Genomic DNA, 51,849 nt, shown 5'->3' with positions numbered 1-51,849 from the left:
ATTCGGGTATGATAGAGGAGCAGTGTTCGTAAGGTGAACGGAACACACCTCCGAGCCACCTGTTCCCCTCACCCCAATCCTCTCCCTAATGGAGAGAGAGTAAATTACGCGCACACTTACGTTTTAGAGATCCCTCACCCCAAATACTCAATCACCGACAACCCACCGTTATAATCCGTGCTGTAAATAATCCCCTGCGCATCCACAAACACATCGCAAGACTGAATCACCTGCGGGCGGTTCGGGCGCGTATCCATCATTTTCGAGGGCGCGGCCGGCACTAATGCACCGGTTTCCACCGGTCGATACGGATTCGAAATATCGTAGGCGCGAACACCCGCGTTCTGATACGTGGCAAAAATCAGCGTCGAACTGATAAAGCTGCCAGGGCGGTTTTCGTGCAAATTATGCGGCCCGAAGTGCGCCCCTTTCGCCACGTAATCCCGCTCATCCGGCTGCGGGAAGGTAGAAATACTCACCGGATTCGACGGCTCGCGAATATCAAACAGCCAGATCAGCTTCTCGCCGTCTTCCTGGTTATCCAGCACCGCTTCGTCCAGCACCACCAGCAAATCACGATCCGGCAACGGCAGCGCCGTATGCGTACCGCCGCCAAACGGCGGGCTCCAGTTGCGATGGCTGATAAGTTTCGGCTGGGTGCGGTCCTTTACGTCCAGCAGCGTCAACCCGCCGTCACGCCAGCTGCCGTAGGCCGTATCACCGGCAATAATCGCGTGGTGAAGCGCATAGCGTTTACCTTCGGGCCAGTTTGGCTGCTCACCTTCTGCCTGATTCATCCCCGGCAGCCACCAGCGGCCGGCCACTTCCGGTTTGCGCGGATCTGCCAGATCGATTGTCAGGAAAATATAATCGGTAAAACCGTCGATCAGCGCCGAAACATAGGCCCAGCGTCCGCCAACGTACCAGATACGGTGGATACCAATTCCATCGAGCGAAAGAAAGCTGATCTCGCGTGGCTTATCCGGCGTTGAAATATCAAAAATTCGCAGCCCCGCGCTCCAGCCTTTGTCCTGCACGTCGCTGACGGTTTCACCGACCTGACGGGTGTAATAGACCTTTTCGTCGGCAAAGCGCGCATCGGCAAACAGATCGCGGGCGTTGATCACCAGCAGCAGATCGTCATGCGCCTGCAAATGGACATTCCACGTGCCCGGCGGCGCAGGCACATAGCCCGCCGCTTTGGGATTTTTTGGGTCGCGCACGTCCACTATCGAAAAACCCTGCGACACCATATGACCGATATAGGCAAAACCGCGATGCACCATCAGCTGAACGCCGTCCGGGCGACCCCCCTGATCGCTATGGCCGATCAGCCGCATATTGCGGCTGTATTCAGGGGTGGGTAATGAAGAGTTCATATCACGTCCTGTTGATTGTCGCCCTCTCTCACAGGGAGACGAGCGGAGTGAGTCTTTACCCTCTCTCCCGGAAGAAGGTCAGAATGGGTCTTTTTCCCCTATCCGCATGGGAGAGGGTTGTAGTGAGGGCATCAGACCGCTCGAGGTAAAACCTAAACGGCAACGCTGTTGACGTTTTTAGCCTTTCCCCCTCTCCGCGTAGGAGAGGGTCGGGGTGAGGGCATCAGACCGCACGAGGTAAAACCTAAACGGCAACGCTGTTGACGTTTTAGCCTTTCCCCCCTCTCCCGTGGGAGAGGGTTGGGGTGAGGGCATCAGACCGCACGAGGTAAAACCTTAACGGCAACGCTGTTGACGTTTTTAGCCTTTCCCCCCTCTCCCGTGGGAGAGGGTCGGGGTGAGGGCATCAGAGCGCACCGTATAAATCAATTAATGACTTTTCGCTTCCAGCGTCGCAAACCACGGCGCGACGAAATCTTCCGTCTGGCCCCAGCCTGGAATGATTTTGCCAAGAGACGCCACATTCACCGCGCCAGGCTGCGCCGCCAGGAGCGCCTGCGGGATTGCCGCCGCTTTAAAATCATAAGTCGCAGGGGTGATTTCACCGGCGATTTTATTCGCGATCAGACGCACGTTAGTCGCGCCAATCAGCTTAGGATCGACCGCCACGCTCACTTTCCACGGGCTGCCGGATTCACGCATCAGCTGCAAATCCTGATTGGAAATATCAATGCTGTAGAGTTTGATTTCGGTACGGCCATTCTCTTTCAGCGCTTTATACGCGCCCTGGCTGAACGCATCCCAGGTGCCCCAAATCGCGTCGATCTGGCCTTTCGGGTATTTCGCCAGCACCGCGCCGACTTTGTTCGCCGTATCGCCCTGCACGTCAGAAGAAACGGCGCCGATAGATTCCAGCTCTTTGATACCCGGATACTGTTTTTGTAATTCTTTATACGCCGCCTGACGGCGCTCCATCGGCGGGAAGCCTGCTACCCACAGCTTGATGATATTGGCTTTGCCGTTGAAATCTTTCGCCAGTTGACCGAACGACAGATTCGTTAACGAGGCATCATCCTGCTGGGTGACGGTCACGCCGGGAATTTCACCGTTAACGGCTGTATCAAACACCGCCACTTTGATCCCCGCATCGACGGCTTTTTTCACCAGCGCGGTGGAATACGGATCACGACCCTGAGACAAAATAATGCCATCATATTTCTGGCTGATCGCCTGATTCACAAAGTCCTGAAATTTAGCGTCATCGCCGTTACTCAGAAAAGTGCTGACCTTAAAGCCGAGCTTTTTACCTTCCTGAATGGCGCCCGAAACAAACTGCGTGGTGTTGTCATCGGAGCCCAGGTTACGAATCACCGCAATGCGGATCGGGCCTTCATGGTTAGCGATCGCCGCCGGAACCGGCGCAGGCGTTGCCGCGTAACCAGGCAATGAACTCAGTAAACCCAGCGCCACCAGAGAGAGTGCGATTTTTTTCATTCTGTTATCCCGTTGTGTTGTGAAATGTTGTTAGCGTTTTTGTATGTAAGTCAGCGCCAGCGCCGCTGCCAGCACCAGCCCTTTTATAATGTCCATGGCGTAATACGGCACCGAAAGCATCACCAGCCCGTTCGACAGCACGCCGAGGATCACCGCCCCCACCAGCGTGCCCAGCGCGTTGGGTTTGCCGGAACCCGCCAGTGAAAAACCGATCCACGCCGCCGCGACCGCATCCATCAGATAGCCACCGCCCGCATTCACCTGCGACGATCCGATGCGCGACGCCAGCAAAATACCGCCCAGCCCCGCCAGCAGCGACGCAATCACGTAGGCCGCCACTTTGTAACGGGTGGTGCGAATACCGGAAAGACGCGCCGCTTCCGGATTGCCACCGATGGCGTACATACGGCGTCCGTGCGTGGTCAGCGATAACCCAAGCTGCGCCAGCAGCGTCACTGCCAGCATGATGATCACAATCGTGGGCACCTGACCCAGCAGACCAAACGCCGCCGGAATGGCTCCTTCCGCCATGTCGCCGCTCGGCATAACCATGTTTTCGGTAATCGATCCGCCGTAGCTGTAGGTCATCGCCACGCCCTGAATCACAAACAGGCTGGCAAGGGTCGCCAGCATGTCCGGAATACGCAGGATCACGATGAGAAAGGCGTTAAACAGCCCGACCAGTGTACAAAGCGCCAGGGTAATCAGAATCGATTCGGTGGTGCCAAATCCGTGCCAGACGAAAAGAGAGATCACCAGCGCATTCGCCAGCGACGCCGTTGACCCGACCGACAGATCAAAGCCACCGACGGTCAGTGAGATCGAGACGCCAATGGCGATCACCGTGACGATGGCGATCGATCGCAAGATATTGATGATGTTAAAGGGATCGAGGAAGTTGTCCGATGCGATACCAAAAATCGCGACCAGCGCGACAACGGTCAGCAACATGCCCCATTTATAGAGAAAATCGAAAAACTGCTGACGGCCCGACGCCGCTGTGTTTACTGAAAGGGCCTTGCTCACGACGCCGTACCTCCGGTTGAATAATAAAGTAATGTCTCTTCGCTGGCCTCGGCCCCGGCGATTTCCGCCACGATGCGTCCGTCCCACAGCACGCAGATGCGGTCGCACAATCCGACCAGTTCGGCGAATTCACCCGAGGCGTAAATCACCCCTTTGCCTTCGCGCGCCAGGCCATCAATAAGCTGGAACAGATCGGTTTTGGCCTTGACGTCCACGCCTTTGGTGGGCTCGTCAAAAATCAGCACGCTGGCCTCATTGCGCAGCCATTTGCCAATCGCTACTTTTTGCTGGTTGCCGCCGGAAAGACGACGCAACACCTGCCCGGGACCACGCGCACTCACGCCGACGCGGGCGATCACTTCCTCTGCCCACCGCCACGCCTGACGGTGACCGAACAGGCTCCAGCGCGAGAAGCTGTTATCGGCGCTCACCGACAAATTCATGCTCACCGGCTCGTCGATAAAAATGCCCTCTTTGCGCCGCTCCTCCGGGACCAGCGCCAGCCCGCGCAGCACGGAATCCGCCGGATCGCGCGGCTTCCAGGGTTGTTGATGTAGTTCACCACGCTCTACGCGGCTTTTGCTCGCGCCAAACAGCGCCTTACACAATTCGGTTTTTCCCGCGCCCGCCAGCCCGGCGATACCGAGAATTTCACCTTTACGCAGATGCAGCGAGATATCTTTCAGCAGCGCGTCATCGTGCAGCCCTTCCACGCGCAGCAGCGTGTCGTCGCTGTGTTTTGGCCGCGATGGCGGATAGATATCGCTCAGCTCGTGACCGAGCATTTTTTCGACGATCTCTTCGCCGCTCAAGGTCGCCATCGGACCGGATTCAATTAATTTCCCGTCGCGCAGCACCGTTAAGGTGTCGCAAATCGCTTTCAGTTCGTGGATGCGATGGGAGATAAACACCACGCCGATACCCTGCTGTTGCAGGCGTCTGACCACCGTAAACAGGCGTTCGCTTTCGTGGGCGTCCAGCGGCGCGGTCGGCTCATCAAGGATCAGAAAACGACAGTGATGCGACAGCGCGCGCGCCAGCAAAATTTGCTGTTTTTCCGCCAGAGAGCAGCTGTCAATCGAGCGACGCACGTTCAGGGAAACGTCGAGCTGCGCCAGCGCCTGCTTTGCCTGCTCGCGGATGGCGCGCCATCGGTAGCGATGCCCCGGCAGTGCCAGGTTATCGAGCATAATATTTTCAGCGATGCTTAATCCGGGGATGAGCGCCACGTCGACTTCCTGCTGCACCAGATGAATGCCCAACCGTTTGGCGTCGAGCGGCTCGCGGATCGCGACCGGCTGATTATTAATGCTGATTTCACCCTCGTAGTGGTCGTGGGTGCCGCACAGCACCGCCATCAGCGTCGATTTGCCAGCGCCGTTTGCACCCGTTAGCGCGTGCACGGTTCCGCCCGTCAGCGTGAAATCCACGCGCGACAGCGCCTGAAACCCGGAAAAGGCCAGGCTGATACCGCGCATCTCAAGGCGACTGGAGACCATCCGCGTAAATCCTTCATTAATATTTTGATTTATGGAATTTTTCACAGGTCGGGTTGACTGGCAATGATAGAAAAGGCATAAGATAAAGCTAAATATTATTAGCCATCCGGATGTCCAGACATAACATCAGGTTAGCGCTTCGCAAAAAGGACACCCAAAATGAGCAATACCGATATTCGTGTCGTACCCGGCCCGGCCAACTACTTCTCCCACAGCGGCAGCCTTGCGCGCCTGAACGATTTCTTCACGCCAGAACAACTTTCCCGCGCAGTGTGGATTTACGGCGAACGCGCCATCGAAGGGGCACGCCCTTTTCTGCCAGACAGCTTTAACGCCGATGGCGCAAAACATCTGCTGTTCAAGGGCCACTGCAGCGAGCGCGATGTCACGCATCTGGTGAATGAATCTGGCAGTGACGTCAGCGTCGTGATTGGCGTGGGCGGCGGCGCGGTAATGGATACCGTGAAAGCGGTCGCGCGACGTTTAACGGTGCCCTTCGTCGGTATTCCAACCATTGCCGCCACCTGTGCCGCCTGGACGCCGCTTTCGGTCTGGTATAACGACGCCGGTCAGGCGTTGCAGTTTGAGATCTTCGATGACGCCAATTTCCTGGTGCTGGTTGAGCCGCAAATTATTCTGAACGCCCCGGCGGAATATCTGCTGGCGGGCATCGGCGATACGCTGGCGAAATGGTATGAAGCGGTGGTTCTCGCGCCAAAACCAGAAGAATTGTCGTTAACCGTGCGTCTGGGCATTAACGGGGCGCTGGCGATCCGTGACGTGCTGCTGGAGAGCAGCGAACAGGCGCTGGCGGATCAGGCGCGCGGTGAGCAGACGCAGGCATTTCGCGATGTGGTTGATGCCATTATCGCCGGTGGCGGCATGGTCGGTGGGCTTGGCGAACGCTATACCCGCGTGGCGGCCGCGCATGCGGTACATAATGGTTTAACCGTGTTGCCGCAGACCGAAAAATTCCTGCACGGCACGAAGGTCGCTTACGGCATTCTGGTGCAAAGTGCCCTGCTCGGTCAGGACGACGTTCTGGCACAACTGATTGCCGCGTATACGCGTTTCAATCTGCCGACCACCCTGCGCGAGCTGGACGTGGACATCAACAACCGCGCCGAACTGGATCGGGTCATCGCCCACACGCTGCGCCCGGTAGAATCCATTCATTACCTGCCGGTTGCGCTGTCACCTGACGTTTTACGCGCCGCATTTGAGAAAGTGGAATCCTTCCGCCAGTAATTCCCCTCCCCCGTTCAGCGCATTGACGGGGGACAAACTCCCTCTATACCTAATGATGAATCTCACCACTCTCGTAAGAGGTCATCATGCAGATCGATTTAACAGGTAAAAAGGCGCTGGTCACCGGCGCCAGCCGTGGGCTGGGGCGCGCCATTGCGTTGTCGCTGGCACGCGCAGGTGCCGATGTGGTTATCACCTATGAAAAATCCGCCGATAAAGCCCAGGCTGTCGCCAATGAAATCGCCGCGCTTGGACGGCGCAGCGAAGCCATTCAGGCTGACAGCGCAAGCGCTCAGGCTATTCAGCAGGCGGTTAACCAAACGGCGCAAAGCTTGGGCGGGCTAGATATTCTGGTCAACAACGCCGGGATCGCGCGCGGTGGCCCGCTGGAATCCATGTCACTGGACGATATCGACGCGGTGATCAACGTGAATATTCGCGGCGTCGTGATCGCCATTCAGGCCGCGCTTGCGCATCTCAAAGACGGCGGGCGCATCATCAACATTGGCAGCTGTTTGGCCAATCGCGTGGCTCAGCCGGGAATCTCCGTGTATTCAATGAGCAAATCCGCGCTTAATTCCCTGACACGTGGCCTGGCGCGCGACCTGGGACCTCGGGGAATCACCGTCAACCTGGTGCATCCTGGCCCAACGGATAGCGATATGAATCCGGCGGATGGCGAACAGGCCGACTCACAGCGTCAGCTGATTGCTACCGGACATTACGGCACGCCGGAGGATATTGCGGCGGCAGTGACGTTTCTCGCCAGTCCACAGGCCGGACAGATTTCTGGCACCGGTCTGGATGTGGATGGTGGGTTAAACGCCTGAGAGAAATTTGCGATCGCAATTCCGCCTTTTTGCACGCCTCTGTCGACCGGCAGAGGCGTTTGCGAGCCATCCCGACCCCCTGCATTTTGCCGCTTTCCCCTGTCTTTTCTGCGCTTTACAGTACCTGCATAAGAAAATCAGAATTTAACTAATAACCTTATTATTTCCTTATAAAATGCAGGGGCGTACAGTGGAGGTACGGATGAAGATTATCTGGTCAAGAGCTGCAAAAAGAGATTTAGCTAAAATTGAGGTGCGCTCACAATCGAGAATCGAAGAGAAAGTGAACTCGATAACCGATAAAAATGCGCCTCAACCGGATATTAAAAAGCTATCTCTACCGGGCAATTACCACCGGCTTAGAGCGGGTGAATACCGCGTAATCTTTATGTTTCAGGGCGAATCACGAGATGTTTGCTACATCGTGGCAGTCAAGCGAAGAAGCTCAACGACCTATCTTCACGAGGAAAGCGTTCCCTATGGATGTGCAACTGATCGCTGATGCTGATGGAAAACCACAATATGCAGTCATTCCTTATGATGACTATCTTCGCATGCTCCCGCAAGCGGCTGAATATGACGACGAAAATGAGGATGACTGGGAAAGCGTTGATGACGAAAAGGATATCTACGATGACGTTGGATTACCCGCTGACGTTTGCAGCCTCATGACTTCTCAGCAAGTCAGCCTGCAGGCCGCGTGGCGAATTCTGCGCGGATTATCTCAGCAGGAAGTGGCCGACAAACTCGGCATCAGCCAGTCTGCCGTTTCGCAGCTTGAAGCGGTGGATTCTCGCCCGCAGAAGCGCACGCGAGAAAAGCTGGCCGCGATTTACGGCTGCACCCAGGAACAAATTAGTCTGTATCTGCCTAAAGAAGGCTAACAGCACTTCACGCCGCCTTTGGCACCGTAGCGCGCGTCCTGACGATCGCGGAAAAACTCTTCATAGGTCATCGGCGACTGATCGGGATGGGTGACACGCATGTGCTCGACATAGTTGTCGTAGTCCGGCACGCCAATCATCATTTTTGCTGCCTGGCCTAAGTATTTACCTGCTTTGGATAACGTGTCGAACATGCTGTTTCTCTCATTCAATCCCTCTCCCGTAAGGCCGAGGGTTTACTCTGTTCCCTCTCCCCACCGGGGAGAGGGTTAGAGGAGTGATTAGTTAATGCGCCCCTTTTGCCTGGGTCACAATGTCATCCAGATTTTCTGGCATTGGCTCATATGGCGTCTCTTTCGCCGTCGGCTTGTCTTCTTTGAGTGCCGCCAGCGCGGTCTTCAGAGAGTACAACGCCAGCACCACAACCACCACCATAAAGAAGATGGTCAGTCCGGCATCCAGGCGGTTATTGAATACCAGCTGTGAAAGCTGAGACTCAGTGTACTGCGCCGGGATTTTGCCGCTGTCGATCATCGCCTGGAACTTGTTAGCAATTGCCAGGAAACCGACTTTGTTGTCCGGACTAAAGGCTTTTTGCCAGCCAGCAGTCAGCGTACAGATCAACAGCCATGAGGTTGGCAACAGCGCCACCCATGCGTAACGCTGACGTTTCATTTTGAACAGCACGACCGCGCAGAGCATTAGCGCCATGCCTGCCAGCATCTGGTTGGCGATACCGAACAGAGGCCACAGGGTATTGATGCCGCCTAACGGATCGACCACGCCCTGATGCAGGAAGTAGCCCCAGGCCAGGACGCACAGCGCCGTCGCCAGCAGGTTCGCCGGCAATGAATCGGTGCGTTTCAGCCCCGGAGAGATCACCCCCAGCAGATCCTGCAGCATAAAGCGTGCGGCACGTGTACCAGCGTCGACCGCCGTCAGAATAAACAGCGCTTCAAACAGAATGGCAAAGTGATACCAGAACGACACATCCATCAGCCCGCCGAGCGCGCCATGAAGGATATACGCCATCCCCACCGCCAGCGTCGGTGCGCCGCCTGCGCGGGAGATAATCGACTGTTCCCCTACCTCATTGGCAATATGCGTTAGCGTTTCCGGTGTAATGGCAAAGCCCCAGCCGCTCACAACCTGCGCCGCAGAAGCGACCACGTCAACGGTGCCAGCAGGTGCCAGAACCGCCATTGGGCTGTTCATCGCAAAGTACACGCCCGGATCGATAATGCAGGCAGAAACCAGCGCCATGATGGCGACGAAGGATTCCATCAGCATGCCGCCGTAACCGATCAGGCACGCCTGGTTTTCATTCGCCAGCATTTTCGGCGTCGTGCCCGATGCAATCAGCGCATGGAAGCCCGATACCGCGCCACAGGCGATAGTGATAAACAGGAACGGGAACATGTTACCGGTCCAGACCGGGCCGGTGCCGTCAATGAATTTGGTCAACGCTGGCATGGTCAGCGTCGGGCGCATGATCAAAATACCAATCGCCAGGCCAACGATAGTCCCGATTTTGAGGAAGGTAGAGAGATAATCGCGTGGGGCCAGCAGCAGCCAGACCGGCAGAACAGCCGCCACAAAACCGTAACCCACCAGCATCCAGGTCAGCTGTACGCCGGTAAAGTCAAAATACGGTGCCCAGGTTGGGCTCTCCGCCACCCAGCCGCCCGAAATAATCGCGAACACCAGGAAGAACAGGCCAATGATTGACACTTCACCAATGCGCCCCGGACGGATGTAGCGAATGTAGATCCCCATGAACAGCGCCAGCGGAATGGTGAACGCCACGGTGTAGGTTCCCCACGGGCTGTGGGTCAGGGCTTTCACCACGATCATTGCGAGCACGGCCAGGATAATCACCATAATCATAAAAGTGGCGATCAGCGCGATAACCCCAGCGGTTGCGCCCATCTCCTCTTTCACCAGCTCACCGAGCGAGCGCCCGTCGCGACGAGTCGAGACGAACAGCACCATAAAGTCCTGCACTGCGCCCGCCAGCACCACACCCGCCAGGATCCAAATCATCCCCGGCAGATACCCCATCTGCGCCGCCAGTACCGGTCCGACTAACGGACCCGCCCCGGCAATCGCCGCAAAGTGATGGCCAAACAGCACTTTTTTATCCGTTGGAACATAATCCAGGCCGTCGTTATGCCGAACAGCGGGCGTCATGCGAGTACCGTCCACCGCCAGCACTTTGTCGGCGATAAAACGTCCGTAGAAACGATATGCGATCAGATAAATGCAGACGGAAGCCACGACTATCCATAGCGCATTGATCTGTTCACCACGATTGAGGGCGATGTAGCCCAGAGCAAATGCGCCTACAACAGAGAGCATTGCCCAGATGAGGTATTTCCCTGAGTTGTTCATAGTTGTTATCCGTTAGCGAGAAACAGTGAGATGTTACATTTTGTTTCTAGATCACGGCTTGAAATTTAACAACTTTGAAACGCAATAATGCGTGGTCAAACCAGATATTTACTTCACTGTGTTAAGCGGATCACTTTAGCGAGTGCCAGGATGGAAAATAGCACTGAGTTGATGTTTGCCCCTCACCCCAACCCTCTCCCCAAGGGAGAGGGAGAAAAGCAGAGCGCATTTTTGTTTTACGGGAGGAGCAGAACACCGCACGAGCGATTCCCTCTCCCCGTGGGAGAGGCAAAAAAGCAGAGCGCATTTTGTTTTACGGGAAGAGCAGAACACCGCACGAGCGATTCCCTCTCTCCAGGGGAGAGGGAAAAAAGCAGAGCGCTTTTTGTTTTACGGGAAGATCAGAACACCACACGAGCGATTCCCTCTCTCCAGGGAATAGGGAGAAAAGCAGAGCACATTTTGTTTTACGGGAAGAGCAGAACACCGCACGAGCGATTCCCTCTCTCCAGGGGAGAGGGAGAAAAGCGGAGCGCTTTTTGTTTTACAGAAGGAACAAAACCCCGCACGAGCGATTCCCTCTCCCGTGAGAGAGGGAGAAAAGCAGAGCGCATTTTTGGTTTACGGGAGGAGCAGAACACCGCACAAGCGATTCCCTCTCCCGTGGGAGAGGGTTAGGGTGAGGGCATCAAACCGCACCCACTACCCCAGCACCATCGTGCTCAACCGACAGGTGCAGCAGCGGCGTCCCTGTTCGTCGAAAATCACGATTTCCCAGCTCTGGTTCTGCCGTCCAAGATGCAGCGGCTGACAAACGCCGCGCACTTTTCCCTGCGATACCGCGCGATGGTGGGTCGCGTTCAGCTCGGTCCCCACCACGTTTTGCCCGTCGCGAGTCATCAGAAAACCGGCCATCGAACCGAGCGTTTCCGCCAGCGCCGCGGATGCCCCGCCGTGCAGCAGGCCAAACGGCTGATGTGTACGCGCATCCACCGGCATTTCGGCTTCCAGGGTGTCGTCGCCGATGCGCGTGTAAACCATGCCCAGATGCGCCACCATTGTGTTCAGACTGGTAGCGTTAAGTTCTTCAAGCGATAAGTGACGTTTCCAGATCATTACGCCCCCAGCGTTGAGCCGCCATCCACCACGATGTCCTGCAGCGTGATGTGGCTGGCGTGGTCTGAAGCGAGGAACAAAATCGTGCTGGCGATCTCCTGCGGACGCGCAATTTTGCCGAGCGGAATACCCAGCTTAAACTGCTCGCCAAAACCTCGAATGCGCTGCTGTTCGGCATCGTCGCTTACCCAGAGCGTGCGCTGCATGTCGGTATCAGTCGATCCTGGCGAGACGATGTTACACCGCACGCCGCTGCCCGCCAGCTCAAGACCCACGGTCAGTGCCAGGCTTTTCAACGCGGCTTTCGAGGCGCCGTACGCGCTCATCCCGATGCGCGGGGTATGTGCGGCGTCAGAGGCCACGGTGACGATCGCCCCGCCCTGCTGGCGACGGAACTGGCCCATCGTCTGCTGGAACAGGTTAAACGCCCCACCAACGTTTACCGCAAAGGTCTGCTGCCAGTCGTCCTGCGACAGCCGATCGGTTGCGCCCATGCGCAAAATTCCCGCCGCATTGACCAGCACGTCCAGACGTTCAATATTTCTCAGTAAGCGCTCGCAAACGTCATTCACCTGCGACGCGTCCGCCACGTTCAGCGTTTCTGTCACAAACGGATAATCGTTGGCCGGGAACGCGAGATCGAAGCCAGTTACCTGCGCGCCGGCCTCGACAAATGCCAGCGCCGTGGCGTAGCCAATGCCCTTACCCGCGCCCGTCACCCAGACGGTTTTACCGGTAAAATCGAATCCAGCCATCACTTCACCTCGCGGGACAGCAGCGCCCACCAGGCATCGAGGGTCGGATTTTTTGCCAGCATCACGAAATCGATATCGCCGTGAACTTTACGCCAGCGGGCAGCCAGCGCCATCATGCGCACGGAGTCGAGACCATAATCAATCAGGTTTTCGTCGTCCATCGGCTCGTCAGATTCGTCCAGCAGCGGCAGAATCACGGCACGTAGCGCCTCTTTGCTGGCGGGTACGGACGGCAGCAGCTCGTCTGTCATCACCACGCGTCCGGTGCGGCCCGCCACGTAGTTCAACGACATGAGATGCTCTTCGCGGCTGAAATCGGCCAGCGCGTCGGCGATAAAGAACGGCTTAATATCACGCATAAAGGCGTCGGTGGCGGTCGTCATGCAACCGATGTGCGCGTAAACGCCGGTGATCATCAGCTGATTGCGGCCCGTCTCTTTGAGCATCTGCTCCAGCGGCGAGCGGTGGAACGCGCTGTAGCGCCATTTCACCAGCACGGTGTCGGCTTCGTCAGGCGTCAGTTCCGATACGATACGCTGCTGCTCCGGCGAACGGGTTAGCCCCGGCCCCCACATGTCGTTCAGCAACGCACGGTCTTCGTCACTCTGCTCTTTTGGCTGCGCGGTGTAATAGACCGGAATATTGTGCTTTTTGCAGTAATCGCGAAGTTGCGCGATGTTCGCCACCACTTGCTCCATCATCGGGCAACTTTCGCCCCAGAAGTTGAGGAAATATTCCTGCATGTCGTGGATCAGCAGCGCGGCGCGCTCGGGCTCGAACGCCCAGTTCACTTTATTGTTCGGCAGTTGAGCGGCCGTCGGCAGCGCGTAACCGGTTAATTTTGGAATCGCCATAATCAGTTCCTCAGCCCTGGGCGCGTTCAGCGAGCCACAGGCGCAATTGTTTCTTGTCTACTTTCCCGACCGGTGTCAGCGGCAGCGCATCCACGCTCTCGACCCTGTCCGGCAGTTTGAATTCAGCAATCCCCTGCTCGCGCAGGAAACGACGCACGTCCACCGCGCGCAGGGGCTTTTTCACCACCAGATACGCGCAGCTTTTTTCGCCCAGCAGGCTGTCTTCCATGCTGACCAGCGCCGCGTGGATCACCGATTCGTGACGCAGCAGTAAATTCTCGATCTCTTCCGCTGCGATCTTCTCGCCGCCACGGTTGATCTGATCTTTTTCACGCCCCTGCACGGTGATGTAACCCTGCTCGTCGATGGAGATCAGATCGCCGGAGCAGTAAAAACCGTCGGCATCAAAAGCGCTGGCATTGTGTTCCGGGCTGTTGAAATAGCCACGGAAGGTGTACGGCCCGCGCGTCATCAAACGCCCGACTTCACCGCGCGGCAGCGGTTGTCCGTTTTCATCTGCCACCCACACTTCGTCATCCGGGCACATTGGACGGCCTTGAGTGTTCATGATGCGCTCCGGGGTGTCGTCGAGCGCGGTGTAGTTCACAAGCCCTTCCGCCATGCCAAAAACCTGCTGCAGCTGACAGCCAATTTCCGCCGGAATGCGCGCCGCAAGCGTGGCAGAAAGTCGTGCTCCGCCCACCTGTAATAGCGTCAGCGACGCCAGTTGAGCGTTACCCGCTCCTTCCGCGATGGCCTGCAACCACAGGCTGACCGCAGGAGGAACCAAAGACGCAACGTTGAGCTGGTGTTTTTCAATCAGTGGGAAGCAAAGCGTGGCGCTCGGATCGTTCGCCAGCGCCACGCACCCACCCGCCATAAATACGCCCAGCGATCCCGGAGAACTCATCGCAAAGTTGTGCGCTGCGGGCAGCGCGTTCAGGTAGCGCGTTTCAGCCGTAATGCCGCACACTTCGTTGCTGCGCAAAATGCTGTAGTAGTAGTCGTTATGCGTGCGCGGGATCAGCTTTGGCGTGCCGGTGCTCCCGCCAGAAAGCTGGAAAAACGCCACTTCATCGGCAGGCGTCGGGCTGGCGATAAAGTTGTCCGCCGGACGCGCAATGGCCGTCTCCAGCGCGTGTTCACCGTTATCACCGCGCAGCAGCACCACGCGCACGGAGCGGTGTTCATCGACAAACGTATTCAGGAAATCATCGTCCGCAAACAGCGCATGCTGGCGATCGGCAATCACCAGCGCGGGCGCAATTTGAAGTGCGTACGCGTTCAGCTCGCTGCGTTGATGGCTAAAAAGCGCATTCACGGGGGCGACGCCCGCCTGCAGCAGGGCAAAGAAAGTGATGTAAAACTCGGCCACGTTGCCCAGTTGCACCAGCGCCGTTTCGCCGCGCTTAATCCCCTGCGCCTGCAGTGCGGACGCGAGGTTATTCACTGCCTGGTGAAGCTGACGGTAGGTGTACTGCCGCTCGCCGTCGAAAACTGCCGTCGCGTCGCTGTCAGCATGACGCGTCAAAATGTCGGTCAGCGGCACATCTTGCCAGTAGCCTTTTTCACGGTAGCGCCGGGCAAATTCCTCAGGCCAACGGGTAAAGGGAAGCGTCATGATTATTCCTCAGTGCAAACCAAAAACGTTGAGCATGGTGGAGAGTTTGACGCCGGTTTCGCGCCATTCGCCGACGGGTGATGAGGCCGGGACAATGCCCGCACCAGCAAACAGGCGAACCGTGTTTTCATGGAGGCGCGCACAGCGGATCGTTACGACCCATTCTCCGTTGCCTTCGCTGTCGCACCAGCCGACGATCCCGCCGAACAGTTCGCGGTCAAACGGCTCCAGAGAGGCAATAATTTCTTTAGCGGCCTGATGCGGGAAACCGCTCAGCGCAGGCGTCGGGTGCAGCAGACAGGCCAGCGTCAGGGCATTTTCATTTTCCCGCGCTTCGCCTTCAATCGGCGTTGCCAGATGCCAGAGCGTAGGCGTGGTGATCAGCTGCGGTGAAGACGGCATTGCCAGCTTATGGCTGCGTTGTTCCAGCACGGTTTTCATCGCCTGCGTCACAAGATCGTGTTCGTGGCGGTCTTTTTCAGAGGCCAGCAGTTTGTTTCCGGCTTCGCGATCCAGCATATCGTCGGGCTGACGACGCGCAGAGCCGGCCAGCGGCAGCGAGCTGAAATGTGCCCCCTCTTTGCGCAGCAGCAGCTCAGGGCTCGCCCCCAGCAGCACACCGCCGTCTTCGAGCGGAACGTGGAAGTTAAAACTTGCCGGGTTTTGCGCGATCAGGCGTTCCAGCAACGCACCGCTGTCGATGTGCCGATCGGTGGCGATATCAATCAGCCGCGAGAGCACCACTTTATTGACCTGCGGCGTCGCAGTGAGGGCGGCGGCGCGGGCGACCATCTCTTCAAATACGGGCTGCGGTGGGATTTCCGTGCGGCTTACGACCGTCAACTCCTGCGCGCCGGAATGGTAGCGTGCGGATTTCTGTCGCGCCGGACGCGAAAAAGTTTGCCAGCTTTGCGGAATAAACAGTGACGAAGGTTTGCGGGTATCAAACGGAATGGCGCCCACCATAATGGGATGCGAAATCCCGCTGGCTTTAGCGTCATTGAAGGCCTGCGCCAGCTTTTGCTGGAAGGCGCCAGCCGGATCGTCGCCGCCTGCTGCGGACTCCGAAAAACGGGCAAAACAGCCAGATGTGGTGAAACTGCGGTTCGGCGACATAAAGAAAAAGCTGTCTGATTGCAGCGTGGTCGCGGTGTGTTGAACTTCCTCAGCCAATGACGTATCCATATCATCCTCCTAAAATGATAAACGCAGTAAGAATAATTATCATTTATATTTTCGATGGCTAACCTAATAGCAGAGCGCGACGGTGTCAACCGCCGACAGCGCAACTTGTGCGACTATTGCTTGCATCCCTTCGCCGCATTTATGAAAATGAGAAGCATTAACCTCCGCAAAAACAGGATGTCGCTTTGTGAAATGCCCTGCTGTTTGTCGTCACGCCCTGCTGTTGGCAGGCCTTTTTGTTTTAGGACTAACCTCAGCCATCGCCGCAGACTGGCCCCGTCAGGTCACCGACAGCCGTGGCGTTCATACCCTGGAAAGCAAGCCGACGCGCATTGTGTCTACCAGCGTCACGCTGACCGGTTCGCTGCTGGCCATTGACGCGCCGGTTGTGGCCAGCGGCGCGACGACGCCGAACAACCGCGTGGCGGATGCGCAAGGATTTATGCGCCAGTGGGGGGATATCGCCAAAAAACGGCAGGTTTCGCGTCTCTATATCGGCGAGCCAAGCGCTGAAGCCGTTGCCGCGCAAATGCCGGATCTGATTCTGATCAGCGCGACCGGCGGAGATTCTGCCATGGCGCTTTACGATCAGCTCTCCACTATCGCGCCGACGCTTGTCATCAATTATGACGACAAAAGCTGGCAGGAACTGCTGACTCAACTCGGCACGCTGACCGGACACGAAAAGCAGGCCGCCGCGCGTATCGCCGAATTTGATCAACAGCTGACGTTGGTGAAGCAGCAGATGAAACTCCCGCCGCAGCCGGTGAATGCGCTTGTTTACACCGCCGCCGCGCACAGCGCGAACCTGTGGACCGCGGAATCGGCGCAGGGCAAATTCCTGCAACAGCTCGGATTCCAGCTGGCTGAGCTGCCTGCTGGACTGAACACCTCAAAGAGCCAGGGTAAACGCCACGACATTATCCAGTTGGGTGGTGAGAATCTGGCGGCAGGGCTGAATGGACAAGGGCTATTTTTGTTTGCGGGCGACCAGAAAGATGTCGATGCGATCTACGCTAATCCGCTGCTGGCGCATCTGCCTGCGGTGCAAAACAAACGCGTCTGGGCGCTGGGTACGGAGACCTTCCGCCTGGATTATTACAGCGCCATTCTGGTGCTGGAACGTGTAAACGCGTTGTTCAAGTAAATACGAAATATACCCTCTCCTTTTTTGGGTGAGGGCATCGGGCTGAAAAGTAAAAACAAAACGGCAACTGGATTGCCGTTTTAGTCTTTTCTCCCTCTTCCTGTGGGAGAAGGTATCAAGCCGCGCAAGGTAAAAAAAACGGCAACTCAGTTGCCGTTTTAGTGTTGTCTTCCTCTCACCAGGGAGAGGACCGGGGAGAGGGCATCAGGCCGCACTATCCTTCAACACCACTTCCTGACGGAATCGGCGCAGCTCCGCCAGGGTTATCAGCAAAATCACACCGACAATCGCCAGCACAAATCCACTGCTGCTGGCTGATGCCACCGGCGTCATAATCACGCCAAGCCCGCCCAGGATCGCCGCCCCAATCGCATCGCCCGTCACGTTCTGCGCCGTCCATAAACCGTTGATGCGCCCCAGCATCCCTTCCGGCGTTTGCGTCTGAATCAGGGTGTATTGCAGCAACGAACTCACTGCGCTCAGCCAGCCAAACAGCGCCAGGCACACCACGCCCAGCGCCCAAAACGGCATCAGGCTAAAGAAAGCGATGGCGATAAACGAGGCGACGGTTGCAGAGAGCATAATCAGCCCCGGGCGCGCACTGTGTGCCAGATTGCCACTGGTCAGCGCGCCAAATGCCGCACCGAGTGGGATCGCCGCATACAGCAGGCCAATTTGCGAGGCGCTCATTTGCCACTCCATCGCCAGCGCCGGATAGAGCACGCGCACCGCACTCGCCATCGTCAGCAGCCCGCCCAGCAGGGCGATGCCGCCAATCAGCGGATTGCTAAACAGAAAACGAATTGCCGCCATCAACGATTTCAACGGGTGTTCGCGCGGCTGCGGCGGGGGCGGCAAAAGCGGCAAGCGCAGCAGGGTTAACGTGGTGATAAAGGTTCCCGCTGCCGCTAAACCGTAGTTCCACGCCACGTTGCCGGTCGCCAGCAACAGGCCGCCAACCATCGGTGAAATCACCGATCCGAGACGTACGGTGAGCATGGTGATCGCCCCCGCCTGCATCAGATTTTCTCGCCCAACCAGCGCAGGCGTAGCCGCCAGAAGTGCCGTCACGCCCAGCGAGGCGAAGAAGCCGTCCCATAATCCCAGCGCATAAATCGCGATCAGCGACGGCTCCGGCAGCATGGCGTTCAGGCACAGGCCAATAAAGCCAACGCCGCACGTCCCGCGCGCCAGCAGAATCAATTTTTTACGCTCGTGGCGATCCGCCAGCACCCCGCCGACCATTAGCCCAATAAACATCGCGCTGCCCGTTAAGGTCACAGACAAACCAACCAGCCAGCTGGATTGCGTCATGGCCTGGATTTGCACCGGTACGGCAACGCCGAGCAGTCCGAGGGATAAAATGGAGATGAAACGCGCGATAAAAACGGCGCGAAACGCCGGATGCGTCTTGAGAAGGCTGAGATTGAGCAGCCAGGATTTTTGATTCATGACAAGGCCTTGAGATCTATCAATACCCTAAATAATTCAAGTTGCAGGAAGGCGGCGACACAGGAAATCCCCGGAAAATTACTTTGGTAAATGACCGGGGTGAGCGGGGAAAGCCAACGCGCCTGCAGCGTGAAGTATGACGGGTATATCTACCAATTTTATGGTGGCACATGCTAACATAGCCAAATAAGATAGATAACGATAATTACTATCATTATCAAATCATGGACGTTGCTATGTTGTCTTCTCCTCTCGCGGTACGCGCCGTTGCGGTGCCCTTTTTGTTGTTGCTGTTAATTCTTGCTATGGCACTCAGCCTGCTGGTTGGCGCGAAACCGCTGCCTGCATCCGTCATTTTTGACGCGCTTTCCGGAACATGCCAAAGCGCCGACTGTACGATTGTGCTCGACGCACGACTGCCGCGCACGCTCGCCGGATTGCTGGCGGGTGCGGCGCTTGGCCTGGCGGGAGCACTTATGCAAACGCTGACCCGTAATCCGCTGGCCGATCCCGGTATTCTGGGCGTCAACGCGGGGGCCAGTTTTGCGATTGTGCTCGGCGCGGCGCTGTTTGGACTCTCCTCCCCAACCGAACAACTGGTGATGGCATTTTGCGGCGCGCTTGCCGCATCGTTGCTTGTCGCCTTTACCGGCAGTCAGGGTGGCGGCCAGCTAAGCCCGGTACGCCTGACGCTGGCAGGCGTGGCGCTCGGCGCGGTGCTTGAAGGGTTATCGAGCGGCATTGCGCTGCTGAATCCCGATGTCTGGGATCAGCTACGCTTCTGGCAAGCCGGATCGCTGGATATCCGTACGCTACAAACGTTGCACATTGTCACGATCCCGGTGCTTATCGCCGCTATCGTTGCACTCTTTTTAAGCCGTGCACTCAACAGCCTGAGCCTCGGCAGCGACACCGCCACCGCCCTCGGTAGCCGCGTGGCACGTACCCAGTTGATTGGATTATTAACGATCACCGTATTGTGCGGCAGCGCGACGGCGGTCGTTGGGCCGATTGCGTTTATTGGCCTCATGATGCCGCATATGGCACGCTGGCTGGTGGGGGCCGATCACCGCTGGTCGCTCCCTGTCACGCTGCTGGCGACGCCGGTTCTGCTGCTTTTTGCCGATATTATTGGTCGTGTGCTGGTGCCGGGCGAGCTGCGCGTTTCGGTGGTCAGTGCGTTTATTGGCGCGCCGGTGCTGATTTTCCTGGTTCGCCGTAAGCGTGGAGGTGGGCTGTGATAACCCCTTCCCGCCGATTAGTCAGCACGTGCCTGCTGCTGGTACTCGCCAGCCTCATGGCCGCCGTCTGGAGTTTGCGCAGCGGTGCGGTCACGCTCGATTTTATGCAGGTTTTTGACGCCTTCACCGGCAGCGCGCCGCGTAATATCACGATGGTCGTCACCGAATGGCGTTTACCACGCGTGGTGATGGCGATTCTGGTGGGTGCTGCGCTCGGCGTGAGCGGCGCGATTTTCCAGTCGCTGCTGCGCAACCCGCTGGGCAGCCCGGATGTAATGGGCTTCAACACCGGCGCGTGGAGCGGCGTGTTAGTCGCGATGGTGCTGTTTGGTCAGCATCTCACGGCGATTGCCTTTTCGGCGATGGCGGGCGGCGTGCTCACCTCGCTTGTCGTCTGGGCGCTGGCCTGGCGCAACGGAATCGAAACCTTCCGCCTGATTATTATTGGCATTGGCATTCGCGCCATGCTGATGGCCTTCAACACCTGGCTGCTGCTGCGCGCATCGCTTGAAACGTCGCTCTCCGCCGGGCTGTGGAACGCAGGGTCCTTGAACGGCCTGACGTGGGCCAAAACGCTCCCCGCCACACCGATTATCATGCTGATGTTTGTCTGCGCGTGGCTGCTGGTGCGCAGAATGCGCCTGCTGGAGATGGGCGATGATAGCGCCTGCGCGCTGGGCGTGGGCGTTGAACGCTCGCGTCTGACGCTCATGCTGGTCGCCGTCGTCCTTACCGCTGCCGCTACCGCCATTGCGGGGCCTATCTCCTTTATCGCGCTGGTTGCCCCGCACATCGCCCGCCGCATGAGCGGCACGGCGCGCTGGGGCCTCACCCAGTCGGCGCTGTGTGGCGCACTTTTATTGCTGGTCGCGGACCTCTGCGCCCAGCAGCTGTTTATGCCTTATCAACTGCCGGTGGGCGTCGTGACCGTCAGTCTTGGCGGTATCTATCTCATCGTGTTGTTAGTTCAGGAGTCCCGCAAGAAATGACCCAGACAGCGACCCGCTTGCGCGGTGAAAACCTCACCCTCGGTTACGGCAAAAAAACCGTGGCGCATGAGTTAAATGTGGCAATTCCTGACGGCCATTTTACGGCGATTATCGGCCCGAACGGCTGCGGAAAATCCACGCTGCTGCGCACCCTGAGCCGTCTGATGACGCCGCAGCACGGGAGCGTGTATCTCGACGGCGAACAGATTCAGCAGTTTGCCAGTAAAGAGGTGGCGCGGCGCATCGGGCTGCTGGCGCAAAACGCCACGACGCCGGGCGACATCACCGTACAGGAGTTGGTCGCGCGCGGGCGTTATCCGCATCAGCCGATGTTTACCCGCTGGCGCAAAGAGGATGAAGCGGCGGTGACGGCCGCGATGCGGGCAACGGGCATAACCGATCTCGCTGGGCAGAGCGTCGATACGCTCTCCGGCGGACAGCGACAGCGCGCCTGGATTGCAATGGTACTGGCGCAAGAGACGTCGATCATGCTGCTGGATGAACCGACGACCTGGCTGGATATCAGCCATCAGATTGATCTCCTGGAATTGCTAAGCGATCTCAACCGTACGCAGGGGTATACCCTGGCGGCGGTGCTGCATGATTTGAATCAGGCGTGCCGCTACGCCACGCATCTGATTGCATTGCGCGACGGGAAAATCGTGGCGGAAGGCGCGCCGAAAGAGATTGTGACGCCTGAGTTGATCGAGCGGATCTACGGAATGCGCTGCATGATTATCGACGATCCGATTGCCGGTACGCCGCTGGTCGTGCCGATAGGACGGCGTGCGGTCTGATTCCCCCCAAGCCTCTTCCCAAAGGGAGGAAACACTAAAACGGCAACCGCGTTGCCATTTTACTTTTACTTTTACCTTATGCGGCCTGGTGCACTCACCTCGCCCTCTACCACAGGGAGAGGGAGAAGACACTCAAAATGGCTACAACGTTGCCATTTTACTTTTACCTTGTGCGGTCTGGTGCACTCACCTCGCCCTCTACCACAGGGAGAGGGAGAAGACACTCAAAATGGCTACAACGTTGCCATTTTACTTTTACCTTATGCGGTCTGGGGCCCTCACCCCGGCGCTGTCCCATGGGGAGAGGGCGAAAATCACCAGCTATAAGATATAGAACGGTGAACAGTGAACAGTTCCTTATCCCTCGGGAAGAGAGAGAAAGGCCACCTGCGCGCCCGGTTTGTCGGGAAGCGATCTGCCGGACTGAATAGCTGCGCCGAACGGTCCCCTCTCCCGTGAGGGAGAGGGGTAGGGTGAGGGGGAAAAGCTACTCAAAAATATCTTTCAGCGGGGAAAATCTACCCCAAAATCTCTTTCAGCACGGGGCCAATTTGCTCGAACGCCTGCGGCGAAATGATATCGACATGGGCGCAATCCTGATGATAAACCTCCAGCTCATTCACCCACGGCTCCCACGCCTGCTGCGGATCCATCGTTCGCGTACGCTCGGCGACAAACAGCGTCGCTTTCCCTTCGAAGCGTGAACTGCGCGCGGTCGTCAGCAAGCGCACCGCATCCGCGTAGTTGCCTTCAATCGCGTTAAACAGCTCGCTGGATGCCTGCTCCTGCTGCGCCGCAACAAACGCTTCACGCTCGCGCTCGATTTCCGCCAGCACTTGTGGATCAAGACCGTTGGCCTCTTTCTCAGCCCAGTTTTGCGTCTCCGGCGGCCAGGTGTCCAACAGCCCCAGGAAGGCCACCTCTTCGCCCTGCTCGCGCAGACGCGCCGCGATACCCTGCGCTAACGTCCCGCCGAGTGAATAGCCGAACAGATAATACGGCCCGTGCGGCTGCTGCGCGCGCAGCGTGTTGAGATGATGCGCGATCACCTCATCCAGCGTCGCACACTGCGCCATCGGTCCTTCCGGACGTGGCGACTGAATGCCGGTAATCGACCAGCGCGGGTTGAGATAGCGCGCCAGCACGCTGAATTGCCACGCAAAACCGGACGCCGGATGGAAGCAGAACAGCGTCGGGCCATCGCTTTGTCGCAGCGGCAAAATCGTCTCAAAGCCCAGACGCTGCGCCTGTTCATCGCTGATTTGCGACGCCAGCAGGGTACTTAACTGATTCACCGTCGATGCCACCATAATCTGTCCCGGTGTCACCTTGCGAGAAAATGCCCGGCTCAGCTGTGCCGCCAGGCGCATCGCCAGCAGCGAGTGACCGCCGAGCGCAAAGAAATCCGCCTCGATGTCATTCACGTCGCAGCCCAGAAGATCAGAAAATGCCTGCGCGACGGCGATTTCCGTTGCCGTTTCCGGCACGCGCCCGGAGGCGCTGTGAGTCAGATCAGGCATCGGCAGCGCTTTACGATCCAGTTTGCCGTTCGCCGACAGCGGCAGTTCACTGATTTGCAACAGCACCACCGGGACCATATGGGCCGGGAGCTGCGCTTTCAATGCGTCCAGCAATGCCTCGCGATCCAGCGGCAAGCCGGATTCGGACACCACGTATCCCACCAGCTGACGCGCATCGCCGCCGGTGGCCGCCGCCTGATTAAACACGCAGGCGTGCGCGACTGCCTGCGCCACGTCAGGCAGCGATAACATCGCCCGGTCGATTTCGCCCAGCTCAATACGCTGGCCACGAATTTTCAGCTGATCGTCGCTGCGGCCCAGATATTCCACCGCGCCATTATCCAGCCAGCGGGCGACGTCTCCGGTGCGGTACATCCGCTCGCCTGGGGCAAACGGATCGGCGATAAAGCGGCTGGCGGTCAGATCAGGGCGTCCCAGATAGCCCTGCGCCAGTTGAATGCCGGTGAGATACAGATCGCCCGCCACGCCAAACGGGACCGGTCGCATCAGGCCATCCAGAATGCGCAGGCCGGTATTCCACACCGGGAAACCAATCGGTACGCTGTTGCCCGACACCGCCGCCAGCGCGTCGCCAAACGCCGGATACCAGCTCACGTCCACCGCCGCTTCCGTCGGGCCATACAGGTTATGCAGCGGCGCGTGTGTCAGCTCTTCCCACTCACGGCACAGTGCCGTCGGCAGCGCTTCACCGCTACAGAACACCTGTTTCAGGCTCGCGCAGCAGTCCGCATTTTCTGGCGTCAATGAGGCGACAAACGCCGCCAGCATCGAGGGTACAAAGTGGGTGGTGGTCACGCCATAATGCGCGAAGAACTGCTGCATCGCGAGCGGATCGCGGTGCGCATCTGGCTCGGCCATCACCAGTTTTGCCCCGGCGATAAACGGCCACCAAAATTCCCATACAGAGACGTCAAAGCTGCAGGGTGTTTTCTGCGCCACCACGTCCTGAGCGGTGAGCGGATAGTGGTTTTGCATCCACAGCAGACGGTTGACGATGGCGGTTTGCCCTACCATTACCCCTTTCGGGCGTCCGGTCGAACCGGAAGTAAAGATGATGTACGCGGTCTGCTGCGGTGCACACAGGCCCAGTGGTTCACTGCCCGCAGCAGGCAATAGTGTGTTGTAACTAAACGACGGAATCGGCAGATCGCTAAAACGCGGGAGCTGATCGTCGGTGGTGATCAGAAGCGTTGGCTGCGCGTCTTCCAGCATCATGCGCAGGCGATCGTCCGGATAACCGGTGTCGAGGGGCAGCCAGGCGGCACCTGCCTCAACAATGCCGTGCAGCGCCAGGGTCAGAAACACCGAGCGCGGCAATGCGACGGCGACGCTGTCGCCCGGCTTCACGCCGCGTTCGCGCAGCGTTGTCGCCAGCGCCACCACCTGCTCGCGCATCTGGCGATAGTTGAGTTCAATGTGGGCATCCGCCAGAGCGGGTGCGTCCGGCGTTTTTTGCGCCTGCTCTGCCACCAGCGCACTCAGCGTGGTGAGCGGCAATGAGACGCCCGTATCGTTAATGTGTTCAAGCTGCTGATATTCCTGCGGCGAGACAGTTTCGGCGTCGCCACATTTCAGGCTAGCGTTGGCCGCAAATTGCGCCAGCAGCCTGTCCAAGCGCGTGACGTGTCGCGTCAGCGTTGCCTCGTCGTAGCGCTGTTTGTTCGCCAGAATTTCAATACTCAAACCGCCCTGCTCGTCCGGGAACAGCGCCAGCTCCAGATCGTTGACTGGACCGGTCGCCAGCATGTGCGTTGTCGCCTGCACGCCGTCCAGCTCGAGTTGATAATCAAAGACTTTGACGTTCAATACCGGACCAAACAGCGCTTCATCGCCCGCTGCACGGCCGCTGTCGCGAACAATCTGCTCAGCGTCATAACGCTGGTGGCGACGCATCTTTTTCAGCTGATTCGCCAGACGCTGCGCCAGCGCCGGCAGCGTTTCGTGCGGATCAATATTCACCGCCATCGGCAGGACGTTTAGCACCGGACCGGTTGCCGTGAGCGCCGCCGATCCCATGCGGCGCATAAAGATAAATCCGGCGGCGTAATCGAGCCGTCCGGTCAGACGCCCCAGCCACAGCGCGACCAGCGCCAGCGCCAGATCGGTGCGCTGAACCTGGCCTGATGCCTGGGCAAGCTGGCTAAACGCGCGGCTATCGGCAGTCAGCTTAAGACGCAAGATATCCGTCGTGGTGGCACGTCCCGGCAGCGGCGCGGCTGAGAGCGACACCGGCGGCGGCAGCTGTTTGCGCTGCTCGGCCCAGAATGCGCCATCACGCGGGTACGCCTCGCTTTCGCGATAACGCTGATATTCGTCCACCACCTCGGAAAACGGCGTAAAGGGTGATTCCGGCGTCGGTTGGCCCATAGACAGTGCACGATAAATATTCACGATCTGGCGGGTAATGGCCGGGAAACTGAAGCCATCGACCACTAAATGGTGATAACGCTGATACCAGAACCAGTTGTTTTCGCCCACCTGAATCAGCTGATGAAATGCCAGCGGCTGGCCGCTGTCGACACGCAGGTTCTGATTAAGATCGGCCTCCATCAGCGCCATCGCCGCCGCGTGCGGCGAGGCGTGATGACGCATATCGACAATTTGCGGCTCAGCGAAAACCATCGTCTCATCAATCCACTGCCACACGTCGCCGTTGTCTTCGCTAAAGCGCGTGCGCAGGGTATCGGCCTGCATCATGCCCGCCACTATCGCTTTTGCCAGCAGCGGCGCGTTGATTTCGCCGTTCAGCTCGGTGTAGTGCGCCACGCTCCAGGCGTTTGGCAACGTTGAAAGCTGCTCCGCCATCCAGATCCCCGTCTGGGCCGCCACGAGAGGAAGACGCGCGCTCATGCTTTATCCTCCGCAAAATGAGAGGGTACAAGCGTCTGCCAGTTTTCGGTCAGCCATTGTTCGCAGTCTTGCAGAGATCGTGGCTCGCAGATCACACGCCAGCCAGCGGGCAATGCGCACCCCTGCGGCCACAGACTGTACTCACCGTGGTGATTTTGCAAAATAGCGAATTGCCCCTGTGGATTGTCGAAGGGATTACTGAATTCCATACAAACTCCTGTCGAGAGAAATCGCCTGCCTGGCGTTAATGAATGAGTGGCTGCCAGAGAGTCATTAGCCCCTGCGTCAGCCCGCCTCGCCAGCAAAGCGCATCATGTCCGCCGTCGACCTGACGCCAGAAAACTGTTTGCTGCGGATGCTGTAGTTGGGCGTAAAGAGCCTGATTGGTGCGGAAAATCAGCGGTTCACGACGCCCTGCCTCAAGCACGATACGCAGGCCCGTCGCCGATTTTTCACCCGCTTTGAGTTGTTCGATAAGTTGCCCGTCCTGATCCGCGCCGCGATGCGGCCACCAGTACGATCCCGACTGGCTGAGCACGCAGCCAAACCGCTGCGGCCAGTTGAGTGCGGCATACAGTGACGACAGGCCGCCAAAACTTTGCCCGGCGACCACAGTCCGATCCGCGCGCGCGCTGAAGGGCGTTAACGCCTGTATTTGCGGGAGCAACTCCTCCTGTACCGCCAGCCAGAAATCAGGGTTACAGGGCAGCTCACGGCTGCGGTGCGCGGTGTCGATAACATCAATTAGCACGTACACCGCGGGCGGCAATTGGCCCTCTTGCGTCAGTGTGGCCAGCGGCGACCAGACGGGCATGCTTTCGGCCCAGAACTGACCGTCGAGCAGTACCGCCAGCGGACGTTCTGCCGGGTTTTCATCCCCGGTGGTAAAAATCCACACGCGGCGGGAATTACCCAGACGTGGGCTGTGCCAATCGATACATTCGGGTGGTGAAAACGGTGTATCAGCGTGATTCCAGCCGGGCTGCACGGGTGCGTGCGGCATTTCGAGCGCCGAAACCGGATGCCCGCGGCCACCGCGCCAGCTTTGCGGGTTAAGCGGATCGGAAATCGCGCGTGGCAGCAGTTTGCGCCATCCTTCGCGCAGCGCCATGCGATCGGGCGTGGCGGCGCTGAAGACCGCTTCGGCAAAATCGTGTTCGTTTTCAGAGGGGATAAAACAGTAACTGCCGCGCCATTCCGGGCTGAAATCACCCTGCCACCGCCAGACGTCGGTATCGGGAATACGTTCGAGGGATTGCGGCTGCGCATTTTGATGATGATCGGTGACGCCAGTGATGTAGATCCACACCCGTTTTATCGCCGATGAACGCGCCGTGCCAGCCGGATCGCGCCACCAAAACGTGACACGATAAAGGTCTTTTTCACGCGTCCATTCAGGACCGTTTTTCGACTGCCACCAGGCTTCACTTCCCGTTGTTATCGTCGTCACCCGCTTAACCTCATGTTTCACAGTATTTTGTTTCAGGACAAATTTTGTTGATAATATTATTGATAACTATTTGCATTTGCAATAGCGTAGTGCCCGCGCTGTGGGAAGCGCGCTCATAAAATAACCATGCCATGCATTGTGTGCGCTCGAGGACAGGGCTGCTTACGCAATATGCGGGTGACAACATGCCGCCTCCTCTCCCATTCGGGAATGGAGCCAAGGGGATGCGGCACTGAAAAGCAGGACGTACAATGAATAAGAAGATTCACTCCCTGGCCTTGCTGGTCAATCTGGGAATTTACGGGGTTGCAGCGCCCGCGATGGCTGACGACGCCACCGCCAGCAGCGCTTCGCACGAAGACACCATGGTGATCACTGCCGCAGAGCAGAATTTACAGGCGCCGGGCGTTTCTAAAATCACTGCCGACGAAATTCGTAAAAATCCGCCGGCGCGCGACGTAGCCGAAATCATCCGTACCATGCCAGGCGTAAACCTGACCGGCAACTCCACCAGCGGCCAGCGCGGCAACAACCGCCAGATTGACATTCGCGGCATGGGACCGGAAAACACCCTGATCCTGATTGACGGCAAACCTGTTACCAGCCGCAATTCCATCCGTCTGGGCTGGCGTGGCGAGCGCGATACCCGCGGCGATACCGGCTGGGTTCCACCTGAAATGGTTGAAAGCATCGAAGTGATTCGCGGCCCGGCGGCAGCCCGTTACGGTAACGGTGCAGCGGGTGGCGTGGTGAACATTATCACCAAAAAATTCGATGACCAGTGGCATGGTTCCTGGAATACCTATCTGAACGCGCCTGAGCATAAAGACGAAGGTTCGACAAAACGCACCAACTTTAACCTGAGCGGCCCGCTGAGCGGAGAGTTCAGCTTCCGTCTGTACGGCAATCTGGATAAAACCCAGGCCGACGCATGGGATATCAACCAGGGGCATCAGTCCGAACGTACGGGCATGTATGCCGACACGCTCCCGGCCGGGCGTGAAGGGGTTGAGAACAAAGACGTCAACGGCGTGGTGCGCTGGGACTTCGCTCCGATGCAGTCGCTGGAGTTTGAAGCGGGCTACAGCCGTCAGAATAACCTCTACGCAGGCGACACCCAGAACACCAACAACGATAACAGCAGCAACGGTCTGGTGAAGAAAAACTACGGTAAAGAGACCAACCGTATTTATCGCCAGAACTTTGCTGTCACCTGGAACGGCGGCTGGGATAATGGCGTGACCACCAGCAACTGGGCGCAGTACGAACACACCCGCAACTCACGTCTGGGTGAAGGCCTGGCGGGTGGCCTGGAAGGGTTGTTCAACAGCGATAAGTTTACCGATACCGATCTGTCGGACGTGATGCTGCACAGTGAGGTGAACCTGCCGATCGATTTCCTGGTGAATCAAAATCTGACCCTGGGAACCGAGTGGAATCAGCAGCGCATGAAGGATATGTCCTCCAACGGACAGGCCCAGCAAGGCGGCACGATCCCTGGTATGAGTGACGATCGCAGCCCGTATTCCAGCGCTGAGATCTTCTCCCTGTTCGCTGAGAACAACATGGAGCTGACCGACAGCACCATGCTGACGCCGGCGCTGCGCTTCGATCATCACACAGTTGTGGGCAACAACTGGAGCCCATCCCTGAACCTGTCTCAGGGCCTGGGCGATGACTTCACCCTGAAAATGGGCATTGCGCGTGCGTACAAAGCGCCGAGCCTGTATCAGACCAACCCGAACTATTTGCTCTACAGCAAAGGCCAGGGCTGCTACGCCAGCGGTGACGGCGTCGGTTGCTACATGATGGGCAACGACGATTTGAAAGCCGAGACCAGTATCAACAAAGAGATTGGCCTGGAGTTCAAACGTGACGGCTGGATGGCGGGCGTGACGTGGTTCCGCAACGATTATCGCGATAAAATCGAAGCCGGCTATGCCCCGATTGATCAGACCTCTCTCGGCAAAACCAAAACCGATATTTATCAGTGGGAAAACGTGCCGAAAGCCGTCGTAGAAGGCCTGGAAGGGACGTTGAATGTGCCGGTCACCGAGACGGTGAACTGGACCAACAACATTACCTACATGCTGCAAAGTAAGAACAAAGAGACCGGCGATCGTCTGTCGATCATCCCAGAGTACACGCTGAACTCCACGCTGAGCTGGCAGGTACATCAGGACGTGTCGCTGCAATCGACCTTTACGTGGTACGGCAAGCAGCAGCCGAAGAAATACAACTACAAAGGCAAACCGGTAACAGGTTCTGAAAGTGACGAAGTCAGCCCGTACAGCATTGTGGGCCTGAGCGCGAGCTGGGATGTGACCAAAAACGTTAGCCTGACCGGCGGCGTGGATAACGTCTTCGACAAACGCCAGTGGCGCGCAGGTAATGCGCAGACTACCGGTAACGATAAAACCGGAGCGTATATGTACGGCGCAGGCGCGTACACCTATAACGAGCCGGGTCGAACCTGGTATATGAGCGTGAATACGCACTTCTGATAGACCCGTCATACTTCGCGTTGCAGGTGCGTTGGCTGCGTTCGTTTACCCGAATCACTTACCTGAGTAAGCTCATCGGGATTCATTCACTTGCCGCGTGATTCGGCCTGATGGCCTCACCCCTACGGGGCCAGCGCAAGCGCTGTTCAAAACGCCAATGTCGTTTTGTCCTACAACTCGAATTGTTTAAGGTTTAAACTGTAAGCCCTCTTCCACCGAAGGGGGCTTTTTTCACTAAGGGAAACCATGCGCACGCTTCACACCACTTTTTCCCTTGCCCGCCAAACTGTCCACCAAATCACGTTTGAACCCGCCACGTTCAGTGACGCCGATTTGTTGTGGCTGCCGCACCATCAGCAACTGGCTCATGCTGCCCGCAAACGTAAAGCAGAACATCTCGCCGGACGCATCGCCGCAGCGCATTCGTTGCAGGAATTCAGTGTCCGCGCGATTCCTGGCATAGGCGTCAATGGCGAGCCGCTGTGGCAAACGGGGATCGTCGGCAGTATTACTCATACTGCCGCCTGCGCGCTGGCCGTCGCGTCGAATCACACACAGCAGCTGTTGGGGATTGATTGCGAACAGATCCTGAATGCACTTGAGGCGCAAGAGATCAAAGACGGAATTATCAGCCACGAAGAAGAGACGCTTTTACGTGGCACCTCCCTGCCGTTTGCGCTGGCGCTCACGCTGACATTCAGCGCCAAAGAGAGCGTGTTTAAAGCGCTGTTTCCCAGGGTTAATGTCCTTATGGGTTTTGACAGCGCCCGCATCGCGGCGCTTACAGCCGACAACCTGACGCTGGCGCTGACCCGTCCGCTCGCGGGCTTCAAAGAAGGCACGCCGTTTACACTTCACTGGCTGCGCGATGGCGAGCGGGTGATCACTCTGCTGTCACATTTTCCCGCCGCTTAGCCTTCACGCTGGTCACGACAAAAGTGATGATAAACACCAGCGCAAACAGCACCACGATGGTCGGCGCAGGCGCGCTGTCGAGATAAAATGACAGATATACACCGCTGACGGACACCAGCATGGATATCAGTACCGCCACCAGCAGCGCGACGTGGAAGCGCGTCGTGACCAGCACCGCTATCGCCCCAGGGGCAATCAGTAGCGATATCGACAAAATAATCCCCACCGCTTTTAACGTCGCCACGATGGTGAGCGAGACCATGCACAGCAGGCCATAGTGCAGCCATCGGGTGCGTAAACCGCTCACCTGTGCCTGCTGAAAGTCAAAGCAGAAGAGAAGAAAATCACGCCATTTAAGGCCAATGACCAGCGTAATCAGCGCCGCCACGATACCGCTCTGTGTGATATCCATCGCGTTGATCCCGAGCATATCGCCAAACAGAATATGATCGAGATGCACTTCCGGTTTAACGGCGATATAGAGAATCAACCCTGCGGCGAACATGCCGGAAAACACGATCCCCATGACGGTATCTTGCTTGATACGGCTGTTATCTTTCAGGTATCCCGTGGCGACGGCGCAGAATAATCCCGCCACAAATGCGCCTATCGCCAGCGGCAGACCGAGCATCCAGGCCAGCACCACGCCCGGGAACACCGCATGGCTCATTGCATCGCCCATCAGCGCCCAGCCCTTCAGGACCAAAAAGACCGACAGCAGCGCGCACGGCACGGCGACCATCAGTGAAATCAGCATCGCATTGTTCATAAAAGCGAACTGGAAGGGTTCAAGAAGTAGCGCGATCATTCCTTCACCTCCCGCACCTGGCGCGCCCGACGACGGTTTGCCAGCAGACCGTGCTTAGGCGCAAAGACAAACGCCAGCAGGAACAGCAGCGTCTGCGCAACCACAATGATGCCGCCCGTTGCGCCGTCGAGATAATAGCTGGCCCACGCGCCGAGGAAACTGGTGAGACTGCCAATCACCACCGCAATCATTAGCAGACGCGGAAAACGGTCGGTAAGCAGCCACGCGGTGGCGCCGGGCGTCACCACCAGACAGATCACCAGAAAGGCGCCGACGGTTTGCAGCGCCGCCACGGTGGACACCGCCAGCAGCGTGAAGAACAGGACTTTCAGGCGCTCAGGACGTAAGCCGATGGCGCGAGCGTGATTCTCATCGAAAAACGTCACCATCAGATCCTTCCATTTGAACAGCAGAATCACAATCGAGACCACGCCAATGATCGTGAGCTGCACAATATCTTCCGGGGCGATGGCCAGAATATTCCCCAACACGATGGTTTGAATATTCACGGACGTCGGATTGAGCGACACCATAAAGAGCCCCAGCCCGAAAAAGGAGGAGAAAATCAGCCCAATAATGGCGTCTTCTTTCAGGCGGCTTCGCTGGTTTAGAAACAGCATGCTGGCCGCCGCCAGTCCGCCCGATAAAAATGCCCCTAGCGAGAACGGCAGCCCGAGCATATACGCCCCTGCCACACCCGGCACAATCGAGTGCGAGAGCGCATCACCGATCAGTGACCAGCCCTTGAGCATCAGATAGCAAGAGAGAAACGCGCACAGTCCGCCCACCATCGCCGACACCCACATTGCATTGAGCATGTACTCATAGCCAAAAGGTTCCAGGAGCGTGTTCATAATGGTTCCCGCTTATCCGCAGGCAGACGATGCGACACGAAGGGCCGTTCGTCATCGGTAATAATGCGGTCTTCCGAGCCGCTGAGCACCACGTGGCGCAACACGCCGCTGAAGGCGCGCTCGAGATTCTCCGCCGTAAAGGTGGTTTCCGTCGGGCCACTCGCCAGCACGGTCCCTTTCACCATCACGGTGTAATCACAAAAATCGGTCACTGAACCCAAATTGTGGGTCGAGACCAGCATCGTTTTGCCTTCGTCGCGCAGCTCTCGTAGCAGGCTGATAATTCTGGCTTCGGTTTTGACGTCCACGCCAGTAAATGGCTCATCCAGCAGGATAACTTCGCCCTGCTGCGCGATGGCGCGCGCCAGGAAAATACGTTTTTTCTGCCCGCCGGACAGCTCGCCGATTTGTCGATGGCGTAATTCCAGCATATCGACGCGAGCCAGCGCCTCGGTGACCATCAGCCGATCCTTCTCTTTCGGGATGCGCATGAATCCCATGTGGCCGTAACGTCCCATCATCACCACATCTTCGACCAGCACCGGAAATGACCAGTCCACCTCTTCCGACTGAGGGACGTAGGCGACCAGATTCTGCCGCAGCGCCTGCTGGGTGGGCATCCCAAGAATCGCGATATTGCCGCTCGCCGCCCGCACAAATCCCATCACCGCTTTAAAAAGCGTGGATTTACCGGAACCATTCACGCCAACAAGTGCCGCAATGGAGCCGCCCGGTACGCTGAACGTCGCGTTTCGTAAGGCAGTGTGACCATTGCGATAGGTCACCGTCACATCGGATACGACAATCCCCTGAGCCTGCATCTTTTACTCCTTCATGCCGTCATGAATGCCCTGTACCAGCGTGCGGGTCGTGACATTGAGCAGATCGAGATAGGTGGGTACCGGGCCATTTTCGGCGCTCAGAGAATCCACATACAGTACGCCGCCGTAGTGGGTGTCGGTTTCACGCGCCACCTGACGAGCCGGTTTATCCGAAACGGTACTTTCGCTAAATACCGCCGGGATATGATTTTTCTTCACCAGGTCGATCACTTTGCGCACCTGCTGCGGCGTGCCCTGCTGATCGGCGTTGATCGGCCAAAGATAGAGTTCTTTCAGGCCTAGATCCCGCGCGAGATAGGAAAACGCCCCTTCGCTGGTAACCATCCAGCGCTTGTCTTCTGGGATGTCAGCCACCTGCTTACGCAGCGGCTCAAGCGTCTGGGTGATTTTTTGCTTATAAATTTCGGCGTTACGCTGATAGGTCTGGGCATTTGTCGGATCGTACTTCATCAGTGCATCGCGAATGTTATCGACGTAAATCAGCGCATTATCCGGGGACATCCACGCGTGCGGGTTGGGTTTGCCGTTATACGGCCCTTCGCTTATCCCCATTGGCGTGATCCCTTTCGTGACTTCCACTTCTGGCACGCCTTTCAGATGCTGGAAGAAACGCTGGAACCACAGCTCCAGGTTCATGCCATTCGACAAAATCAGCTGTGCATTCTGCGCGCGTTTGATATCGCCGGGCGTGGGTTGGTATTCGTGGATTTCTGCGCCAGGTTTGGTAATCGAGGTGACTTCCGCGGCGTCTCCCGCGACGTTTTTCGCCATATCAGCAATGACGGTAAACGTGGTGATCACCCTGAATTTTTCAGCCGCCAATGCCCCCGAGGTGCTCACCGCCGTGAACAGTATGCCGAACAGCACCTTTTTAAATCCTTGCCATGGTCGCATCGCGAGAGCCTCCTGAAGTGGTTAAATTCGAAGCAAAATTAGCCTGTGCTATCTTATATAGCACAGGCTATATTTAAATGAAAATAATTATCATTAAAGTTATGTCAAGCGAGGTGCTCTCCTTTCGGATCGTACCGTCAGGGTGCGTATGTCCCCGCTCGGCTTCATCACTCGCAGGACTCACCTGGCTGTATCAAGTATAACGTCATGGATAAATCCACAGTATCGTATTATTGGCGAATGTTAATTATTGCGAAGCGGCTCGAATATAAAGTGAATAGGATTGGCACAATATTTTTAATATTCCAGATGCATATGTTCATTATTCAAATCTGTACTCATTGTGTCTTCGCAAGACAGCCAAAAAACGGCGTTTACACAGCGCTTTTAAAGGCGTTCAATGGCATAGGGGGTTAGCGTTTTTGGCAGTATTCTCCCGATGTTCTGGAATCGTACTGCTCAATACTGGAGTCAGGTTTATGATCAAACGTCTATTTTTCTGTAGTTTCATGCTGTTTGCCTTTTCAGTCAGTGCCGCGAATGGGGGAAATGGCGGAGACGGCGGAAACGGGGCTGACGGTGGGAATGGTTCAAGCGGGGACAGTGCCGATAACACTCCCGGTCGTCCAGGCTGCCCCGGAGGAACTGCTCCTGATAAAGCAGGGAAATTTTATCTTCCAGGAACCCACGAGCTATGTAACCCAGGTAAGCAGGACGCATTACGCGCGAGGTAACGCTTTGTGACTGTGCCGCAAACAAAGGCTGAACTCCTTTCAGCGATTGATAAAAATTTTAGTAAATTAATGGGTTATCTCAACGCTATTCCTGAAGATATAACCCTGGACAATTCAATGGATGGGCATGCAAAAGGCACGGAGATGAGCGTTCGCGATCTGGTTTCTTATTTGCTCGGCTGGAACCACCTGGTGGTGAAATGGATCACATCTGACGAAAAAGGGTTGTTGGTTGATTTCCCGGAAACCGGATTTAAGTGGAATCAACTGGGTCTGCTGGCGCAAAAATTTTATGCGGATTACAAAGAATTAAATTATCACGCGTTACTCACTGAACTCGAATCAGCAAAAGAAAAAATAGTAAGACTCATTGATGAACGCACGGATGACGTTTTGTATGGTAAACCCTGGTATACAAAATGGACGATGGGGCGAATGATTTCCTTTAATACGTCGTCACCCTATGCCAATGCGAATGCCAGATTAAGAAAATGGGCTAAAAATAATCAGCTCAACTTAAAATAAAAGCCCGCACAGAAAGATCTGAGCGGGCTTTTACTGTTCGGTGGGATAATAACCCTCACCGAAAGACATATTCATTACTCGCGAGCGTTAACTGTTAAGTGGCAATCTATATTCGATGACGCCCGGTTTTTCTGCCACCCAGTTATACAGCCGCTGTGCTGTCACATTTTTCTCCTGCGTATGCCAATATAACCGCCCACATTCGCGCTCGGTGGCCTTTTGTTGAACATACTCTATTAGCTGTTTGCCGATATTATTTCCCCGGCTATTTTCAGCAACAAATAAATCCTCTAAATAACAAAAGTCATTTACAGACCAGGTTGAACCATGAAAAACATAGTGAACAAACCCGAGAACGGTTTGTCCGTTTTTCGCCACCGCACAATGGATGTCTTTATCGGCATCAAAAAAACGCTTCCATGTTTCAATGGTCGTCTCTTCAGGCAGTTGGACTTCATAAAATTGCTGATACTTTACCCAGTAAGGTAGCCACTTTGCATAGTCGTCATCCTGGACGGGAACCACAGAGATTTTTATATTTTCATCAGTCATATCAATCACCTTATAGAGCCTCATCAATATTGATAGTGAAAGAATACCGTTTTGAGTGGTATCGTATCAGATACACTTTTTGGTTTTTTTAGGGGTCCACTTTTTGAATAAAAAAAGCGCTGTGAGTTTTCCTGGCTTATTGCTTAAAAAAGGGAAAATCAAAGAGCAGTTTTATTTGACGATTAAAGCGCTGATTCTGAATGGTCAACTCAAGGCAGGCAGTAAGCTCCCCTCCAGCAGAACCTTCTCTGAGATGATGTCAATTTCCAGAAACTCGGTTATCGCCGGTTTAGAGCGCCTTATCGATGAAGGCTATCTCATGACCAAACACGGCTCAGGAACCTTTGTCACTTCAACGATTCCTGATGATGTGATTCACATTAAAGCCACCGCCACTGATCAGGATATTAGCCCTGAAAATAGCGTGCCCACTATTCACCCTGACCGGGACGCACTGACAAAAATATGGGAGAAAACCGCGCCGCTCTCCGGGAACAATATGACGTTTAATATTGGTATCGGGTGTGTCGATTTATTTCCCTATGAGCTTTGGGGACGCATGTTAGGACGCGTCTGGCGCCAGTTTCGTCATCAGGATGGCAAACTTCATGAAGCTCTGGGATATAAACCCTTACGAGCCGCGATTGGCGAATACGTCCGCGCAACGCGAGGTTTGCACTGCTCTGACGAACAGATACTCATCGTGAATGGCACTCAGCAGGCAATGAATCTCACGGCGCACGTCCTTTTAGAAAGAGGCGACGAGGTGTGGCTGGATGAACCAGGTTATGACGGCGCGTTAGGGGCATTTACGTCCATGGGGGCCAACGTCCGTCCTGTCATCAGTGATAACAAAGGAATGGATATTTCGTATGCGATAAAGCACTGGCCACAGGCAAAAATGGTTTTTACATCCCCCTCTCATCAATTCCCTCTTGGCGGGACATTAAGTTTATCCAGACGAATTGCGCTGCTTGACTGGGCGGCAGAAAATAAGATGTGGATTTTTGAGGATGATTATAACAGTGAATTTAGATATACCGCTCAACCTATACAAGCCCTTCAGGGACTGGATAAACAACAGCGTGTAATCTATGCCGGCTCATTTTCTAAAATGATGTTCCCCGGATTTCAATTAGGTTTTTTAGTCATACCAGAGAATCTCGTGGAGTCGTTTAAAATCGCCAAATATTATGGCGATACGCGGACACCTTATCTGGAGCAAATGATACTTGCTGCATTTATTTCCGAAGGGCATTACGCGCGTCACGTCAGACGGGTAAGAAAAGCCTGTCATGAACGCCAGCGCGTGATGATCGAAGCCATACAATCTTACTTACCAGAAATCATTCTCGCCGAGCCTTTCGATTCAGGTATTCACATCGTGTGTTGGTTAGCCGACGGTATCCAGGAATCATACATGATCGAGCACTGTCGTAGAGCCGGTTTAGGCGCACAACCGCTTTCACGGTACTGCCAAACTAAGCCCACGAAGCAGGCGATTCTGTTCGGTTTTGCCGCGCATTCACCGTCAGAAATCGTCGACGGTATAAAAAAACTGGCTCAAACAATAACGCAGTAAAATTATACACACCCGCAACACCGCAGCGCCGCGGGCATATTTTCTACTTCTGCGCCAACCGTTTGTTCAAAGCATCGAGATACCGCTGGGCACTGCGAGCTTCGTAAGGATCGGCCTGCTGGCTGGCAGCTTTTTCATACCAGTAACGCGCCTGCTCATTATCCTTCGGCACGCCGCTCCCCGTTTCGTAAAGCAAACCCAGTAACTTTTGATCGCCTGGACTGCCTTGATCCGCCGCTTTGCGGGTCCAGTTCGCCCCCTGAACCGGGTCTTTCGTGACGCCTTCACCCGTAGCATATTTACTGGCAACGCTGGTTTGCGCGTACAGATAGTTTTGCTCGGCTGCGCGCTTCATCCATTCAAACGATTTCTGGTCATTTTGTTCAACGCCGCGTCCGTAGCGATATCGTTCACTCATCGCATACTGCGCTGGCGCATAGCCTTGCTCGGCGGCTTTGGTAAACCAGGATACGGCCCTGGGTGCATCCATTTCGACGCCAATGCCGTTGTAGTAACAGTTACCCAGATCGTACTGCGCGACTTTATTATCGCGATCCGCCTTTGCGGTCGTTTGCTGGATGTCGTCACACGCGGGGAAATGAGGGTTCGAGGCGCTGGCCGCGGCGCTCCATATCATCACGACGGCACAGGCAACGTGCCAGGGAAAATGGGTGTATTTCACTTTTTAGCTTCTCTCTCATTATGGGATCGTGCCTTCGGGCATTCTAAGTGACAACGCGTCGCTCATTATCCAGGATAACCGTTAACGACAATCCTCAAGACGCTTTATCTGTCGCCCATCTGCGTCAAAATTCTCCGCCGCCAGCCACGCACGAAATTCCGCATCACGTTCCGGCCATTCGGCATCAATAATAGAAAGCATGTCGCTGTCGCGGTTACGCGCTTTACGCACCAGTTTTTGTCGCAACCGCCCTTCCCAGACGAATCCCAGCCGTTCAGCCGCGTTGCGTGACGCAACGTTCATCGAATCACATTTCCACTCCAGTCGACGATAGTCGTGCTCAAAGGCATTTTTCAGCAGGAGCCAGACAGCTTCGGTGCCCATCGCGGTGTTTTTCATTTTCCGCGACCAGGTGACGTGGCCGATTTCCACCGATCCCATCAATCGTTCAATCGCCATGTAGCTCACCAGCCCAACCGCCCGCTCTGAGCTCACATCAATCACGGCATAGGGTACCAGCCCGTCATCCATCACTTTGCCGATAATCCAGTGAGCCGTTTCTTCGACGCTTTCAGGCTGCGTGCTGGCAAGCCACGTCCAGTCGCTGTCATCACCCAGGGAATAGGCATCGAAAAGGTCGGCGGCATGAAGCGTAGCATCCAGCGGCTCCAGCCGACAGAATCGCCCGCTGAGCGGCGTGCGGGTTAAAAGCTGCGCCCCCTTCCAGTCCGGGACAATATCGTTAACGGTTTGACCATGTTGATTGATTTCCGGCACGTCTGTGACTCCCTGATATGTAATGTATTTGTTATATCAGGACAAAAAGCAGGCGTGAAGGGTTTGTTTATTCGCGGCGCTTAATAGCCATTACGCATGCCTTATACCTTACAGGCATAAGCAAAGCAGAATTTGAACTTTGCGGAATTTCTGACTGCGCCTAACGTAACGGAGCGTAAAACAATCACAATAAATTTCTTTCCAGGGATCGCTATGACGAAAAAATTGCTGCCGTTACTGGTGCTGGCTGCGCTGTCTGCCGCCGCCCACGCCGCTACTCCGCCAAATACACTGGTTGTCGCACAGGGTCTTGATGACATCGTGAGCCTCGATCCCGCCGAAGCCAATGAGCTTTCCAGTATTCAGACGGTGCCAAGCCTTTACCAGCGTCTGGTTCAGCCGGACCGCGATAATCCGGAAAAAATCACCCCGATTCTGGCAGAAAGCTGGCAGGAAGATGCCGCCGCCAAAACGTTGACCATTAAGCTGAAACCCGACGCGAAATTTGCCTCCGGCAACCCATTGCGTCCGGAAGACGTGATTTTCTCGTACACCCGCGCGGTCACCCTGAACAAATCCCCGGCCTTTATTCTGAACGTGCTGGGCTGGGAGCCGAGCAATATCGCCAGCCAGCTGAAAAAAGTGGATGACCATACGCTCACGCTGCACTGGACGGCGGACGTCAGCCCAGCGGTAGCGCTGAATATTCTCTCCACGCCGATCGCCTCGATCGTGGATGAGAAGCAAGTATCCGCGAATGTGAAAGACAACGACTTCGGCAACGCGTGGCTGAAGATGCACTCTGCGGGCAGCGGCGCGTTCAAGATGAAGGTTTACCAGCCGCATCAGGCCATCGTGCTGGAAGCCAACGACACGACGCCTGGCGGTGCGCCCAAGCTGAAAAGTATCATTATTAAAAACGTGCCGGATCCGGCCTCTCGCCGTCTGCTGATCCAGCAGGGCGATGCGGACGTGGCGCGCGATCTGGGTGCTGACCAAATCAGCGCCCTGGAAGGCAAAGCAGGCGTGAAAGTGCTGAGCATTCCGTCAGCCGAGCAAAACTATCTGGTGTTTAACGCCGGCAATAGCGCCAACCCGCTGCTGAATAATCCGGCGTTCTGGGAAGCGTCGCGCTGGCTGGTGGATTATGAAGGCATCACCAAAAATCTGCTGAAGGGCCAATACTTTGTCCATCAGAGCTTCCTGCCGGTCGGTCTACCGGGCGCTCTGGAAGACAATCCGTTCAAATTTGATCCGGCCAAAGCAAAAGAAATCCTCGCTAAAGCGGGCATCAAAGACGCGCACTTTACGCTGGATGTTGAGAACAAACCGCCGTTTATCACCATCGCCCAGTCGATGCAGGCGAGCTTTGCCCAGGGCGGCGTAAAAGTGGATCTGCTCCCGGCGGCAGGTAGCCAGGTGTATGCCCGCGTGCGCGCGAAACAGCATCAGGCCGCGATTCGCCTGTGGATCCCGGATTATTTCGATGCGCACTCGAACGCGAGCGCCTTTGCGTGGAACGACGGAAAATCCAGCACCGTGGCAGGGCTGAACGGTTGGAAAATCCCCGAGCTGACCAAGGCTACGCTGGCAGCAGTCGCCGAGCCGGATCCGGCAAAACGTCTGGATTTGTACACCAAAATGCAGCAGGAGTTGCAGCATAACTCGCCGTATGTGTTTGTCGATCAGGGCAAAACCCAGATTGTGGTGCGCGATAACGTGAAGGGGTATCAGCAGGGGCTGAATGCGGATATGGTTTGGTACGATCGCGTGACGAAATAATCGCAGCAGCGATAGCCAGGTATGGTCACGTGATTAAATCATCGCAGCAGCGATAGCCTGCTATGATCACGTGATTAAATCATCGCAGCAGCGATAACTTGTTGAGGCGATTATACGACTTGTAGCGAGGGTTTTGGTGAGGGAAAAAATGCAGCTCTGTTGCCTGTTCCGTTCACCTTACATGTCTTGCTACTTTGTCATATCTGAACTCGTGAACGTGCTAAGGGGGCTTATCGCCGCCCCCTTAGCAATCCCGGCTCCCGGCAAGAAAATCGCCGCTACGCGGTCCCCTCGTCTTATGCCTTCCGGCTGATCGGGGACGGGCGGAGGTAACGTCCCTGTAAATCCGCCCTCGCCGCGCATCCATGCGCGTCGCCCCGGCCTACAGCCAACGACTCAGCGATTTACAGCCGGACCACGTCGTCGCGGTAATTTATGTATCAACCTTGACCTGGCGGTTGCTGAATAGTTTAAAAATGAATAAAGAGTTTTTATGCCACATCTGTCTTCAAGCCTGACGCGCGTGTTCCAGGGTCTCGTCACCCTGCTCCTCACGCTCCTCGGGCTTTTGCTCGTCACCTTTGCGCTCTCCGCGTTCTCTCCCGTCGATCGCGTTTTACAGATCGTCGGCGATCACGCCAGCCAGTCCACCTACGATCAGGTGCGCCATCAGCTAGGGTTGGATCAGCCGCTGCCCGTGCAGTTCTGGCACTATCTGCAAAATCTCGCCCACGGCGATTTAGGGATTGCCAGCGCGACAGGGCAGCCGGTGTTGCAGGATCTGCTTCACGCCTTCCCTGCCACACTGGAGCTTGCCACGCTGGCGCTGATTATAGGCTCTGTTCTCGGTGTGATCGCGGGAGTGCTGTGCGCGCGCTTTGCCGGTTCGCCGCTCGATTTAGCCCTTCGCACGCTAACGCTGCTCGGCAACTCGGTGCCCATTTTCTGGCTCGGGCTACTGATGCTGGCGCTGTTTTACGCGAATCTGCAATGGAGCGCCGGACCCGGCAGGCTGGATGATATCTGGCAATATACCGTCGAGCCGCGCACCGGATTTGCGCTGATTGATACGTGGCTGTCAGGCGATAGCGCGGCGTTCAAAAACGCGGTCAGTCATCTGGTGCTGCCGGTGCTGCTGCTGGCCTATTATTCGTTGGCAAGCATCACCCGACTGACGCGTTCAGCGTGCCTGAGCGAAATGAATAAAGAGTACATCCTGCTGGCGCGCGCCAAAGGTGCCGGGGAGATGACCATTCTGCTGCGCCATGTGCTGCCGAATATTCGCAGCACGCTGTTCACCGTGATTGCGCTGTCGTACACCAGCATGCTGGAAGGCGCCGTGCTGACGGAAACCGTCTTTTCCTGGCCGGGTATTGGCCGCTACCTCACCACCGCGCTGTTCGCGGGCGATACGACCGCCATCATGGGCGGGACGCTGGTGATTGGCGTGTGCTTTGTGCTGATTAATAACCTCACTGACCTGCATGTGCGGGCAACCGATCCCAGGGTGCGCTAATGCCGTTTTATCTTTTCTTGCGCCGCCTGCGCCGCTCTCCCGCTGCGTTTTGCGGGCTTATTGCTATCGCGATTTTAGTGTTCATCGCCCTGTTCGCGCCGTGGCTCGCGCCGCTGGATCCCAACTGGCAGGATGCGGCTTCGCGTCTGCAAGCGCCGAATAGCGCCCACTGGCTTGGCACCGACAGCTATGGTCGCGATCTGCTTTCTCGCCTGATTTACGGCAGCCGTCCGGCGTTGGGATTGGTCGCGCTGGTCATCGTTATCACCCTGCCCGCCGGATTGCTGATCGGGATTCTTTCCGGCTATTACGGCGGCTGGATAGAGCGCGTGCTGATGCGCTTTACCGACGTGGTGATGTCGATGCCGCGCCTGATTCTGGCTTTTGCGTTCGTCGCTATGCTCGGTCCAGGCCTGGTAAACGGCGCGCTGGCGTTAGCACTCACTACCTGGCCGGCGTATGCGCGTCAGGCGCGAAGTGAAATTCAGCGTCTGCGCCACAGCGATTATCTGGCTGCCGCCGAGATGATGGGAATTCGCGGCGGGAGATTATTGCTCGGGCACATTCTGCCGCTGTGTTTACCCTCTGCGATTGTGCGTCTGGCGCTCGATCTGGCAGGGATTATTTTGGCCGCGGCCGGGCTGGGTTTCCTCGGTTTGGGCGCGCGTCCGCCGATGGCCGAATGGGGAGCGATGATCGCCGACGGCATGCAGGTGATTTTCGACCAGTGGTGGATTGCCGCCATTCCGGGCGGCGCGATTTTATTCGCCAGCCTGGCGTTTAATTTATTGGGCGATGGCCTGCGCGACATACTGGAGCCGCATCATGACTGAACCCCGCGTTATCGTCGACGCGCTGAATATCGACTACCCCGCCGCGCGCGTGGTCAACAATCTCAGCTTTACCTTGGGCAAAGAACGGCTGGCGCTGGTGGGCGAATCCGGTTCGGGCAAATCCATGTCCGCCCGTGCATTAATGGGGCTGGTGCGCCAGCCTGGCGTGGTGAGCGCTCGCCAACTTAACGTGCTGGGCAACGATCTGCTGACCCTGAATAACCGCCGCTGGCAGGCGCTACGCGGCAACGGAATTGCAATGGTGCTTCAGGATCCGCGCTACGCGCTCAATCCGGTAAAAAACGTTGCGGCGCAGCTCGAAGAAGCACTCACCCTGCATCAATCTTTGTCGCGTAAAGAGCGGGCGGAACGCGTTCGCGAGATGATCCACGCCGTCGGGCTAAACGATGCAGTATTGTCCCGTTACCCCGGCGAGTTATCAGGCGGCATGGGCCAGCGAGTGATGATCGCCATTGCCCTGATGAATAACCCGAAGGTGCTGATTGCCGATGAGCCAACCTCTGCGCTTGATGCCCGGCTACGCAATCAAATCCTTGAGCTGCTGGTGCAACAGTGCGAACAGCGCCAGATGGCCATGCTGCTGATCAGCCACGATTTACCGCTGGTGGCGGAACACTGCGACCGGGTGCTGGTGATGTATCAGGGTGAAAAAGTCGATGAAATGGCGGCGAATCGCCTTTCACAGGCCACCCATCCGTACACCCGCACGCTGTGGACCTGTCGGCCCAATGCCAGTACCTACGGGCACATGCTGCCCACGCTGGATCGCACTCAGACATGGGAGACGTCGAACAATGGCGCTCGTTGAAGTCAGTCAGTTGCAGGTCGCGTTTGGCGAGAAAATGGCGGTGTCCGCAGCAAGTTTTACCATTGAAAAAGGCGAAACGTTTAGCCTGATCGGCGAATCCGGCTGCGGCAAATCAACCCTTCTTCGCGTGCTCGCCGGCCTCCAGCGCCAGTGGAGCGGCAACCTCTCGCTGCTGGGCGAACACCTGAAACCCGAAGCCCGTTTCACGGGCGCGCTGCGTCGCAACGTGCAGATGGTTTTTCAGGACCCATGGGCGTCGCTGCATCCAAACCATACGATTTCACGTACGCTTTCGGAGCCGTTAAAAATCCACGGCGAAACGCGGATTTCGGAAAAAGTGGCCGAGGTGTTAGAGCAGGTTGGGCTTACGGCAGATGCAGCGAAACGCTATCCGCATCAGCTCTCCGGCGGCCAGCGCCAGCGCGTTGCCATCGCCCGCGCGCTGCTGCTTCGCCCGCAACTTTTGCTGCTGGATGAGCCGACGTCAGCGCTGGATATGTCGGTGCAGGCGGAAATTCTCAATTTACTCAACCGCCTTAAACAGCAGCACGGTATGACCTATTTGCTGGTGAGCCATGATGCAGACGTGATCGCGCATATGTCCGATCGCGCGGCGTTTATGGCGCACGGGCAAATTCAGCAGGTGTTTGATCGCCAGGCCATGCTTAACGGTGAACATCGCATGGGCTAACGCGTTGCCTTCAAGCCGGGCAGCTTCAGACGCCCGGCTTTCTTCTTACCCCAATCACCTTTCCCTTTTCCTTTTCCTTTTCCTTAAACCGGTTTCCGATCACAAGACGAAAATTGGTAGGTATTTTGATAACTATTTACAATTTTAAATGATATACATTTTCATTATCATTTTTCGTTACGTAAGCAACTGTAAAGAAAAATGACATGATGACCTCAACGCTAAAAAAAACCACCTACTGTGCGCTGGCCCTCACAATGGCGATCCACTCTGGCGCAGTGTTCGCTAAGCAATTCACCGATAAGGATTTTCAGTCGCAACCGCTGGGGCATGGCGTTTACGAACTGGCATATGATAACGCGCAAAAGGCGCTGTACGCGGCGTCCGCACCCTCTTTTGACGCAGACAAAAAGGCCGGTCTGGTTTTCCTTCTGAACGCCGATTCCCTGCAAATCGCTCAAAAAATCGCGACTGAACGCCGCACCTTTGCCGTCGCTCTGGATGAAGCAAATCACATTCTGTATCTCGGTAACGCGATGGAAGGGTCAGTCACCCTGCTTGATACTCGCACCAACACAGCGATCAAAACCATTCAGCTAAGTGATGATTCAAATCCAGATCGAAAAGCGCACGTTCGCGAAGTGGTTCTGGATAAAAAACATCATCGTCTGTACGTCTCCGGAATTGGCAGCAAGGACAAAGGCCTGCTGTGGGTTGTCGATACGCAAAAACAACAGCTTGCAGAGACGATTGAGAAGCTAGAGCCCGTCGGCTTTGCGGTGGATGAAGCGGGTGACAACGTTTACGTGGTGACCGGAACTGGCGAGCTGGTTACGCTCGACGGCAAAACGTCCAAAACCCTCAAACGCGTGAAGGTCGATCCTGCTGACCCTGAACATTACTTCCTGAATATTGCCCTGAACACGGCCAAAGGTGTGGGCTATATCGCCGATACCAACACCGCTGATGTGCTGGTTGTCGAACTGGATTCCGGCAAGCTTATCCACCGTATCCCTTCGCCGAACTCCATCGCCGTGGTTTATCACCCTTCGCGCAACGAGATCTACGTTACCCACCGCAACGCTCACCAAATCAGCGTTGTCGACGCGAACAGCTATGCCGTGAAACACACCATTAAAACCGCCGCAATGCCTAACAGCCTCGTGCTCTCTGCCGACGGCCAAACGCTGTATGTCAGCGTTAAACAGGACGAAAAAGCGAAAGAAGCGGATTACGTGCTCAAGATTGATTTAACCCAATTCTAAGGATTCTGTTGTGATAATTCAGACACGCACGGCGGTGGCGGTTGCGCTCGCCCTGACCGCCTCCCCGGCCGCTGTTTATGCCGCAGAGACCGCGCCACTCAATGAAGATCAGATTGTGGTCACCGCGACCGGTTTTAGCCAGGAACGCCGCGAAGCCCCGGCAACCATTTCTGTCGTCAATGAAAAGGAACTCAATACCCGCTCGAATCAGAACGTTACGGAAGCGCTTCGTGAGATGCCTGGCGTGCTGGTCGGCAATGGCCACGGAAGCCTGGCAACCGGTGACGTTCAGATGCGCGGCATGGATTCCACCTACACGTCATATATGGTCAACGGCATTAAACAAGCCACCCGCGAATCGCGTCCTTACGGACACCATATTGGGACAGAAGCGGCCTTTATGCCGCCAATCGCGGCCATTGAACGCATCGAAGTGATCCGTGGGCCGATGTCTTCTCTGTATGGTTCTGACTCCATTGGCGGCGTGGTCAACGTCATCACTAAAAAAGCCTATAACCTGGAAACCTGGACTGGGGTGCTGGAAAACAACTATTTCCTGCAGGAAAAGAGCGAATACGGTAACACTAACCAGACCAATGCCTTCTTAATGGGCCCGATTATCCCCGGCAAGCTCGGCGTCAGCGTGGCCGCGGATTATCTGGATCGACGTGATGATGACAGCCAGTCGGATGAACGCTTTGTGAAGCATGAAGCCGGAAATCTGGATGCGACGATCGCCATGTCACCGACGGATACCCAGCTCTGGGATCTGAACGTCACAAAAGGTAATCAGGAAAAATCACATAACAATAAGCAATGGTATTGGGGCTTTGACCGCGATGCGGCATCGCTTTCCCAGCATGCGTGGTATGGCGATGATTTGCTCGAAGTGAAGAACTACATCAGTTACGAAAAAGCCAAAACGGAATATCGCGTCCCGGGGATGAGCTCGCAGTTTATTGAGCAACGGAACTTTGAAGCCAACAGCGCGAACACTTTCTCGTTGGGGGATCACAAGCTCACGCTTGGCGCAAACTGGACGCGCAATGAGCTGGATGACACCTTTGGCATCGAGGACAAAGAAGCGCCTGGCGTCACGCCGGTCAGTAAAATCACCCGCAATGGTTGGGCGCTGTTTGCCGAAGATGCGTGGATGATGGTGCCTGACTTCACGTTGACCACCTCCGCTCGTCTGGATCACGACAGCTATTTTGGCTACCACGTTACGCCAAAACTCTATGGTAACTGGACTATTGACGAAAACTGGGCACTGAAAGGCGGCGTGTCTGCTGGCTATAAGAAACCGGATTTACGTCAGAATAATGAAGGCTTTACCAGCGTTTATGGTCGTTATCCCTATTCAGAAATTAGCATCGGTAATGACGATCTGAAACCCGAACAAAGCGTTAATACCGAGATGGGCGTGTACTGGCAGCAAGATGCGCTGGCACTTGATGCGACCCTTTTCTACACCAAATTCAAAGACAAGATCAGCGACAAAACCATCTGTACTCAAACCGCCACGCAGAAATGCCAATACAACGGTTATGTCGCGGAAAGCGTTTTCCAGTACTTTAACGTCAGCGATGCGGAAATCTATGGTATCGAGCTCAACGGTGACTGGCAGGTGACCGCCTCACTGAGAGCCAACGCCAACTACACCTACACGCACAGCGAGCAGAAAAGCGGTGATTATAAAGGCTATGCGCTGAGTGACTTCCCGACCAGCATGGCTAACGTTTCACTCACCTGGAACGTGCTGAACGATCTGGAGTTGTGGACCAAATCAAGCTGGCGCAGCAATTCGCCGGACATTGGCAAATCCAGTTCGACAGAAGCTTATGCGCTGGTGGATTTGGGGGCTCGCTACCATCTCAATAAGAACATCACGCTGATGACCGGGATTAACAATCTGTTCGATGCTAACCCGATTTACACCACCACATATAACCAGTCGGCGCTGCTGGAAGGCCGCCGTTATAACTTAGGCGCTCGCTACGAATTCTAACCTCCCCTTCTACCGGAGCCATCGGGCTCCGGTATCCTCTTTACCCGCTAAAAAGACTCAACCGCGCACGATTCTGGAAGACGCCTCGCAAACCAAAAAGTTACCTTGTGTAATGCCTTTTCTTTGCCATTTCAGGGTCGTAAAGTGCGTGCATTGCGGCACATTCGCAATCGGGTGTAGGAACCCAGACTTCACGATACGACAATGTTTGTCGCAACAGTGCTTGGCCCATTAAAATCATGGCGGCGCTGGTGGAGCAGCCGAAAAGCTGGCCGTTTTTATCGTGTACGGTATTCCTACCTCCGTCAGCGCTACCATCCCTGAGCGTCGTAACTCGTGTGGTGGTCAGGAGATATTTACTCAAAAGGAAAACCACATGGCGATTATTCCAACTTTGCCTACTTCACAATCCGCCGACAGCTTCACTCATCAATTGCTTGCGCTGTCGCTTCCCGCCTCCGCCGATTCACTGCAGATCGCCGACGCCTGCGCCGCGTTTGTCAGCGTCCTGGTTGAAACCGACGATGCAGAAATCCGTCGTTCACTGTGCGGCCGTTTGCAGGATGCACTCGGTCAGCTGCACGCGCTTTGCGATAGCGATCTCTCGCCTTATCTTGTTAAACATCTGCTTGAAGGCGAAAAAATCGACTCCTGCGCGCCGGACTGCTGGCAGAACACCGTCGCACAGGTGGAATATGCGCAGGCGTTAACGCAGGCTATTCAGGGGGGAGCACTTTCTGCAAGCGTAGAAAAATCGTTAACAGGATTGCTGCACGATATGGTCTGGCTACTGGCGGAATTTGTGAGAGAGTCGTCTGTCACGCAGGCGGCCTGATAGCCACTCCCGCGTTCAATCAGCGGTGCCGAAATTCTGCACACGTTTGCAGCAGGATTTCGGCACAGGTCAGCCTGAAGAGGTTCAGAGATTGAGCATTTTTACCGTGGCTTCGATGTCTATCTCATCGGCGGTGAAAATGAGCGTCGAGCCCTGGAAGGTGGTGATCGCCAGTTTTTTCAGCGAGCGCATTTCACCCGGTTTGGCACCAGCAGATTTCGGGCTGATGCTGCTCATCAGAATGCCCACTGACAACACGGCGTTCTGTTTATCAATGCGGGTTTCAACAGGCACTTCTTCGCTATACACCACGAAGGACTTGATGGACGTGAGCTTGATTTTCTCGCCAGCGATATAGATGTATTTGCTTTCGGGAATGACTTTCACCGCAAACGCCGACAGCCCTTTATTATTGGTCGTCGGTTCGAACGTCACGGCGGCATCTTTTTTGATAAGCTCTGGGTTGGCGACCTTAATCACATGAAAATAACGGTTATCCCCGTTTTCATCTTTGATAAATCCAAAACCTTTGTCTTCAAACCAGGTTGTGATTGTTCCGTTCATCGCCATTACCGCCTAATTAATCGTTCATCATCTCAATTTTTGCAGCGCGCAGTTTAAAGCACAATGCCTGCGCAGACCACGCCTTTGGCTTAAGTGTGGACAATAATTTTCTGCTGCGCGAGAGTCTAGCCTTATCAAGAAGGCAACAGTCCGATTCGCCAGTCGGCTGAAAAATGGTTATCATCCGCTCCCACTCGTCATCCGGACAGCCCGATGTCTACCCTTCTCGATACCTTTATTGCCCCGCCGTGCCATGACACGATAGAGATCCTCTATCAGGATGAGCATCTGGTGCTGATCAATAAACCCAGCGGACTGCTGAGCCTTTCGGGGAAAAATCCGCAAAATCTCGATTCGGTGCATTATCGGCTGGTAAAGATCTTTCCTGGCTGCACGCTTATTCATCGGCTGGATTTCGGCACGTCCGGGTTGATGGTGATCGCCCGCAACAAGGCGATCAATGCCGCACTCTGCCAGCAGTTCAGCCAGCGTACCGTGACCAAAAAATACAGCGCTCTGCTCTGCGGGCATTTCGAGAACAATGAAGGCGTGATCGACGCGCCGATAGCCAAAGATCCGGCACTGTTCCCGCTGATGTCGATTTGCGCAATTACCGGCAAGCCCGCTCGCTCCCGCTATCGTGTCATTGAGCGTTTGTATCGTGCAGGGGAAGACGGGACGGAATTGCCGCTGACGCGAGTTGAGCTGACTCCAGAGACCGGGCGTACCCATCAACTGCGCATTCACTGTCAGCAGTTGGGCCATCCGATTCTGGGCTGTGACCTGTATGGCGGTCTGCTACTGCCAGGGACCGAAGAGACGCCACGGCTGATGCTGCACGCCAGCGAACTGCGCTTTGTTCATCCCATCAGCAAAGAGACGATCAACGCGCAAAATGCCAGTCCGTTTTAAACGCGAAGATAAGACTCACGCTGCGCCGAAAGCGATTCGGCGCGGTTTTCAGGACAGACAAAAATGTGTGTTTCGTGGACTCGCGATGTGATGCGCGCATTCAATAAACGCGACTTACCACATCAAATCGTCAGGCACTTTAAAGTCAGCATACGGATCTTCTTCGTCCTGCTCTTCCTGACTCAGCGCACTGTTTAACACAATGCTGCTCGCATCGCGCTGGGCAATTTTATCGGCCACGACCGCAGGAATAATGGCATATTCGCTCTCGCCATTTTTATCCGTGGTCAGACGCGCAATCGCCAGGCGACCGCTGATCAACTGCGCCTGCGTGGTCTTATCAACAAACACTTTTTTAATTAAATTACCGTCGGTGAAGTTAAAACCAATCTCACCCTTTGCATCGGTAATTTTATTCATTTCAATAAGCTGTTTAACCTGAGCTTTATATTCTTTCGATAACACCGCCAGTTTTTGCTGTTCGCTCAGCTGCTTATCACGCTCAAGCTGTGACTTTTTATTTTCTTCCACAGCCTCTCTTGCCTCACGGGCCTGAACGCGAGACTTTTTCGCCGTTCTCTGAACTTTGGCCATTTTTTTGCTGGTGACCAGACCCGCTTTTAGCATCTGCTCTTGTAAGGTAAGTTTTGTCATTTTCGCTTCTAAACCTGGTGAATAATGCGTGGGATTATACCTGCTATTGTGGAGACTGTACCACTTTACAGGACCCGTGCGCGCAGCGGCGTTCGGAATGCCGGGCGCGAATGGCGCGCGTCAGGCTCTGTTTTTTCCGCCATCGGATTGCCAGTAAAGCGGCGTGCCGAATGCTTCGACGAAGTAATCAATCACCGCCCTGACGTTCAACGGCGGGTGACGCGTATGGGGATAAATCGCGGCAATACTCTGCGGCTCCGTCTTAATGGAGGTTTCTCTCTCCGGCAACAATGCCACCAGCTCACCGCGCTGTAACCGCTCGCCAATCAACCAGTCCGGGAAAAGCACGATGCCCATTCCTCCCAGCGCTGCGATGAGCAGCGTTTCCGCATTATTGGAAGACAACAGCGGAGTAACGGGATAATGCACCCACGCCCCACCCGGTTGACGCGCCAGCCAGCGGTTTGGCCCGGAAGATCCGCGATAGACAAGGCATTGATGCCGAGCCAAATCGGCGGGCGCTTCGGGTGCGCCATGCTTTT

46 protein-coding genes (1 of these 46 only partly in view) are annotated in these 51,849 nt (G+C 56.0%); 21 read left to right on the top strand and 25 right to left on the bottom strand.

The window, feature by feature from the left end:
- Positions 1-134: 134 nt before the first annotated feature.
- From AC0LWE_RS15700 to AC0LWE_RS15685, 4 genes are all read right to left on the bottom strand, one after another.
- Positions 135-1,379: an LVIVD repeat-containing protein gene (locus tag AC0LWE_RS15700; RefSeq protein WP_219346895.1), complete on the bottom strand. Its 1,245-nt coding sequence runs from the start codon at positions 1,377-1,379 to the stop codon at positions 135-137.
- 429 nt (positions 1,380-1,808) lie between these two features.
- Positions 1,809-2,873, bottom strand: coding sequence for a sugar ABC transporter substrate-binding protein (locus tag AC0LWE_RS15695; protein ID WP_219346896.1), 1,065 nt, complete (start codon positions 2,871-2,873; stop codon positions 1,809-1,811).
- A 30-nt stretch (positions 2,874-2,903) separates the two neighbouring features.
- Positions 2,904-3,899: an ABC transporter permease gene (locus tag AC0LWE_RS15690; RefSeq protein ID WP_131488263.1), complete on the bottom strand. Its 996-nt coding sequence runs from the start codon at positions 3,897-3,899 to the stop codon at positions 2,904-2,906.
- Complete coding sequence (locus AC0LWE_RS15685) at positions 3,896-5,398, bottom strand: sugar ABC transporter ATP-binding protein (RefSeq protein ID WP_219346897.1); 1,503 nt, start codon at positions 5,396-5,398, stop codon at positions 3,896-3,898. The genes AC0LWE_RS15690 and AC0LWE_RS15685 overlap by 4 nt, the downstream gene beginning before the upstream one ends.
- 159 nt (positions 5,399-5,557) lie before the next feature.
- Between AC0LWE_RS15685 and AC0LWE_RS15680 the strand changes: the two genes are divergently transcribed.
- The 4 genes from AC0LWE_RS15680 to AC0LWE_RS15665 all read left to right on the top strand — a co-directional run bounded on the left by AC0LWE_RS15680 (position 5,558) and on the right by AC0LWE_RS15665 (position 8,360).
- Positions 5,558-6,646, top strand: coding sequence for an oxidoreductase (locus AC0LWE_RS15680; RefSeq protein WP_202694216.1), 1,089 nt, complete (start codon positions 5,558-5,560; stop codon positions 6,644-6,646).
- Positions 6,647-6,732: 86 nt separating this feature from the next.
- On the top strand, positions 6,733-7,476 hold the full coding sequence (locus AC0LWE_RS15675) for an SDR family NAD(P)-dependent oxidoreductase (protein WP_219346898.1): 744 nt from the start codon (positions 6,733-6,735) through the stop codon (positions 7,474-7,476).
- Between the two features lie 202 nt (positions 7,477-7,678).
- A complete protein-coding gene (locus AC0LWE_RS15670) occupies positions 7,679-7,978 on the top strand; it encodes a type II toxin-antitoxin system RelE family toxin (protein ID WP_072241809.1) in 300 nt (99 codons plus the stop codon).
- Positions 7,956-8,360, top strand: coding sequence for a helix-turn-helix domain-containing protein (locus tag AC0LWE_RS15665; RefSeq protein ID WP_059178698.1), 405 nt, complete (start codon positions 7,956-7,958; stop codon positions 8,358-8,360). The genes AC0LWE_RS15670 and AC0LWE_RS15665 overlap by 23 nt, the downstream gene beginning before the upstream one ends.
- Here the strand turns inward: AC0LWE_RS15665 and AC0LWE_RS15660 are convergent.
- From AC0LWE_RS15660 to entC, 7 genes are all read right to left on the bottom strand, one after another.
- On the bottom strand, positions 8,357-8,554 hold the full coding sequence (locus tag AC0LWE_RS15660; protein WP_041689339.1) for a YbdD/YjiX family protein: 198 nt from the start codon (positions 8,552-8,554) through the stop codon (positions 8,357-8,359). The two genes, AC0LWE_RS15665 and AC0LWE_RS15660, sit on opposite strands and share 4 nt — an antisense overlap.
- A gap of 91 nt (positions 8,555-8,645) precedes the next feature.
- The gene (gene cstA / locus AC0LWE_RS15655; RefSeq protein WP_131488251.1) at positions 8,646-10,751 is read right to left on the bottom strand and encodes a pyruvate/proton symporter CstA; all 2,106 of its coding nucleotides are present in this window, start codon (positions 10,749-10,751) and stop codon (positions 8,646-8,648) included.
- 702 nt (positions 10,752-11,453) lie between these two features.
- Positions 11,454-11,867, bottom strand: coding sequence for a proofreading thioesterase EntH (entH, locus tag AC0LWE_RS15650; protein ID WP_059178700.1), 414 nt, complete (start codon positions 11,865-11,867; stop codon positions 11,454-11,456).
- On the bottom strand, positions 11,867-12,622 hold the full coding sequence (entA, locus tag AC0LWE_RS15645; RefSeq protein WP_219346899.1) for a 2,3-dihydro-2,3-dihydroxybenzoate dehydrogenase EntA: 756 nt from the start codon (positions 12,620-12,622) through the stop codon (positions 11,867-11,869). The genes entH and entA overlap by 1 nt, the downstream gene beginning before the upstream one ends.
- Positions 12,622-13,476, bottom strand: coding sequence for an isochorismatase (locus tag AC0LWE_RS15640; protein ID WP_202667201.1), 855 nt, complete (start codon positions 13,474-13,476; stop codon positions 12,622-12,624). Before AC0LWE_RS15640 ends, entA begins: the two co-directional genes overlap by 1 nt.
- Before the next feature lie 10 nt (positions 13,477-13,486).
- The gene (entE, locus tag AC0LWE_RS15635) at positions 13,487-15,097 is read right to left on the bottom strand and encodes a (2,3-dihydroxybenzoyl)adenylate synthase EntE (protein WP_202667202.1); all 1,611 of its coding nucleotides are present in this window, start codon (positions 15,095-15,097) and stop codon (positions 13,487-13,489) included.
- 9 nt (positions 15,098-15,106) lie between these two features.
- The gene (gene entC / locus AC0LWE_RS15630; protein WP_059178704.1) at positions 15,107-16,282 is read right to left on the bottom strand and encodes an isochorismate synthase EntC; all 1,176 of its coding nucleotides are present in this window, start codon (positions 16,280-16,282) and stop codon (positions 15,107-15,109) included.
- Between the two features lie 187 nt (positions 16,283-16,469).
- Here entC and fepB point away from each other — a divergent pair, with 187 nt between their 5' ends.
- Positions 16,470-17,429 carry a Fe2+-enterobactin ABC transporter substrate-binding protein gene (fepB, locus tag AC0LWE_RS15625; RefSeq protein WP_219346900.1) on the top strand — a complete coding sequence of 320 codons (960 nt, stop codon included), beginning with the start codon at positions 16,470-16,472 and terminating at the stop codon, positions 17,427-17,429.
- A gap of 204 nt (positions 17,430-17,633) precedes the next feature.
- Here fepB and entS read toward each other — a convergent pair whose 3' ends face one another.
- Entirely contained in the window at positions 17,634-18,881 is a 1,248-nt protein-coding gene (gene entS / locus AC0LWE_RS15620) for an enterobactin transporter EntS (RefSeq protein ID WP_202667205.1), read from the bottom strand.
- Positions 18,882-19,117: 236 nt separating this feature from the next.
- On the opposite strand from entS, the gene fepD reads away from it, so the two are divergent.
- From fepD to fepC, 3 genes are read left to right on the top strand one after another with little or no spacing between them, the layout of a single operon-like run.
- Positions 19,118-20,122: a Fe(3+)-siderophore ABC transporter permease gene (gene fepD / locus AC0LWE_RS15615; RefSeq protein ID WP_059178707.1), complete on the top strand. Its 1,005-nt coding sequence runs from the start codon at positions 19,118-19,120 to the stop codon at positions 20,120-20,122.
- Positions 20,119-21,111, top strand: a complete 993-nt coding sequence (gene fepG / locus AC0LWE_RS15610; protein WP_219346901.1) for an iron-enterobactin ABC transporter permease — start codon at positions 20,119-20,121, stop codon at positions 21,109-21,111. Before fepD ends, fepG begins: the two co-directional genes overlap by 4 nt.
- Positions 21,108-21,908 carry an iron-enterobactin ABC transporter ATP-binding protein gene (gene fepC / locus AC0LWE_RS15605; protein WP_059178709.1) on the top strand — a complete coding sequence of 267 codons (801 nt, stop codon included), beginning with the start codon at positions 21,108-21,110 and terminating at the stop codon, positions 21,906-21,908. The genes fepG and fepC overlap by 4 nt, the downstream gene beginning before the upstream one ends.
- 518 nt (positions 21,909-22,426) lie before the next feature.
- On the opposite strand, the gene entF is transcribed toward fepC, so the two are convergent.
- From entF to fes, 3 genes are read right to left on the bottom strand one after another with little or no spacing between them, the layout of a single operon-like run.
- The gene (gene entF / locus AC0LWE_RS15600; protein WP_219346902.1) at positions 22,427-26,299 is read right to left on the bottom strand and encodes an enterobactin non-ribosomal peptide synthetase EntF; all 3,873 of its coding nucleotides are present in this window, start codon (positions 26,297-26,299) and stop codon (positions 22,427-22,429) included.
- On the bottom strand, positions 26,296-26,508 hold the full coding sequence (locus AC0LWE_RS15595; RefSeq protein WP_131488232.1) for an MbtH family protein: 213 nt from the start codon (positions 26,506-26,508) through the stop codon (positions 26,296-26,298). Before AC0LWE_RS15595 ends, entF begins: the two co-directional genes overlap by 4 nt.
- A gap of 35 nt (positions 26,509-26,543) precedes the next feature.
- Entirely contained in the window at positions 26,544-27,749 is a 1,206-nt protein-coding gene (gene fes / locus AC0LWE_RS15590; protein ID WP_219346903.1) for an enterochelin esterase, read from the bottom strand.
- A gap of 251 nt (positions 27,750-28,000) precedes the next feature.
- Here fes and AC0LWE_RS15585 point away from each other — a divergent pair, with 251 nt between their 5' ends.
- Together AC0LWE_RS15585 and entD are read left to right on the top strand one after the other, a co-directional pair.
- The gene (locus AC0LWE_RS15585) at positions 28,001-30,253 is read left to right on the top strand and encodes a TonB-dependent siderophore receptor (protein WP_219346904.1); all 2,253 of its coding nucleotides are present in this window, start codon (positions 28,001-28,003) and stop codon (positions 30,251-30,253) included.
- Between the two features lie 246 nt (positions 30,254-30,499).
- Complete coding sequence (gene entD, locus AC0LWE_RS15580) at positions 30,500-31,168, top strand: enterobactin synthase subunit EntD (protein WP_219346905.1); 669 nt, start codon at positions 30,500-30,502, stop codon at positions 31,166-31,168.
- On the opposite strand, the gene sitD is transcribed toward entD, so the two are convergent.
- From sitD to AC0LWE_RS15560, 4 genes are read right to left on the bottom strand one after another with little or no spacing between them, the layout of a single operon-like run.
- Positions 31,137-31,976: an iron/manganese ABC transporter permease subunit SitD gene (gene sitD, locus AC0LWE_RS15575; protein WP_202667212.1), complete on the bottom strand. Its 840-nt coding sequence runs from the start codon at positions 31,974-31,976 to the stop codon at positions 31,137-31,139. The genes entD and sitD overlap by 32 nt on opposite strands.
- Positions 31,973-32,830: an iron/manganese ABC transporter permease subunit SitC gene (gene sitC, locus AC0LWE_RS15570; protein ID WP_059178716.1), complete on the bottom strand. Its 858-nt coding sequence runs from the start codon at positions 32,828-32,830 to the stop codon at positions 31,973-31,975. Before sitC ends, sitD begins: the two co-directional genes overlap by 4 nt.
- Positions 32,827-33,651 (bottom strand): manganese/iron ABC transporter ATP-binding protein, encoded by an 825-nt coding sequence (locus tag AC0LWE_RS15565; RefSeq protein WP_202694226.1) that lies wholly within the window; start codon positions 33,649-33,651, stop codon positions 32,827-32,829. The genes sitC and AC0LWE_RS15565 overlap by 4 nt, the downstream gene beginning before the upstream one ends.
- A gap of 3 nt (positions 33,652-33,654) precedes the next feature.
- Entirely contained in the window at positions 33,655-34,566 is a 912-nt protein-coding gene (locus AC0LWE_RS15560) for a metal ABC transporter substrate-binding protein (protein WP_202694227.1), read from the bottom strand.
- 740 nt (positions 34,567-35,306) lie between these two features.
- On the opposite strand from AC0LWE_RS15560, the gene AC0LWE_RS15555 reads away from it, so the two are divergent.
- Positions 35,307-35,825, top strand: a complete 519-nt coding sequence (locus AC0LWE_RS15555) for a ClbS/DfsB family four-helix bundle protein (protein ID WP_219346906.1) — start codon at positions 35,307-35,309, stop codon at positions 35,823-35,825.
- Between the two features lie 87 nt (positions 35,826-35,912).
- On the opposite strand, the gene AC0LWE_RS15550 is transcribed toward AC0LWE_RS15555, so the two are convergent.
- Positions 35,913-36,377 (bottom strand): GNAT family N-acetyltransferase, encoded by a 465-nt coding sequence (locus AC0LWE_RS15550; protein ID WP_202667216.1) that lies wholly within the window; start codon positions 36,375-36,377, stop codon positions 35,913-35,915.
- A gap of 103 nt (positions 36,378-36,480) precedes the next feature.
- Here AC0LWE_RS15550 and pdxR point away from each other — a divergent pair, with 103 nt between their 5' ends.
- Complete coding sequence (pdxR, locus tag AC0LWE_RS15545; protein WP_219346907.1) at positions 36,481-37,959, top strand: MocR-like pyridoxine biosynthesis transcription factor PdxR; 1,479 nt, start codon at positions 36,481-36,483, stop codon at positions 37,957-37,959.
- Between the two features lie 43 nt (positions 37,960-38,002).
- On the opposite strand, the gene AC0LWE_RS15540 is transcribed toward pdxR, so the two are convergent.
- Together AC0LWE_RS15540 and AC0LWE_RS15535 are read right to left on the bottom strand one after the other, a co-directional pair.
- Positions 38,003-38,641 carry a tetratricopeptide repeat protein gene (locus AC0LWE_RS15540; RefSeq protein WP_219346908.1) on the bottom strand — a complete coding sequence of 213 codons (639 nt, stop codon included), beginning with the start codon at positions 38,639-38,641 and terminating at the stop codon, positions 38,003-38,005.
- 81 nt (positions 38,642-38,722) lie between these two features.
- Positions 38,723-39,418 (bottom strand): GNAT family N-acetyltransferase, encoded by a 696-nt coding sequence (locus AC0LWE_RS15535; protein WP_219346909.1) that lies wholly within the window; start codon positions 39,416-39,418, stop codon positions 38,723-38,725.
- Between the two features lie 213 nt (positions 39,419-39,631).
- Here AC0LWE_RS15535 and AC0LWE_RS15530 point away from each other — a divergent pair, with 213 nt between their 5' ends.
- From AC0LWE_RS15530 to AC0LWE_RS15495, 8 genes are all read left to right on the top strand, one after another.
- Positions 39,632-41,200, top strand: a complete 1,569-nt coding sequence (locus tag AC0LWE_RS15530) for an ABC transporter substrate-binding protein (RefSeq protein ID WP_059178724.1) — start codon at positions 39,632-39,634, stop codon at positions 41,198-41,200.
- 493 nt (positions 41,201-41,693) lie between these two features.
- Positions 41,694-42,716 carry an ABC transporter permease gene (locus AC0LWE_RS15525; RefSeq protein ID WP_474265792.1) on the top strand — a complete coding sequence of 341 codons (1,023 nt, stop codon included), beginning with the start codon at positions 41,694-41,696 and terminating at the stop codon, positions 42,714-42,716.
- Positions 42,716-43,549: an ABC transporter permease gene (locus tag AC0LWE_RS15520; protein ID WP_219346910.1), complete on the top strand. Its 834-nt coding sequence runs from the start codon at positions 42,716-42,718 to the stop codon at positions 43,547-43,549. The genes AC0LWE_RS15525 and AC0LWE_RS15520 overlap by 1 nt, the downstream gene beginning before the upstream one ends.
- The gene (locus tag AC0LWE_RS15515) at positions 43,542-44,378 is read left to right on the top strand and encodes an ABC transporter ATP-binding protein (protein WP_131488205.1); all 837 of its coding nucleotides are present in this window, start codon (positions 43,542-43,544) and stop codon (positions 44,376-44,378) included. Before AC0LWE_RS15520 ends, AC0LWE_RS15515 begins: the two co-directional genes overlap by 8 nt.
- Positions 44,365-45,069 (top strand): ABC transporter ATP-binding protein, encoded by a 705-nt coding sequence (locus AC0LWE_RS15510; RefSeq protein WP_219346911.1) that lies wholly within the window; start codon positions 44,365-44,367, stop codon positions 45,067-45,069. Before AC0LWE_RS15515 ends, AC0LWE_RS15510 begins: the two co-directional genes overlap by 14 nt.
- 206 nt (positions 45,070-45,275) lie before the next feature.
- Positions 45,276-46,334, top strand: a complete 1,059-nt coding sequence (yncE, locus tag AC0LWE_RS15505) for a 7-bladed beta-propeller protein YncE (RefSeq protein WP_202667220.1) — start codon at positions 45,276-45,278, stop codon at positions 46,332-46,334.
- A 10-nt stretch (positions 46,335-46,344) separates the two neighbouring features.
- Positions 46,345-48,342, top strand: coding sequence for a TonB-dependent receptor domain-containing protein (locus AC0LWE_RS15500; RefSeq protein ID WP_219346912.1), 1,998 nt, complete (start codon positions 46,345-46,347; stop codon positions 48,340-48,342).
- 376 nt (positions 48,343-48,718) lie between these two features.
- Entirely contained in the window at positions 48,719-49,177 is a 459-nt protein-coding gene (locus AC0LWE_RS15495) for a hypothetical protein (RefSeq protein ID WP_219346913.1), read from the top strand.
- An 84-nt stretch (positions 49,178-49,261) separates the two neighbouring features.
- Here the strand turns inward: AC0LWE_RS15495 and AC0LWE_RS15490 are convergent, their stop codons facing one another.
- Positions 49,262-49,747, bottom strand: a complete 486-nt coding sequence (locus AC0LWE_RS15490) for a cold-shock protein (protein WP_131488196.1) — start codon at positions 49,745-49,747, stop codon at positions 49,262-49,264.
- Positions 49,748-49,954: 207 nt separating this feature from the next.
- On the opposite strand from AC0LWE_RS15490, the gene AC0LWE_RS15485 reads away from it, so the two are divergent.
- Entirely contained in the window at positions 49,955-50,653 is a 699-nt protein-coding gene (locus AC0LWE_RS15485; protein ID WP_059178009.1) for an RluA family pseudouridine synthase, read from the top strand.
- Between the two features lie 114 nt (positions 50,654-50,767).
- On the opposite strand, the gene AC0LWE_RS15480 is transcribed toward AC0LWE_RS15485, so the two are convergent.
- Both AC0LWE_RS15480 and AC0LWE_RS15475 read right to left on the bottom strand, forming a co-directional pair.
- A complete protein-coding gene (locus AC0LWE_RS15480; protein WP_202667223.1) occupies positions 50,768-51,307 on the bottom strand; it encodes a DUF2058 domain-containing protein in 540 nt (179 codons plus the stop codon).
- Positions 51,308-51,427: 120 nt separating this feature from the next.
- Positions 51,428-51,849, bottom strand: the final stretch of a protein-coding gene (locus tag AC0LWE_RS15475) for a LysR family transcriptional regulator (protein WP_219346914.1). The gene runs 532 nt beyond the window's last position; only the last 422 of its 954 coding nucleotides appear in the window; its start codon lies off the right edge, out of view — the gene reads right to left on this strand; its stop codon occupies positions 51,428-51,430.

The sequence above is a fragment of the Lelliottia sp. RD5 genome (genome assembly GCF_056032945.1).
The sequence above is the reverse complement of the archived record's forward strand: the minus strand, read 5'-3'. Positions and strand labels throughout refer to the sequence as shown.

What these genes read in the sequence shown, in the direction of transcription:
- AC0LWE_RS15700 (WP_219346895.1), bottom strand. Translation starts at nt 1,379, where the DNA reads ATGAACTCTTCATTACCCACCCCTGAATACAGCCGCAATATGCGGCTG.
- AC0LWE_RS15695 (WP_219346896.1), bottom strand. Translation starts at nt 2,873, where the DNA reads ATGAAAAAAATCGCACTCTCTCTGGTGGCGCTGGGTTTACTGAGTTCA.
- AC0LWE_RS15685 (WP_219346897.1), bottom strand. Translation starts at nt 5,398, where the DNA reads ATGGTCTCCAGTCGCCTTGAGATGCGCGGTATCAGCCTGGCCTTTTCC.
- AC0LWE_RS15680 (WP_202694216.1), top strand. Translation starts at nt 5,558, where the DNA reads ATGAGCAATACCGATATTCGTGTCGTACCCGGCCCGGCCAACTACTTC.
- AC0LWE_RS15675 (WP_219346898.1), top strand. Translation starts at nt 6,733, where the DNA reads ATGCAGATCGATTTAACAGGTAAAAAGGCGCTGGTCACCGGCGCCAGC.
- AC0LWE_RS15670 (WP_072241809.1), top strand. Translation starts at nt 7,679, where the DNA reads ATGAAGATTATCTGGTCAAGAGCTGCAAAAAGAGATTTAGCTAAAATT.
- AC0LWE_RS15665 (WP_059178698.1), top strand. Translation starts at nt 7,956, where the DNA reads ATGGATGTGCAACTGATCGCTGATGCTGATGGAAAACCACAATATGCA.
- AC0LWE_RS15660 (WP_041689339.1), bottom strand. Translation starts at nt 8,554, where the DNA reads ATGTTCGACACGTTATCCAAAGCAGGTAAATACTTAGGCCAGGCAGCA.
- cstA (WP_131488251.1), bottom strand. Translation starts at nt 10,751, where the DNA reads ATGAACAACTCAGGGAAATACCTCATCTGGGCAATGCTCTCTGTTGTA.
- entH (WP_059178700.1), bottom strand. Translation starts at nt 11,867, where the DNA reads ATGATCTGGAAACGTCACTTATCGCTTGAAGAACTTAACGCTACCAGT.
- entA (WP_219346899.1), bottom strand. Translation starts at nt 12,622, where the DNA reads ATGGCTGGATTCGATTTTACCGGTAAAACCGTCTGGGTGACGGGCGCG.
- AC0LWE_RS15640 (WP_202667201.1), bottom strand. Translation starts at nt 13,476, where the DNA reads ATGGCGATTCCAAAATTAACCGGTTACGCGCTGCCGACGGCCGCTCAA.
- entE (WP_202667202.1), bottom strand. Translation starts at nt 15,097, where the DNA reads ATGACGCTTCCCTTTACCCGTTGGCCTGAGGAATTTGCCCGGCGCTAC.
- entC (WP_059178704.1), bottom strand. Translation starts at nt 16,282, where the DNA reads ATGGATACGTCATTGGCTGAGGAAGTTCAACACACCGCGACCACGCTG.
- entS (WP_202667205.1), bottom strand. Translation starts at nt 18,881, where the DNA reads ATGAATCAAAAATCCTGGCTGCTCAATCTCAGCCTTCTCAAGACGCAT.
- fepD (WP_059178707.1), top strand. Translation starts at nt 19,118, where the DNA reads ATGTTGTCTTCTCCTCTCGCGGTACGCGCCGTTGCGGTGCCCTTTTTG.
- fepC (WP_059178709.1), top strand. Translation starts at nt 21,108, where the DNA reads ATGACCCAGACAGCGACCCGCTTGCGCGGTGAAAACCTCACCCTCGGT.
- entF (WP_219346902.1), bottom strand. Translation starts at nt 26,299, where the DNA reads ATGAGCGCGCGTCTTCCTCTCGTGGCGGCCCAGACGGGGATCTGGATG.
- AC0LWE_RS15595 (WP_131488232.1), bottom strand. Translation starts at nt 26,508, where the DNA reads ATGGAATTCAGTAATCCCTTCGACAATCCACAGGGGCAATTCGCTATT.
- AC0LWE_RS15585 (WP_219346904.1), top strand. Translation starts at nt 28,001, where the DNA reads ATGAATAAGAAGATTCACTCCCTGGCCTTGCTGGTCAATCTGGGAATT.
- entD (WP_219346905.1), top strand. Translation starts at nt 30,500, where the DNA reads ATGCGCACGCTTCACACCACTTTTTCCCTTGCCCGCCAAACTGTCCAC.
- sitD (WP_202667212.1), bottom strand. Translation starts at nt 31,976, where the DNA reads ATGATCGCGCTACTTCTTGAACCCTTCCAGTTCGCTTTTATGAACAAT.
- sitC (WP_059178716.1), bottom strand. Translation starts at nt 32,830, where the DNA reads ATGAACACGCTCCTGGAACCTTTTGGCTATGAGTACATGCTCAATGCA.
- AC0LWE_RS15565 (WP_202694226.1), bottom strand. Translation starts at nt 33,651, where the DNA reads ATGCAGGCTCAGGGGATTGTCGTATCCGATGTGACGGTGACCTATCGC.
- AC0LWE_RS15560 (WP_202694227.1), bottom strand. Translation starts at nt 34,566, where the DNA reads ATGCGACCATGGCAAGGATTTAAAAAGGTGCTGTTCGGCATACTGTTC.
- AC0LWE_RS15550 (WP_202667216.1), bottom strand. Translation starts at nt 36,377, where the DNA reads ATGACTGATGAAAATATAAAAATCTCTGTGGTTCCCGTCCAGGATGAC.
- AC0LWE_RS15530 (WP_059178724.1), top strand. Translation starts at nt 39,632, where the DNA reads ATGACGAAAAAATTGCTGCCGTTACTGGTGCTGGCTGCGCTGTCTGCC.
- AC0LWE_RS15525 (WP_474265792.1), top strand. Translation starts at nt 41,694, where the DNA reads ATGCCACATCTGTCTTCAAGCCTGACGCGCGTGTTCCAGGGTCTCGTC.
- AC0LWE_RS15520 (WP_219346910.1), top strand. Translation starts at nt 42,716, where the DNA reads ATGCCGTTTTATCTTTTCTTGCGCCGCCTGCGCCGCTCTCCCGCTGCG.
- AC0LWE_RS15515 (WP_131488205.1), top strand. Translation starts at nt 43,542, where the DNA reads ATGACTGAACCCCGCGTTATCGTCGACGCGCTGAATATCGACTACCCC.
- AC0LWE_RS15510 (WP_219346911.1), top strand. Translation starts at nt 44,365, where the DNA reads ATGGCGCTCGTTGAAGTCAGTCAGTTGCAGGTCGCGTTTGGCGAGAAA.
- yncE (WP_202667220.1), top strand. Translation starts at nt 45,276, where the DNA reads ATGATGACCTCAACGCTAAAAAAAACCACCTACTGTGCGCTGGCCCTC.
- AC0LWE_RS15495 (WP_219346913.1), top strand. Translation starts at nt 48,719, where the DNA reads ATGGCGATTATTCCAACTTTGCCTACTTCACAATCCGCCGACAGCTTC.
- AC0LWE_RS15490 (WP_131488196.1), bottom strand. Translation starts at nt 49,747, where the DNA reads ATGGCGATGAACGGAACAATCACAACCTGGTTTGAAGACAAAGGTTTT.
- AC0LWE_RS15485 (WP_059178009.1), top strand. Translation starts at nt 49,955, where the DNA reads ATGTCTACCCTTCTCGATACCTTTATTGCCCCGCCGTGCCATGACACG.
- AC0LWE_RS15480 (WP_202667223.1), bottom strand. Translation starts at nt 51,307, where the DNA reads ATGACAAAACTTACCTTACAAGAGCAGATGCTAAAAGCGGGTCTGGTC.